Origin of the sequence: Enterococcus sp. DIV0755b, from assembly GCF_051713765.1 — a bacterium.
Taxonomy (GTDB): domain Bacteria; phylum Bacillota; class Bacilli; order Lactobacillales; family Enterococcaceae; genus Enterococcus_C; species Enterococcus_C canintestini.
Genome location: NZ_JBIOQN010000001.1, coordinates 284465 through 342135, shown reverse-complemented (window position 1 = coordinate 342135; position 57671 = coordinate 284465). Strand labels below are relative to the sequence as shown.

The following is a 57671-nucleotide window of genomic DNA, read 5'->3' as shown; positions in this document are numbered from 1 at the left end:
AGGTGAAAAATCTATCAAAAATTAGCTGAGACAAAAGAGACTGGTAATTTATTTTTGTGAGAAGCAGATTGTGCTCGTTTAATGGATTATACGAAGGAAAATCAGAGTTTTTTATATAAATGCAAAGATAGCCTATATCATTCCAAAATATTATCTTATTGAATTAAAATTATAGAAAAACTAGATATTACTACAATATTGACCCATTGAACTATAAAAGATAAATTTTACAAATAAATATAGTGTGGAACTATAGAGATAATTTTAAATATGAAAAACTCCAACAGAATTTTAAAATATCTGTTGGAATTTTTCATGGAGAACAGCGGCTAAAAAGTGATTTATAAAATTACTTAAGACCTATTCCGGATTAATTTCTTGATAAAAGTTATTAATTGCTTGGGAATTATAGGCTAAATAATCAAATTTTTTGAAAGTTCCACGGAATTTGAAAATACGTAACATACCTTCGTAGATATCATCAACGTCTGTTCCATTGATTAACATTCCATAAGTTTCGTCTTTTCCAATAACTTGTATATTGGCCGGTATATTGGAAGCTAAGATTTTCATGCCTAATGTTAAGCTCTCTAGCAATACCATTGGTTGACCTTCATAAAGAGACGGAAGGACAAAAACATCTGCCTGAGCTACAAAAGAAAAAGGGTCTTGTATATGTCCTTTTAAGAAAATAGCTTTGTCTAAATGCAAATCAGCAATTTTAGCTTTCAGTTGAGATTCTAAAGGTCCTTTTCCTAATATATATAGTTTGGAATCAGAATAATTCTGATGAAACTTAGCAAAGGCCTCAATTAAGCTCAATTGATTTTTTTCAGGCGAAAGCCTTCCCATTGTAATAAAGTTAAAACCGGTATCCATTTCTTCTTTAACTTTTACCTTAGATTGATTTGATAAAGATTCATCAACTTTTTCTTTATACCTTGCCCAAGTTATAAAATCAAGATTGTCAGTTTCAGTATATCCAATAACTTGATTGTTAATTAAAAGGCGCGCATACGCCTGTTTATTGACAAATTGTATTTCATTTACGAAAAGGGGAGTATCTTTATAATCAGTCAATACTTCTTCTAAAATTTGTGAACCGGTACTTTTTGGAGGTGCGCTATAAAGAGCAGCAGATGTCGTTTTTTTTACTTGTGCATAGATTTTTGTAGCAATTAAGGTATCAGAAAATCCAATGTTTCGTTCTCTATCTATTTTTTTAGCTCGAGTATTAAAATACAAAGCTAATGGAGAGCCGGGAATTAGGGAGTGTGTTCGAGTTAAACATCTAACAGCGATAAAGCCGATTTCTTTCCCTAAATAGCGAACTCGATAATAATTACCTTGGTCAGTTTCCCATAATTCTGTTGCTTCAAGGTATTGACCCTTGAAATATTCTAATTTAGTCCGTGCTTCGCGAGGAGTGCCATTCCAATTTAAATGCTTCCAAACACGGTATGAAAGGTAACGAGAAACGGTTCCAATTATATGAATGTTTTTTTTGTTTATTACAATTAGGGGTCTTTCTCCTAGTAAATTGCTATCAATCCAACCTACATACATTCCATTAATCGATATTTTACTATAGGTTTGATCACCAAGAGTACATTGTGCGAATTCTGATACTCTATCTTTTTGTTTGATAGTAAACGTTTTTGCTATATCACGCTTAATATCAAACATATTTTTATAAACTTTTATTTCACCGTTTCGATAAAAAGTTAAAAATCTTCTATGAACTACAATATTATGAATATCTGTATGATTTGGTGTGACAAAGTAATTTGTATCTTCTTCAGAGTGTAATATTTTTTCAACATTGATTGTATTTATAACATAACCCATCTGACTTTCTGTTATATAAGGCATCAGCTTATCTTTGTTGACATTCATAGTCATAGGAGAGACGCTAAGTAACCGATCAAATTTATAATAAATAGAAAAGAGTGCAGTTAGATTTTTTAACATTGGCATTTTACCATTTACAGTACGATGTGCATCGGAATAGAGGTCGTTATGCATAAATGCACAATATTTATTTGCCTGTGAGCCTAGAATATAACGTCCCCAAAAGAAACTATAGCCACTAAAATCAATTGCGGTATCAAAGTTTATACCTGCAGTTAAACGATTTGTTTCCCGTCGATAACCGATTTCTGGATAATCTTTTCTCCTGTTTTTAGGTACGCCATTAGTCATAAACTCTCTATTTAATCGCCGTTCTTTTTTAGTCAAAATGTCTATTCCAAAACGAAAAAGTGGTCGAACTTTTTTATTCATTCGATTATAGTTATTTTCTACTTCACGAGAATTTGGAGGATTTCCAATAATAGTTACATCATATTTATCATAATCAATATTGTTTGTTAAGTTTAAGAAGCTTGTTGTAATTCCATTATCTTTCATTCCTCCAGGATAAAGTAAAAGCTTAATTTTATTAGAATTTACTTTTTTTATTGTAATCTTATTTGAGGATTGATGTTGAAAGATATAGTCAATATATCGTTTTGTTACTTGACCATCATCGTAAGGAACCATTTTTTCTTTTAATTGTTTATATTTCTCTTTGAAAGGTAAGATGCTTTCTTGGAGATTTTCAATTAATTGAACGAGTTCCTCAAGGTTTTCAGCAGAAGGTCCCGGCAGTTCGCTATCTTCTAAATACATTCCTCTTTCATATTCATATAAGTCTTTGTCCCAAACATAAAATAAAATAGGTCTATCAGTTACTAAGTAATCAAAAAAGATAGAGGAGTAGTCAGTAACTAATACATCAGTAGCAGCTAGAACTTCATTGGCATCGATATAGTCAGAAACCAGATGATTTTTGATTCGTTCGTCTCCATTTATAGTATCAAAAATGAAAGGGTGGACTTTTACTAATACTTGATAGGATGATTTAAATTTTTCAGCTAAAATTAAGGTTTCATTGATAATTTGTTCCACATCGTCATTTACCTGATTAACATTTTTACCTTTCCATGTAGGCGTGTAAAGTATAATTGGTAAATTTTGGTTTATTTTAATACCATAATTGCCAATTTTTTCAATAGCTTCATTTCGAGATATATTTATTGTATGATCAATTCTAGGGTAACCACCTTCTAAAATCTCTCCTTGATAAATATTATCTAATTTATAGCTATTAATAAAAATTTCGCTAGTGTGAGCATTTGGTGATAATAAATAGTCTGTCATTAAAAAGTTACGTAATACATTTTGAGAGGCGGAAATTGAAGATGGAATATCAAATCCCATGTATTTTAATGGTGTCCCGTGCCAAGTATTGATGTATATTTGTCCAGGTCTCTTGCTAAAAAATGATTCGAAAGTCGAATTTGAAATTAAATATTTTGCACTCAATAAAGCATCTACGTAGGGGATTGTTTCTCTAATCACAAACTCAACTTTGCTACGTAGTTCCTTTGGAATGATATTTTTAATAATATCTTTATCTTGATTAATAATCCAAACATGACGAAAATTTTTATAGGCTGGCTGACTAGATAGATATAAGAACATCGCATATGGAGAGTCAACAATTGATTTACCATCACGGGTTTCATAAACAATTTTATTGTTATCTATTGGCATAGACTCATAGTTTTCAGCATAATAAAATCGCATTTTTTGTCTTATAGAGGGTTTTACATGCGAATAAATTTTTTTAAGCTTCGTTTTCAAAATAATCTTCCTTTCTTATTAGTGTAATAAGATATTTAAAAATTTTTGAACATTTTAATATAAAAGCTCAAATCTCTTATAGTTTACACTATTTCTAATGTAAAAGAAATGTATAGAAAATCTGGAATAAATTGAAAAAATTTCAAATCCTGTTAGACTTATATTTAGTATAGTGTTGCATGAAGCAGGATTAATTAGAATAGGAAAATATTATGTCGATAGTTACTAAAATTAAAAATAAAATAATGTCTCCAAAAGAGCTGGCATACTTAAAATATCGTGAAAAAGATATTCAGAGAAATACAATATTATTAGAAGGGACTCATGGCCGTAATGTGGAGGGGCATATCTATGCGCTAGCTCTCCATTTGAAAACAAATTCTAACTATAAAGTAGTAGTGGCGATTAAAAAAGATGCTAAGATTCCGAATGAGTTAAAAGAGAATTGTGTGCAACATATGAGTGAGAAATATCTCTATTATTTAGCCACGGCAGAAATTTTAATTAATGATACATCTTTTTGGACATTTTTTCACAAACGAAAAGAGCAAAAATATTATATTTTTTGGCACGGAACACCATTGAAATGTCTTGGGAAATCAACGCAGATTCAGGGTTATGGAAATATACAACGAAATTTGGCTGCAGCTGATAAAATATTCGTAAACAATAAATTTACAAGAGACAAACTTGCTCAAGATTTTGGCATTGAAAAAATTGTACACAATGAATTTGTTATAGGGCCATCACCACGAAATTCAGTATTATTTGATGATAGTCGTGTCGTTAAAGACCGCATTGTATATATGCCAACTTGGCGAAATAATCGTAGATCTAATGATATAGCAGAAATGAGAGAATATTTACAATTACTAGATCATCAGTTGGATAAAGGAGAAGTATTTGTGAAATTACACCCTTACGAGGCTGACCAATTGAAAATTGATGAACTCAAACTTAAGCGGGTTAAAGCTTTTCCCTCCGATATTGAATTATACACATTTCTAGCGACTGCAGAAAAACTTATTACAGATTATTCTTCTATTATGTTTGATTTTGCAGTGACTAATCGAGAAATAATTCTGTTTACTTATGATCAAGATAAATACGAGGCAGAACGTGGTCTGTATTTTTCTGTAAATGAATTACCATTCAAACAAGTTAAAACAATTTCAGGTCTGGTAAAGGCTTTATCGGAAAAAAATGAAATAAATTTTAGAGATGTAAATAAAAGATTTAATCCAACAGATTCTGAAAAAGGGACGATTGAGATTACAAGTTTTTTGTTGAATAATACAAAAAACAGTAAAATACAACAATTATCCAATTGGAACGGAAAGGACAATGTTCTAATTTATGCTTATAAGTTTGATAATAATGGAATCACGAATTCGTTATTAAATTTACTTTCCAAAGTAGATTTAACTCAACGAAATTATATTATAACTTGGCCTGATGGTTTGATTGATAATATACGTGAGAAGGTGATTCAAGAATTTCCTGCTGGAGTATTTACTTTTATCGAGTCAGGAAAAACACAAGCAAAATTTTCTGAGATGTTTCAAACGTTTGCTTATATGGCTGAATTACCGTCAAATAGACAAATAGTTGAAAAGATGTATCAAAGAGATTTTGATCGTATTTATCCAAACTTGCATGTAAATTCTTTTATTCATTATCCAGGCTATGATCGGTCTTATGCAGTTTGGACTTGGGCGTTACAACCACTTGGAATAAATACTATGATATTTATCCATACGGATATGGAGAAAGAGTTTAAGGCTAATAAACACTTGAAAAGAAAAATTATTTATGAGGCGTATCAAAAGGCAAATCATGTTATTTGCGTGACGGATTCTATTGCTACAAAAATAAAAAGGGAAGTTCCCAATGCAAAAATAACTATCATGAATGTTATTCTTAATCCAGAACGAATTATTTCGTTAGCACAAAATCCATTTGATAAATCTATTCCGGAGAAATTAAGGAATGATTTTTTAAATCCCGATATTAAGGTATTGATTAATGTTGGACGTTTTTCAAAACAAAAAGGAATTGATCGACTTATCAAAGCATTTAATCAGCTTACTAATGGTAAAAAGACGAAGCTTGTGATAGTAGGAAGTTATGGTCCTGAGGAAGATTCCCTTCGTAAACAGATTAATCTGTCAGATAGAAAAGAAGATATTTATTTTCTGTCCCATTTGTCTTCACCTTATAATCTAATAAAAGCTTCAGATGCTTTTATTTTTAGTAGTCGCTATGAAGGATTTGGTATGGTGGTATTTGAAGCCTTAGCTCTTAATACCCCAGTCATTATGACGGATGTTCCTGAAACTGTAGAAGCGTTGGATGGACAAAAACAAACTGTATTAATTGTTGAGAATAGTACAGAGGGTCTTGTCATAGGATTAGAAAAGTTTTTATCGGGAGAAGTACCTAGACCAAGTTTTGATTTTAAAAAAATGTTAAAAGAGTCTATTGAAATTTGGAACACTTTATTTTAATGTAATAAGAATCGTATATAAGTTAGTTTTATTATATAGCTCTAAAAAATTTTTGTAAATTGCTGTAGATAAATTTTATAAACACACAAAAGGTATAGAACCTAAATAGAAATATCAAAAAAGTGCTTTTCTACAATGAGTGTCGTTGAAGAAATTCAATAGAATAATCAAGATATTTACACGGCTAGACAGCTCGTTTGTCTAGTCGCTTTTTTAGACTTAGTCCTCTAGATAGTTCCTACGTTCTATTGAAACACTGATTTGTAATTTATTCTTGTTGGTTTGACAACATCTATATTAAATGAAAAAAATTTCTTAAAGAATTGGTTCGAATTTTCAAATCCATTATTGTAAAAGATTCAAAAATAACTAATAGTCATCCGCAATACGCGTTAATCGTCCAAAAATTACAGGCAATAAAAAATATCGCTGGAAATACGATTGCAGTACAAATTTTAAAAGCAGATTTGATGGTAAAATGTCCGCGTCGGCGGGCGATGAAAGATGAATTTCAAAAGGATAAGCTATGAAAGAGATGAGGCAACAGTTACTAGTTACTATTTACAAATAAACAAAACTGCATCTCAAAATTAAGTAAAGTGGGCTCCCTTGGTTAGATTTTCTAATCTAACCAAGGGAGCCCACTTAAAAGTCTAAATTTTCATATTTCAGCTTTGTTTACTTTAATTATGCTTACGGTCTTTTGTTTTAGTTCATAAAAGATACTTTTCACTAAAATAAACCAGCGATAACCCAAGCATAGCTACTTGTATCACTTAAAACACGGCCTTTAAGCAATCTGCTGCTTGATACTTTTTACTAATTTTTCCACTTTGCCACAAGAAGTCAGCTAATAAGTTGAAGTCTTGGGCTGAATAATTGTGCTGTTTTTCAAAGGTAAAGTGGCGGATGTTTTCTGCTGCTTCTTTGGTATATTGGGCAACATTTATTGCTTGGGCGACCTTTTCATCGCCGCTTAGTGCGTTAAAATCTTGTGCGGCCGCTTCTAATGCACGGTGGAAATTTACGACTGTTTCAGGATTTTGTTGGTAAAATTTGCGGTCAAAGCACCACATTACCATGTTTTTATCGGAATTTTTAGAGTGCCACAAAATTTCAGTATCTGTTTGGCTGGTTAAAATATCAGTGATAAAAGGTTCAATCGCCACCAAGGCGTCAATTTCACCGGCAGCTAGCATTTTAATGCGTTCGTAAGTATTATCGACCCAGACAATTTCAGGGTTGGTTAAAATGTTTTTTAAATCATAAGCCATAAAGAAAGGAAATAAACCTTTGCGAGCAACTCCAACCCGCATGCCATTTTTAGGGGAATCTTTTTTGGCTAACAGCTGGATTGTACGGGTTAAATCGGTGGTAACCACCGCATCTTTACCTTGTTCTCTATAGTCAAAGTAAAAAGTTAAGTCTCCCATCATCGCATCGACATCACCGGCCACAAAACTGCTTTTTTTAGCAAATTGGAATGTCTCGGCAATGGTTAAATCAACGGGGACGTTAAATTTTTCAAAATAGCCTAATTTATCGGCAAAAATTACCGGTAAAACAAGAGGATTGATTTTATTTTGAACTAAACGGATTTTTTCCATTAGAAGTACTTCCTTCCGATAATTTGGATGAAAAATAAAAGGCTCATCCACGTATTAAAATGATAAATTAACAGTAATGGTCGCGGCCCATACTCACGTCCCATTTCGGGGTAAACTGCTGGGATTTTCAAATAGTCTTTATACCAACGAATGTAGCCTTGGTGGTAAAAAATGAGGCACCCGATAAGAAATTGCCACCAGGGAATGGTTTGGCTAAGAAAAAGATAAAGCCAGCAACTAAATAAGATGATAAATTCTGGGATGACCAGTAAAATGGCATTGCGAAAACCGATGACATGCGGCAGTGTTACCCGTACACCGCGGTCTTTTTCATAATCGCCGACGTTATTGGTGGACATTAAAAAGACAGTCAAAATCATGGGAATCACGCTATAAATTAAGAGTTGAGTATTGCCGGCACCCATTTGCACGCGCCCTGCTAGAAAACATGCTAGCCCCCCAACAAAAAAGCCTGAGACAATTTCGCCGACTGGATAAAGCAGGTAAGGTTTTGGCCCCAAGGAATAAGTGATTGCAGCGAGTAAACCAAGCAGTCCCCAAGCTAGTAGCACCAAATCTTTGGTTAAAAACACTAAAAGTAAACCACAACTTCCGCCAAGACCAATCATCAACAGTAAAACTAAGACAGCGTCAAAAAATTTGGCATCGCCACGAACGAGGCCTTCACTGCCTTTATGGTGGGTAAAAGTGTCTTCGTTTTCTTCTTTGGCTAAATATGCTCGCATTTCATTGGCTGTATTGGCGACAATATTAAAACAAAAGCCAGCGATAAAAAATAAAATGAGGCGCAGCCAATGAATTTCACCGGTTAAATAGGCGCCAAAAAAACTACCGCTTAAAACGGGTAATCCGGTCGCAAAGCCGGTGCGAACTTCCATGACCGTATAAGCACGTTTGGGAAATCCTTTCAAATAAGACCAGATCAACTTTTGACACCTCCTGCTAAACTTTCATAGATGTATTTTTGTAAGGCTAAAAAGACAATCAGCATCGGAATAATACTTAAAATAACCAAAGCACAAATAACTTGCCAGTTGGTTTGATTGGGTCCCATAAAGCGATAAAGGGCGGTAGCGACAGTGCCGTGCTCTGAGCCGGGTAAATATAAAAACGGAATATAAAAATCGTTATAAATACTAATCATTTTTAAAATAATTACCGTCCCAGTTGCCGGTCGTAGTAACGGAAATAAAATTTTTCGGTAAATTTGAAAATAACTGGCACCTTCTAGTAGGGCCGCTTTATCTAGTTCAACTGGAATTTTTTCATACATTTGCAAATAGACATAAATCATCACCACATCTGCGCCTAAATAGATAACAATAGGTGCAATTAAGCGGTCATAAAAGCCAAAAGCGGTAATAATTTTAAAGGTCGAAATTTGGGAGACTACCATTGGCACCATCGAAATTAGAAAGTAAGCGCCAATGACCAATTTTTTAAAAGGAAAGTCAAAACGATTTAAAACATAAGCGACCATCGAACCAATTAGCACACTGCCACAAACCCCACAAAAAACTAAAATAAAAGTATTGATAAAGGCTTGAGGGAGGTTACCGGTGGTAAAAGCGGTCCGATAATTTTCAAAATGCCACGTACTAGGTGGCGTAATCCCACGGGTGGCATTAAACTCTTCATAAGTTTTAAATGAGCCAAAAAACACCGTTAATAAAGGATAGCAGCAGATTAAAAACCATAAAATTAAAAAGCTATATTTGCCAACTTTTGCCAAAATCCGCATTTAATCAGCCTCCTTTTGAAAACGATGTTGGGCATAACTTAACCCAATTACAAATAACGACATAATCACTGCTAAAGCAGATCCTAAGCCGACTAATTTTTGTTCAAAGGCAACTTTCATCGTTTGCACTAAAAAAGTGGCGGTGCCATTGGAACCATTAGTCATAATTAGAGGAATCTCAAAAGCGGAAACAGCCCCAATTGTCAGTAAAATAAAGTTCAGTTTTAAAACTGTTTGAATATTAGGCAAAATAATATAACGGGTTTGTTGCCACAAGTTGGCGCCTTCTAAACTGGCTGCTTTTTGATAGACGGCAGGCAGACCTTGAATGGCCGCAAAATAGAGTAAAAAACTCGTGCCCAAGTGGCGCCATAATGAAATAAAAGCCAGTGTATAATTGGCGACAGTAGGATCTCCTAGCCAAAAGCGAATGTACTTACTTAAATGGAAAAAATGAAGCAGTTGGTCAAATGAGCCATCTGGTTCAAAAAACAGCCGAAAAATTAACGAGGTCGCCACGCCACTAATCATAATCGGAAAAACGATAACCGCTTTAAAAATATTTTTACCATAAGTTTTTGTCGCCAGTAAAATGGCTAACGTTAAGGCAATCACGATTTGCAAAAGCCCGGAGCCTAAATAAAACAGATTGGTCTTAAAGGCTTGCAAGTAGACAGGATCTTGCCAAATGGTGAGATAGTTTTTTAACCCGACAAAATTCTTTTCCGTGGCTAAGCCGTCCCAGTCCGTAAAACTGTTATAAATTAGCGTTCCAATTGGCAACAATCCGAAAATAAGCAACAATAAAAGCGGTAAAGAGAGAAAAAGCAGAATGGTCTGCTTTTCCTCTCTTTTTAGGCTGAGCTTATTCATGAGCTTTGGCTGCAGCCTCCCATTTTTTCTCAAGGCTATTCACGTAATCTTGGTAACTTTCATTTTGATCAGGATATAAGGCAATGTTAACTGTTTTTTGTAAAACATCAGTTAAACGACCAACGCCGACTTCATTTGCAATTGCAGTATATTTGGCTTCAATGGCAGGATCGGTTGCAGGCGCAGTTAAAATAACGTTATTGTCTTTGATTGCTTTTTGTTCAGTATTATCTAATTTGGTTTTAACTGGTGTCATTCCACCCATATCTTTAGCAAAACCAGAAGCAGGGTCAATAAAGAAATCTAAGAATGCTTTTGCGGCAACTTTGTTTTTTGAATGTTTGTTAATACCAATCACAGATGGGGCACCAAGGGCTAGACTGGTTTTACCATCTAATAAATGTGGAAACGGCATAATGTTAATCGTATCTTTGCTTAATTTTTGCAATGGCGCAACATCTTGTGAGCCACTCATTAACATCGCAATTTTACCGTCAGCTAATTGTTGTTGTGCTTGTTGGGTTTCTAAGGTAACGGGATCTTTTTCAATTAAACCGGCTTTGGCTAATTCATAAATAAGATCCATGACTTCACGAATTGGTTGGCCTTCTTTAAAGGCGGATTTACTTTCTACCATTTCTTTTTTGAAGTCTTCACCACCGTAAGAAGATAATGCACCTGCCCAAACAGCTAAACGTTGGTAGTTAGTGTAAAAAGGAATAGCACCTGTTTTTTCTTTAATGGTTTTTGCATCAGCGATTAATTCTTCAGTAGATTGAGGTAATTTCTCAATTCCTGCTTTTTTGAAGACTGCTTCGTTGTAAACCAAACCTAATGAGTTTAAAACGGTTGGTAAGCCGTAAGCTTTGCCATCGTAATCAGCTTCTGTGACATCAAGATAATCTTTTTCTAGCGCTTTTACAGTTCCTAATTCTTCAAAATACTTGCTGTAATCTTCTGGTTTACCGGCCATTGAAAAAGGAATAAATACGACATCCCCATAATCTTCTGTGTTCATGCGGTTAGCGATATATTGGTCATAGTCTGTACCAGCTGCTTCCCATTTAATATCTTTAATTTCAGGATATTTTTTCTTGAAGTCTTTTTCGATTTTTTCATACAGTTTATCAGCATCTGTGCGATTGGTTACAACAGTTAATTCACCGCTAACTTGATCGTTTTCTTTTGTGGCCTCTTTATTGTTGCTGCCACAAGCAGCCAAAAATAGTGTTGCAGCTGCCACTGTCAAACCTAAATAAATTTTTTTCATGTTTCTTTCCTCCAGTAAAATATTAAAAATAATTTATAGCGGTACTATAAATTTATTTATCAAAAAATAGTAAATGTTGTGAATCAAACGTAAATAAAACTGTCGCGCCTAGTGCAGGCGGGTTTTGTGTAGTTTGAACGAATAATTTCGTCTGTTGCCAATCCAACTGCAAAATGCTATTGCCGCCGTAATAACGTACTTCTGTGACAATTCCAGTTTCAACAGGCTGGGATTGGTTGCTTTCTTTGTGTTTTTCTTCACGAATGTGGATATGCTCACTACGGATTGCAGCCAGTTTGTCTTTCTCCTGTAAAAATTGCTGCTGTAAGGCAGGTGGTAAATTAGTAAAAGAGAACATATTAATCGCAGGGCGACCAATAAACTCGGCCACAAAGCGGTTCTTTGGTTTTTCATAAACTGCTTGAGGCGTGCCGATTTGTTGAATCACGCCGTCTTTTAACACGATAATGCGATCAGCCAAAGACATGGCTTCTTCTTGGGAATGGGTGACGAATAATGTTGTCGCCTGTAATTTTTTATGCGTGGCTAAAATTAAATCCCCGACTTGATCCCGCAATTTGGCATCTAAGTTTGATAAAGGTTCATCCATTAAAAATAACTTGGGATCGCGGACGATCGCGCGGGCTAGTGAAACTCGTTGCCGTTGACCACCGGATAAGTTTTTCGGTAAAACATCTAAGACTTCTGTTAAACCAAGTTCTTTTGTAACCCAATCCAATTTTTCCTGCCGTTCTTTTTTAGCAGTTTTACGGATTTTCATTCCAAAGGTAATATTTTGTGCCACCGTCATATGTGGAAACAAAGCATATTCTTGAAAAACAAGCGCCATATCCCGATCTTTTGGGGCATCTTTAGTGATATTTCGATCTGCTAGAATAACGCTACCAGTTGTCGGTGCTTCAAAACCTGTCAAAATATTTAAAAGCGTCGACTTACCACTACCACTAGGACCAACGATTGCGATAAATTCACCTTTTTCTATCGTTAAAGAAAAATCTTGTAACGCATTTTTCTTTTTGCCAGGATAGTGTTTGCTAATATCTTGTAAAGATAAATAACTCATTTATAAACCTCCAGCGTCCTTAAATTCGCCTCACCAAGCTTACACTTTTTTTGGTTTTACGTCAAAACCATTTGTGATAAAAATCATTTAAATAAAATGTAAAAAAACGTGCATTAGATTAAAAGTCGGCCCGAAAATTGACTACTTTTTTCTAGCTGTTTTCCATGTTAAGATGAATAGACAAAAAAGGCCTGAAAAGAACTTAGCAGTGAGAAGAGGATAGTACGTGGATGTTTTAACCCAATTATTAAAAGAAAAGTTTGGTTACGAAAGTTTTCGTCCGGGTCAATTAGAGTTGATTCAAAAAGTGTTGCGTAATGAAAATGTTTTAGGCATTATGCCAACCGGTGGCGGAAAGTCGATTTGTTATCAATTACCGGCATTATTATTAGACGGTTTAACTTTAGTGGTCTCACCGTTAATTTCTTTAATGAAAGATCAAGTGGATGCATTAAATGAAATGGGGATTGCAGCTACTTTTGTTAATAGTAGTTTATCTCAAGCAGAAGTAAGTATGCGTTTAAAAGATGCTGCCATTGGTAAGTATAAATTAGTTTATGTTGCGCCAGAACGGTTTGAAATGTTTTCGTTTAAGCAACTTTTACAGCAAGAAAAAATTAGTTTAATTGCTGTAGATGAAGCCCATTGTATCTCGCAATGGGGTCATGATTTTCGCCCAAGTTATTTGCAATTGGCCCAAGAAATCAAAGCGTTACCCAAACGACCAGCTGTGATTGCCTTAACGGCGACTGCAACTCCGCAAGTTGCTAAAGATATTGAAAACAGTTTGGAAATTCCGGTTAATAATAAAGTCCAAACCGGTTTTGCACGGGAAAATTTGGCTTTTCAAGTTGTAAAAGATGGCAAAGATAGTTATTTATTAGAATATTTGCGGGTCAATCAGCAACAAGCAGGCATTATTTATGCCAGCACCAGAAAAGAAGTTGAGCGCTTATACCACCTTTTAAAAAGTAAAAAAATTGAAGTTGGCTATTATCATGGTGGTTTAACCGAAGCGCAACGTTCAGCAGCCCAAGAAGCTTTTTTGTTTGATGAAATTAAAGTGATGGTGGCAACGAACGCGTTTGGAATGGGGATTAATAAAAGTAACGTTCGCTTTGTCATCCATGCCCAAACGCCAGGAAACATTGAATCTTACTATCAAGAAGCCGGTAGAGCAGGGCGCGATGGACTACCGAGTGAAGCCATCTTGATGTATGCACCGCAAGATTTACAAGTACAGCAATTTTTTATTGATAATTCTGAGATGGAATTAGACTACAAGCAAAAAGAGTATTTAAAACTACGGGAAATGAGTCAGTATGCTCATACAGAAATGTGTTTGCAACGCTACATTTTGCGCTATTTTGGAGAGGACGGCCCTGATTGTGGGCGTTGTAGTAATTGCTTAGATGAAAGAGAAGTTGAAGAAATCACATTAGATGCCCAAAAAGTATTGTCTTGTGTTAAGCGCATGGGAGAACGGTTTGGCAAAGCCCTGATCAGCAAAGTTTTAACAGGTTCAAAAGATCAAAAAATTAGCCAATGGCATTTTGAAAAGTTATCAACTTACGGCTTAATGAAAGACTGGAGTCAAAAAGATGTTAGTCAGTTAATTGATTTTTTAACAGCAGCAGGTTATTTAATTCCTACCGAAGGACAATTTCCTTTATTGAAAATTTCAAACAGTGGTAAAAAAGTCTTGCTGGGACAACAAAAAGTGATGCGTAAAGCTCAAGTAGTGAAAAAATTGGCACCGGATAATGAATTGTTTGAAAAACTGCGCCAGTTGCGCTTGGAACTGGCAACAAAGCAAAATTTACCGCCTTATGTCATTTTTTCTGATAAAACGTTGTATGAACTAGCTGAGATTCAGCCACAAACGACCTTAGAAATGTTGCAAATTAAAGGGGTAGGGGAAAATAAATTACAAAAATATGGCGCAGCATTTTTAGAGCTCTTACAAAAATAGCGGCTTACGTCTGCCGATTAAATTTCATAAAAGCGTTATGCTCTTGTAAAACTTTTGAAAATAAAGTTTCTGAAGGACAACAAACTTTATTCCTTGTAAATAGCATATAACCTTTTTCTTACAAAAAAATCCGCTGACAACTACACGATGATGTGTTTTGTCAGCGGATTTTTTATTTTTGTAGATAAAATTGTAAAAAGGGTATACCTCTAATCTTCAGCGTCAAATTTTACTGCGACATTGCCTTCAATGGCTTTAGTATAAGGACAGATATTTTCGGTTTCGGTCATATATTTTACGGTATCTTCTTTACTTAAGCCTTCAATTTTTCCAATTAAAACAACTTCCAAATGTAATGTCGTAAAATCTGGTAAATCCCCAAGTAAGCTGACTTCAGCTCGAATCTCTCTTTTTTTATCCCCTAGGCCATCTCGTTCTAGCGGAAATTGCATGGCACCATTAAAACAAGCGGCAAGACCTGCGGCAAATAATTCTTCAGGGTTGGTGTACCCCTCTTTTTTTACGCCAGTTGTTAAGACATCTAAAGAACCTGTGACAGACTTACTTTCACCTTCGCGACCACCGGTATTAATCACTGTTGAAGTTGACATTTTTTTCATCTGTTTTCCTTCCTTTCAAAAACAACGCTGACACTGCATCTGACAAAACGATTTTTATTACCTTTAAATTAACCGTATCACGATTCAAAATAAAAACAAAATGAAGTGCTTTATACTAAATGTTGCAAATGCAATAAAAATATTTTAAGATACAACTACCAATAAAAATTAGTGAATGAGGGATTAGATGACCGAAATTTTACGTGATTTAGGCAAAATTGCCCGTGCATTAGATTCGATTGCCAATATTGAATTTAAAGAATTTTCTTTGACCCGCGGGCAGTATCTTTATTTGGTCCGTATTTATGAAAATCCTGGTATTATTCAAGAAAAGTTAGCAGAATTGATTAAAGTGGACCGCACCACCGCTGCTCGTGCGATTGCTAAGTTAGAAAAAAATGGTCTGGTTGAAAAGCAAATCCAAGCCGATAATAAAAAAAATAAATCACTTTTTGTCACAAACAAAGGGGCCAAGCTTGCGCCAATTATTCAAGCGGAAAATAAATATTCCAATGACGTTGCGCTAAAAGGTTTCAGTGAACCTGAAAGACAACAATTAGCGGCCTATCTAGCACGGGTGGAAGAAAATGTTGCCACAGATTGGGATCTGGTGAAAAAAGGAGGGGTGCGTCCATATGGCAGTGAAGATTGAAATGGTGAAACAAACAGAAGTAAAAAAGTTAAAGGCCATCAGTGAAATAGCCTTTACAGAAACTTTTGCTAAAGACAATACGCCAGCAGACTTGGCTGCTTTTTTAGCACAAAATTACAACTACGCCCAATTGGAAAAAGAACTCGCCAATCAAAACTCTTTTTTCTATTTTATTTACCAGCAAAATGAGTTAGCGGGCTATTTAAAATTGAATATTAATGAAGCGCAAAGTGAAGCAGGTGTAAACGATGCTTTAGAAATTGAACGCATCTACATCTTGGCGGCCTTTAAGCGGCAAGGCTTAGGGCAAGAGCTGATTGCTTTTGCTGAAAAAGTAGCCCAAGCTCAAAATAAACGCCAGCTTTGGTTAGGCGTATGGGAATATAATCTGCCGGCGATTACTTTTTATAAAAAAATGGGCTTTGTTAAAACGGGTGAACACATTTTTACTCTTGGTAGTGATGACCAAACAGATTGGATAATGACTAAAAGAATAAACGACAAGAACAGCGGAGGTCTTTAAAATGAAAAAAATAAAAGTTGATGAAAATTTTTGGGAACTTTTTCCAGATGCCAAGTTATTTATTGTTACAGCGAGTGGTCTTAATAATCATAGCAATGAAGCCCAAGAGGCATATTTTGCAGATTTATTAGCCGAAGGTAAAAAAGAAGCGCAAAAATTTTTGACAGCTGAAACGTTTAGTCAAAATGAAGTTATCCAAGAATGGCGCCAAGCTTTTAGCCAATTTAAAACAAAAAAAGGTGCCCGTTCTTCGATTGAAGCGTTATTAAAAAGAGCCAGCCAAGATCGCACCTTTCATCCGATTAATCCGCTGGTGGATATTTACAATAGTATCTCATTAAAATATGGGGTTCCATGTGGTGGCGAAGACATTGATACGATTGCAGGCGATCTTCAGTTAGGAAAAGCCAAAGGTGGTGAAAGCTTTCAACCTCTAGGAGCAGATGAAGATGCACCGGCTTTACCCGATGAAATAATTTATTATGATGAAAAAGGAGCAGTGTGTCGTTGTTTTAACTGGCGGGAAGCTAAACGGACAATGTTACAAGAAACGACAACCGCTGCTGTTTTAGTTATTGAAGCCATTAATGATAAACAAGCTCAGCGCGCCCATGCCGCAATGCTTGAATTACAACAATTAATAGAAACTTATTTCGAAGTGAAAACATCCAGTGGGATTTTAACTAAAACAAAACCGGAGCTGAAATTATAAGTAGTGAACTGCAAAAATGAAAAAAAGCGAGCTTTATCAGTTTAATAAGTGCTGTACAAAGGAGGTGTGAGAAAAGCCTGATCACACTTCCTTTTTTTGCATCAATGAAATGACAAGAGTAGCTTTTCGGGGAATAAATACGCCTGTCTCGCTTTTCTACTAAGTGGGCTTTACCTGTGCACGTTTCTACGACAAGTTAATAAGTAGAAATTGGCAGAAATTAGCGGAGCAATTACGCTAATTTTCGTCTTATTGTGTGGGAGTGAAACAGATTCATTCTATTTTTTAGGGTTGTTTTACTTTCTTTTCAATTTTACTAACGGCTATCTGGTTCAAGTATGAAATAATAACTAAAATCTCGTTGTTTTTTTCTCGTTGGGGATAACAAAATAAGATAGAAAAAATTGTGAAAAAAGTACTTACCCTATTGCTTCACTCTTTGCCTTATAAAATTAAATGAGAAAAAAATAAGAAAATCTCTCATTAAACTTTATAAACTTATTGTTATAAAAAATGCTAAAATTAGCAGTGCAGGTAAAAATAAAAAAGGGAGGATTTCCCATGATTGAAGTTATCGATCTGAAAAAAGTATTCGATAATGGTTTTGAAGCGTTAAAGTCTGTAAATTTCACGATTGAAAAAGGTGACCTAGTCTGTCTTTTAGGTCCAAGTGGTTGCGGTAAATCAACTATTTTAAATTTGATTGCCGGTTTATTAAGTCCAACTGCTGGGGATATCCGCTTTGCTGGTAACTCTGTGGTTAAGACCGAACCCAAAGATCGGAATATTGGTTTTGTTTTTCAAAACTATGCACTCTATCCCCACATGACTGTTTTTGAAAACGTAATGTTTCCTTTAACGGTTGGGGATAAAAAAATGCCTAAAAATGAAGCGATGAAAATTGCGGAAAAATATATGGCGTTAACCAATATTGAAGAGTTAAAAAATAAAAAGCCCGGTACATTATCCGGTGGGCAACAACAACGGGTAGCCATTACGCGAGCACTCGTACAAAACCCTGAAGTTTTGTTATTAGATGAGCCGTTATCTAATCTAGATGCGCGTTTACGTTTAAAGATTCGCGAAGAGATTCGCCGCTTAGTGAAGGAAGTGGGGATTACCACGATTTTTGTTACCCATGACCAAGAAGAAGCGTTGTCGATTTCAGACAAAATTATTTTATTAAACGAAGGTGTCATTCAACAAAACGATGATCCACAAAACCTTTACTTAGAACCAAATAACTTGTTTGTGGCGAAATTTATCGGGAACCCAATCATTAATATTTTGCCAGTGGAAGTAAAAGACGGCATGATGCATCACGATGCCTTTAGCGTTCCGGTTGAGCGTTTTATGGTAGCCCGCTTTAAAGAAAATATGCCAGATGGTAATTACTTTATCGGGATTCGCCCAGAAGATGTTTTGCCAGTTGAAGGTGCTGGCGCTTTTCAAACAGTCATCTCTGGCGTGGAATTAATTGGCCGTGAACGTATTTTAAACTTTGATATTGATACCCATCACTTAAAATCGATTGTCAGCATCGAAGAAGATATTCAAGAAGGAGCGCAGCTGACATTTGATTTTGCTTACCAAAAAGCTTTTATCTTTAAAGAAGATGGGACGCGGATTTACTAATGTTTAAGAAAAATCATTACAATCCGGAAAATCAACCAAAAGCATGGCTCTTCCTTCTGCCATCTTTAGTTGTCATTATGATTTTTAGTATCTATCCATTATTTCGTTCTTTGTTTATGAGTTTCCAAAAAGGAACGCTGATTAACCAAGAATACGCGGGTATTGAAAACTATCAAAAAGTTTTAAGTGATCCAGTCTTTTTTAAAGCGTTAAAAAATACAGCTCTTTACGCTTTTACGGTAGTGCCGATTGCGTTAATTATCGGACTGGCGATTGCTTGGATTATTTTTGAAAAAGTAAAGCATAAAAGTTTTTTTGAAACGTTATTTTTCATGCCTTATGTAACCAGTACGATTGCCATCGGGATTGTGTTTCGTTACTTCTTTAATGGCTCTTACGGGATTATTAATTTCTTACTAGGCAAAGTAGGTATCGCACCGATTAATTGGTTGGATAATGTAGACATGAGCATGACGACCTTAATTATTTTTGGGGTTTGGACGAGTTTGGCGTTTAATATCATTATTTTACTAGCGGGCTTACGCAATATCGATCCAGAGCATTATAAAATTGCCAAAATGTTTGGTGCAAAAGACGGTGAAATTTTCCGCCGCATTACGTTGCCACAGTTGGTTCCAACGATTGCCTTTTTATTAACGGTAAATATTATTGGCGCTTTTAAAGTGTACACGCAAGTTTATGCCTTGTTTGCAGGCCAACCTGGGATTGCCAAAAGTGCGACAACCGCAGTGTATTATATCTATGACAAATTCCACATCGCCGGACGTCCTGGAATTGCCATGGCAGCGACAGTGATTTTGTTCTTAGTTATTTTGTTCTGTACTTTTATTCAACGCCAAATCATGAAGAGAGTGGGGGATTAGCGTGAAAAAACTAGTAACAATTATTGCTTTAGTCTTTTTAGTGGTGCTAGGGATTATCACCTTGTTCCCATTTATCTATATGGTTTTAGCCGGTTTAATGACTTATAGTGAAGCGACAAGTATTCCACCAACTATTATGCCGGAAAAATTCCAATGGGCGAACTATGCGGCCGTCTTTTCAAAAGCGCCGTTTTTACAGTACTTTATTAATACTGTCTTCGTTTCTTTGGTGACCACGATTGCGACTTTAATTACTTCTGTTTTAGCTTCATTTGCTTTAACGAGTTTAGAGTTTAAATTTAAAGGTTTAGTTGTCGGAATTATGGTGTCATTACTAATGGTACCGTATGAATCGATTATTTTTACCAACTACAATACAATCGCCAAAATGGGCTTATTAAATAGCTACATGGCATTAATTATTCCCTTTTTAACAAGTATCTTCTATATTTATTATTTAAATAGTTATTTAAAAGGAATTTCCAGTACCTTTTATAAAGCTGCTAAAATCGATGGTGCTTCTGACTTGGAATATATTTGGCGTATCTTAGTACCAATGTCACGACCAGCGTTAGTCACTGTGGGGATTTTGACTTTCATCTCCAGTTGGAATTCATTTTTATGGCCTTTACTTGTTACCAACGAGAAAAAATACCGTTTGTTAAATAACGGTTTAGCTGCTTTTACGACTGAAAGTGGTAGCGACGTGCACTTGCAAATGGCTGCAGCGACATTGACAGTAATTCCCATCTTAATTATTTATTTGATCTTTAGAAAAGAAATTATTCGAGGAGTGGCAAAAAATGGTATCAAAGGGTAAAACCAACATCACTTTTCATAGTGGTATTTTGACCATCGGCGGTACCATTATTGAAGTCAGTTATGAAGATGCGCATATTTTCTTTGATTTTGGGACCGAATATCGCCCGGAATTGGGGCTAAAAGATGATGATTTAAGTACATTGTTAAAAAATCGTCTCATCCCAGAATTAAAAGGTGTCTATGATCCGCGGTTAAATTACACTTACCACGGGGAGGATGAACAAGAATATAGTCAAACGGCTGTCTTTTTATCCCATGCGCATTTGGATCATTCCAAAATGATTAATTATTTGGATCCGCAAATTCCGTTATACACGTTAAAAGAAACGGCAAAAATTTTGCGTAGTTTAAATCGTAACGGTGATTTTTTAATTCCTTCCCCTTTTGAAGCAACGAATTTTACCCGTGAAATGATTGGCTTAGAAGCCCATGACGTGGTAGAAGTGGGGCAAATTAAAGTGGAACTTGTACCGGTTGATCACGATGCTTATGGCGCGTGTGCATTATTGATTCATACACCAGATGCGTTTTTGACTTACACTGGTGATTTGCGTTTACACGGATATGACCGCCAGTATACGCTAGATTTTTGTCAACAAGCTAAGCATACAGATCTTCTAATGATGGAAGGCGTTAGTATCAGCTTTGATGAAAGAGATTCTGAAGAAGTTAAAGTCTTCAGTGAAGCGGATTTAATTGCACAACTAGTGGCAAAAATTAACGAAAATCCTCAGCGACAATTAACGTTTAATGGTTATCCCGCTAATGTGAAGCGCTTTGAACAAATCATTAAACAATCGCCGCGAAAAGTCGTCTTAGAAGCCAATATGGCAGCTTTAATGCAGGATATCTTTAATATCGCAGTTCCGTATTATTATCCTTTAAATACCGAACATAAAATTGCGGACTTAGATGAAAAACTAGAAATTTCTTATGAAGAATTGTTGGCTGACGACCATAAATATTTATGGCAAGCAGTCGCAAACTTTGAAAAATTACAAAGCGGCGGCATGTATTTTCATATGGATGCCCAACCTTTGGGAGATTTTGATCCCAAATATCAAGTCTTCTTGGATTTATTAGCCTTGAAGAAAGTGGAATTTGTCCGTCTTGCTTGTTCCGGACATGCCTTTCCACAAGATCTCGATGCCATTATTTCAATGATCGAGCCTAAAATTTTGGTTCCAATCCATACGTTAAAACCAGAAAAACTGGAAAACCCGTATGGTAAAAGAATACTTCCCACCCGTGGGGAAAAAATCACTGAGTTCAAAGGAGAGTAAGAAATGAAGTTCAAAAAATTGGGTACAGCAGTATTGGCAACCGCCGCAGTTTTTGCATTAGCAGCTTGTGGCAATGATTCAAAAGAAAGTTCTAATGGCGACAGCGACAAAATCGTTACATCCATCGACAAAGACACTACTGTTACATTTTGGCATGCGATGAATGGGGCGCAAGAAGAAGCGTTAACGAAGATTACTGAAGATTTTATGAAAGAAAATCCTAAAATCAAAATTGAATTACAAAACCAATCACAATACCCAGACTTACAAGCAAAAATCAACTCAACACTACCTTCTCCAAAGGATTTACCAACAATCAGCCAAGCATATCCAGGCTGGTTATGGAACGCCGCACAAGACGATATGTTAGTAGATTTAAAACCTTACATGGATGACAAAACAATTGGTTGGGGCGACCAAGAAGAAATTCGCAAACCATTATTAGAAGGTGCGCAAATTGAAGGCAAACAATACGGTATTCCATTTAATAAATCAACTGAAGCTTTAGTTTACAACGCTGATTTATTGAAAGAATATGGTGTTGCAGTTCCTAAAACATTAGAAGAATTAAAAGAAGCTTCTAAAACAATTTATGAAAAATCAAATCATGAAGTTGTCGGTGCGGGCTTTGACTCTTTAAACAACTACTATGTTATTGGCATGGAAAATAAAGGGGAAGAATTCACCAAAGATTTAAAATTTGATTCTGAAAAATCAAAAGAAGTAATTGATTACTATTTAGATGGCGTAAAAGACGGTTACTTCCGCATTGCCGGTTCAGACAAATATTTATCTGGCCCATTTGCAAACGGTAAAGTAGCAATGTTCATTGGTTCAATTGCCGGTGAAGGTTACGTTAAAAAAGATACAGAAGGTAAATTTGAATACGGTGTGGCACCACGTCCGGAAAAAATTAACTTACAACAAGGTACAGACATTTACATGTTCAACAGCGCTACAGCAGAACAAAAATCTGCAGCTTTCATGTACTTGAAATACTTGTCTTCACCAGACGTGCAATTATATTGGGCTGAACAAACAGGTTACATGCCAGTATTACAATCTGTTTTAGAAAGTGAAGAATACAAAAAATCACCAAATACAAAAGTACCAGCAATTTTAGAAGAAGCAACAAAAGACTTATTCTCTATTCCAGTTAAAGAAAATGCTGATCCTGCCTACAATGAAGTACGTGCAATTATGGAAAACATTTTGTCTAACCCAAATAAAGATACAAACAAATTAATTAAAGATTCTGTCCCACAATTACAAGATGCTTGGAATCAATAATTTGATGTAAAAAATCTCCTCTATCCCAAAAGGTAGAGGAGATTTTTTTATCTAAAAAGACAGACAAATAAATTAGATTGGATTGGCCAAATTTTTTTAGGGAAAAATTTGTCAAAAATCAAATCTATTCGTGGTTTATGGTATGATGACAAAGGAAATTGTTTTAAATTCTATTACAATGTGAGTGTTGTTATTAGCGTTTAAAATCAGGAAAGGAACGAGAAAAATGCAATTAACTATTTTAGCAACGAGTGATATGCACGGCTATATTCAACCAACCAATTATGCGGAAAAAGGTGCTGATTTACCATTTGGTACCGCCAAAGTCGCGACCAAAATGCAAGAATTAACCGCCCAAGCAGATGGACCAGTTATTAAAATTGAAAATGGCGATTTTATTCAAGGATCTCCTTTAAGTTATTATGCTGCCAAGCAAAAACAAGATCCAGCTGAAATTACCAAAGTCATTAATCATATGGGCTATGATGTTGGCTTACTGGGTAATCATGAATTTAATTATGGTCTGCCTTATTTAGAAAAAGCAATTAAAAGTTATCAACATCCGATTTTAGCAGCCAATGTTTTAGGTAAAGATGGCCAACCTTATTTTGGCGAACCTTACGTTATTTTGGAAAAAGAAGGTGTTAAAATCGCCATTTTAGGTGTGGTCACGCAATATATTCCCCATTGGGAGCAACCAACAACCGTTAAAGACCTAACTTTTAAAAGCTTAGTTGCAACTGCTAAAGAATACGTGCCAAAATTACGGGAGTTAGCTGATGTAGTTATTGTTTCTTACCATGGAGGTTTTGAAAAAGACCTGACAACTGGAGAAGCAACAGAAATGCTAACTGGAGAAAATGAAGGCTATGAATTATTGCAAACCGTCAGTGGTATCGACGCTTTTGTAACTGGACATCAACATCGTGAAATTGCGACTGTCATTAACGGTGTTCCAGTTATTCAACCAGGTTTTCGCGGAAATTATATCGGTAAAATTACGCTTGATTTAAATCAAACGGGTAATACTTGGCAAGTAAGTAATCCAACTGCTGAAATTGTGGCGACAAAAGATGCAAAAGCTGATTTAGAAGTTGTGGGTTTGATTCAAAAGTTAGACAATGAATTAGAAAATTGGTTGGATCAACCGGTGGGAAAAGTGGAAGGCGACATGCACATCACCGATCCGATGGCTGCCCGCATTCACGAACATCCATATATTGAATTTATCAATCGCGTCCAAATGTGGGCTAGTGGCGCTAAAATTTCTGGTACAGCTTTATTTAACAATGAGGGTAAAGGGTTTGGTGAAATTATTACCATGCGTGATGTTATCACCAATTATATTTATCCCAATACACTAGCTGTTTTAAAAATTACAGGTGCAGATTTAAAAGCTGCATTGGAGCAAACCGCAAATTATTTAGTGTTAAAAGATGGTCAAATCGTCTTTAATCCGCAATTTATCGATCCAAAACCACAATATTACAATTACGATATGTATGAAGGTATTGACTATGCAATTGATTTGAGCAAACCTTATGGCGAAAAAATCACGAAGCTCCAATTTGAAGGATCAGATATTTTACCTGATCAAGAATTAGAAGTTGTCATGAATCAATATCGTGCGGTTGGTGGCGGAAATTACGCGATGTTTAGTGCAGATAAAATCATCAAAGAAATTCCACGGGATATGACAGAAGTAATCGCAGAATACTTGCAAGCCCATCCAGTCTTAAAAGCTGAAGTAAATCATAACTTCAGTGTGAAATAAGTATAAAAACCACGAGTTTTGTTTTTTACCCAATGTAATATAGGGGAAAATGACAAGGCTCGTGTTTTTTTGTTTGAAATCTATCACAATTAAGAAATTTTGTCTGATTTAAAAGAGCTACCCAGCCTCTGCCACTTTTCTATTTGTCTAGCTTTTTGCACAAACTCTTGGCGACAATCAGCTAAAATCTTAAGAAATTTGAAAAACAATTTATAAAGATTTTAGCTGATTGCTGAAGAGTTGAACGAGTTCAAAAAGCTTTTCTATTTTGTCTAGTTTCAGATGCCAACTCTTTGAGAAAAATTCAAAAACTAGCTACTGGCCCAGAACACCAGTAGACGAGTTTCTGAGATTTTTTAAAGAGCTACCCGGCCTCCTTCACTTTTCCTACCACCCTCGAGTACAAATGTTTGCTTACTTTTAATAAGCGATGTAAAATGAGCATGTAAATTACAAGAGAGAAGGAAAGTCTTATGTATCATACAAGTAATGAAGAACATCCTATTGATATTGTTAATATTGCCTCTTTAGAAGGCCGCGTTAAAGAACGTATGGAAGCTGGCGCGTTTGGTTACATTCGTGGTGGTTCTGAAGATGAATGGACAATGAAAGAAAATACTACTTCATTTATGAATAAAAAAATTATGCCCCGCATTTTACAAGGAATTGATCATGCTGATTTATCAACTAAATTATGGGACATTGAACTTAAAACACCGATTATTCAAGCTCCTTCTGCAGCACAAGGTTTAGCTCATGAAAAAGGTGAAGCAGATACAGCTAAAGGTGTTGCCGCTGCGGGTTCCATTTTTTCAATTAGTACTTATGCCAACACTACAATCGAAGATGCTGCCGCTGCTGCACCAGATGCACCGCAATTTTTCCAATTATATATGAGTAAAGATGACGGTTTTAACGAATTTATTTTGGATAAAGCTGTTAAAGCAGGTGCCAAAGCAATTATTTTAACTGCCGATTCTACATTGGGTGGTTACCGTGAAGAAGACGTAATTAATCAATTCCAATTTCCACTACCAATGCCTAACTTAGCTGCTTATTCTGCTCAAAGCGCTAGTGGTGATGGCGAAGGTAAAGGAATCGCTGAAATTTACGCTGCTGCAAAACAAGGCTTAGTTCCAGAAGACATCAAAAAAATTAAAGACTTAACGCATTTACCTGTTTTTGTTAAAGGAATTCAATCACCAGAAGATGCTGATCTTGCAATTAAAGCCGGTGCAGACGGGATTTGGGTTTCTAATCATGGTGGTCGTCAATTAGATGGTGGTCCAGCTTCTTTTGAAGTTTTACCAGCAATCGCAGAAGTTGTCGACAAACGGGTGCCAATCGTCTTTGATTCTGGCGTACGCCGTGGTGAACATGTGTTTAAAGCTTTAGCTAGTGGTGCTGACTTAGTTGCTATTGGTCGCCCAGTTATTTACGGATTGAACTTAGGTGGCGCAGAAGGCGTGAAGTCTGTCTTTGATCACTTAAATAAAGAGTTATCCATTACGATGCAATTGGCTGGAACAAAAACAATTGCGGATGTAAAGAAAACAAAATTAATTGATTAATTTTTAATTATTAAGAGTCTGATCGTTAAAGTCAGGCTCTTTTTTGCACAAAAAAATTTTACTTTGCTCTGTTAGTGGCAATTCCTCTTAAAAACAGGTAACATAAAATTAACTGATATTTTAAAGCCGAGGAGGAAAGAAGATGAAAAAATTAATCTTAATGACCATTTTAGGTAGTAGCTTACTTTTGGCCGGTTGTCAGCAAAATAGCGAAAATCAAAATGGGGATACAGCTCAGACAACTAATACAACTACAACCACCACAACAGCCACTACAACAAGTGAAACAAGTTCAAAGGTTACAGATAAAAATGGGATTGCAGTCCCAAAAGCAGAATTATTTGATGAAACGATAACAAAATTTCAGTCCGCTCATACAGAGGCGATTATCACAAGTTTTAAATGGGAAGCCCAAGGACCAAATGAACAAGTTGAGATTGAAGGAAAAGATAGTAGTCAAGAATATCAGATGATTTTTGACGCCAGTGGTAAATTACTGGGAGATACGAGTGAAGTGAACGACGATAAAAATTGGCAAGAAGATGAAGTGAAAACTGATGCTGTTATTTCATTGTCAGATGCGATTGAAAAAGCCCAAGCTGATACTGAGGGATCTGTTACTTCAGCAGAATTAGAAAAAGACGATGGTGTTACAAAATGGGAAGTCAAGCTACTCCACACTAACCAAGAGATTGAATTAACTTTAGATGCCCAAGGTGGCAAAATTTTAAATAAAGATGTTGACGATTAAGTAAAAAATCAATGTTTAGCATAATGTTAGGCATTGATTTTTTTTAATGTTAAAACCTAATAAGAATGCGGGTTTAAACTAAATTGCCATAATTTTTGCAAATATTTGTTATAATACGTAAAAAAGGGGGGAGTCCGTTGCCAATTATGCGAAAAAAACGGTTAATGCAAGTGGAAAATCAAGTTGTGTTACCGCTAAGTGAAGAATTTTTAGTCAAGAACAATTTGAAAGCAGATAGTATCGTAAAAATAGATGAAACCTTATTAGCTCAGGCATTGACGGTACTTTCCAAAGAAGATATCTTAGAAGATGTTTTGGCTAAAGTAATGAATCAATACGATGAAGAAAAAGAGGAAAATAATCATGAAAATTAGAGTGGCAACGCCTAATGACTACGACGAAATTTATCAGGTAGTTAAAGATGCTTTTAAAACAGCGCAAGTTTCAGACGGAAACGAACAGGATTTTGTGGTTGCCTTACGCCAAAAAGAAACATTTATTCCCGAATTAGAACTTGTAGCGGTAGCCGATGGAAAAATTGTCGGTCATGTTATGTTAAGTGAGCAAGAAGTTAAAGCAAAAGACGGTGTGCGTAACTTTTTACTTTTAGCTCCGTTAAGTGTCGCTTTTGAGTACCGCAATCAAGGGATTGGCGGTGCCTTAATGGAAGCAGCTTTTAAAAAAGCTGTGGCAATGGAACATCATGCTGTCTTCTTAGTGGGAAATCCAGATTATTATGCCCGCTATGGTTTCCGCCAAATTGCTACTTTTGGTATGAAAAACAAAAGTGATATTCCGGATCAATTTATTTTAGGTCAAGAATTAATTTCTGGTGTATTAGAAGACCTTGAAGGTGAATTGGAAATTAAAGAATAAGGAAGTGGTTAAAATGCCCAAAACTAGAATTGAGGCATTTACAGACGCGGTAATTGCGATTGTTATGACTATTTTGGTTTTAGAATTACATGAGCCAAATGGCAGTACATGGCGAGCTTTTGCCGGAGTAGAACATCAATTTGCTATTTATTTAATCAGTTTTATTTCATTAGCGGTTTATTGGAATAATCATCATCATCTATTTAATATTGTCAAAAAAGTTGACGGTTGGGTATTATGGGCCAATAATTTATTTATTTTAATGATGACACTCTTTCCTTTTGCTACCGCTTGGATTGGGGACTATCCTGTTGAATTGGCACCGCAGTTATTATATGGGGCAATAATTTTTGGTACGGACTTAGCCTATTGCCTTTTAGGTTATACGTTAGTGCGAGTTAATGGAAAAAATTCGCCGGTGGGAAAACTTTTTGCCCATTATCCTAAGATGCGGCTGACACTTATCTTAAATGTGATTGCTTTATTAGCCGGTTGGTTGATTCATCCCGTGAGTGTGTTAGTGGTCAACGCGTTAATGTTAATCATGTGGTTTATTCCAGAGAAAAAGATTGAACATCTAAGTTCAAACGAAAGAAAGTGATTTTATGTTTGAAATTTTTGCTGAATTAAATTTACATGTCACAGAAATGCCAGTGGAATTAGAAGAAAATCGTCCGGTTTATCGTGGCTTTTTACGAGAGTTACCACAAATTGCGGGGCAAGGACACTCTCGCCAAGCGTTATATCGTGAATTGGCTGAAAAATATGCTACCTATCGCCAACGTTTAGAAGAACAAAGTAGTGAAGAGGCGCAAACAACTTCGCTACTAAGTGCAGAGCAGCTACTAAAATATTATGATGGTGAAACTTTTGATGGCTTTTCTTTTGGAGAAAAAGAATAATTTTTTTGTACAAGTAAATAAGAAAGAATCAAAGCACTTAAATTAGTCAGACTGCTTGACCCTTTTAATAAAAATAGGTAGAATATCTTTTGTGAATATTTTCAAATCGTACAGATAACACGTCCTTTGACGTGTCGAGAGAGAGGCGGTTTCTATTTCGATAGAAACTGCTTCTCTTTTTTTAGGCCTAAAGTTACTTGAAGTAAATAAAATGAGGCAATTAATGCAATGATGTAAACTTTTAGCGAGTAACGTCTTTTGCCTAAGTTTTTGTACGGGATGAAAAACAAGGAGGAATTTGATGGAGAAAAAAATTCACTTATTATTAGCCGTATTGGCAACTGGCATGATGTCATTTGCGGGGGTTTTAATCGAAACGGCGATGAATGTTACTTTCCCTACTTTGATTAGTGAGTTTGGGATTACGACAGGTCAGGTTCAATGGGTGACAACAATTTATCTTTTAGTTATTGCTATTATTGTGCCTTTTTCAACGTATTTATTGAAAAATTTTCAAATTCGGACGTTGTTTTTGGCTTCTAATCTTTTATTTATGACAGGATTATTAATTGATTTTTGGTCACCAAGTTTTTTGATCTTGTTATTAGGACGCCTGTTGCAAGGGATTAGTACAGGAATTGCACTACCGTTAATGTTTCATATTATTTTAACTTATACACCGATTGATAGACGTGGCGCTATGATTGGGATTGGAAATTTAACAACTTCCATCGCACCAGCAATTGGGCCAACCTATGGCGGTGTATTGACTTCTGCTTTAACGTGGCACTATATTTTTCTATTTTTAGTACCGGTATTGTTCCTTTCGCTAGGATTAGGATTATATGCGATTCCAAGCATGGCTATAAAAAAAGGTGGCAAGTTGGACATTCCAAGTATGGCGGGTATTGTTTTAATGTTTAGTGGCTTTTTATTATTCTTAAATCAAGTAGGAACACTTGTGAGTGTGATTCCACTTGTTGTGGGACTAGCAGGTTTAGGTCTCTTTTATCATCGTTCGACTAGTGTCAAAGATCCGTTAATTCGCCTAACTGTTTTAAAAAATAAAGGTTTCCGCTTATTTTTATTAGGCTTTTTAGTTTGCCAATTTTTATTGTTGGGAATTTCTTTTGTCTTACCAAATTTTGTTCAAATTGTGATGGGAAAAGACGCTTTTATCGCGGGATTAGTCATGTTACCGGGGGCTGCAGTCGGTGCTATTTTGGCGCCTATTTCAGGTCGAGTGTTGGATAATCACGGCGCGAAAAAACCAATTTTATTTGGCCTAAGTTTGGTTACGATTGGTTGGCTAGCTTTAACATTACTGTTACAAGCACCTATTTTATTCGGTTTTGTGGCCGCCCACGTCTTTTACATGATTGGGATTGGTTTTTCGTATAGTAATATGATGACCACAGGAATGAGCCAAATTCCAACAGAAATGTTTGCCGATGGTAATGCCATTTTCAACACGTTGCAACAATTTTCTGGTGCTGTAGCCACTGCGATTGTGGCGACTATTATTAATTTGGCCCAAAAAAGTCAGTCTAATTATGAAGCCGGGACAGTATTTGGATCACAAATAGCATTATTGTTCTTATTTATTTTAGTACTGATGATATTAATTAGTTGCGTACGCTACTTTAAGGTTAAACAAAATTAAAAAAACTGACACAAGTTGCACTGAATTTTCAGTTGGCAGTTTGTGTCAGTTTTTTTAGTTGATAAAGGAAATATTTGATTATCATAAGCAATTGGGTGAATTTACCCGGATTAAAAAAGAGCTAACCATTGCCCTTAGCTTTTCTTTTGATCTAGCACACAAACGAACTCTTGGCGACATTAAGTCGAAATGCTAAGAAATTTGAGGAGCAATTTCGTATCATTCCGCCTTAATGCTAAAGAGTTAAGCGCGTTTGTTTAGCTTTTCTAGGTGTCTAGCAAAATGAACTAACTCGCTGCGACAATAAGCTGAAATTTCAAGAAATTTGGGAAACAATTTATTAAAATTCCATCTTATTACTTGAGAGTTGTGCGAGTTCATTTAGCTTTTCTTATCGGGCATAATCCAATGGTTGATTTGTTTTAAGACGATACTTAGGCGATGAGTCACTTTCGGGCGAGATAAAATATAGACGGTTAAAAGGGAGCCGCCGATTAAAATTAAACCATGTAAGATGGGGTTTACTACAAATTCGCCAATTTGGACAATTGGCGCAATTAGATAAATGTGTAAAAGATAAATCGCTAATGTATTTTGTCCCCAAACAGTATAAAAGTGCCGTTTTTCAGTCGCCATCACCAAAAAGGCGAAAACAAAAGCAAATCCCAACCCATAAAGGTATAAATCAGCCAAAATATTTTGCCACAGCGGGATTTCAAATAAATTATAAGCACGATCTCCCCATAAAATTTCCGGGGGTAAAGGAGCTTTGACCCAAAGAAAAGCAGTTACTAAACCTAATATAATCACCATAAAACCCAGTAAACGCGCAAAAGGAAAGTGGCGCAATTTTTCAATCATTTTGCGATCAGTATAGTAACCTGCTAAAAAGAACGGCAAAAAACCTAATGTCCGAGCCAGCGCCATGTAAGTGCCAAACTCAGTTAAAAAACCAGAAAAAATACCGATGATAAAGCTAAGAATTAAAATGTGCCGTACTTTAATTAAATCTGGTAATAATAGGCGCCAGATGAACATACAATACAAATACCACAGCGTCCACCCAGGATTTAAAATCGTGATAGTTTCAATTTTACCCATCATTAACAAAATGATACTTAAAATGAAGTTTAAAATAAGATACGGAATCAGAAATGTTTTGACCGCTGTTTTCCGTCCTTTTTGGACCTGTTTAGAAAAATAGCCAGAAATAAAAATAAAGACCGGCATGTGAAACAGGTAAATAAAGACATAGAAAAATTCTGCTGTTTGATTTGTTAAGCGAAAATATTCTAAAGCGTGACCTAAAACGACTAAAAAGATTAGGACACCTCTTAAATTGTCAAAAAGTAATTCCCGTTGTTTTGAAATAATGGACACCTCCTAGTCCGTCAGTTATGCTAGAGATATTACTATTGTACCATTTTTAAAGGAGGGGTGAGATGCGTTATTCTGCCAAATTTGTTAAACAAGTATTCAAAGTAATTCAAATGAAAAAGCTTGTGGGTATCGCCATGGTGACACCACCAAAACGACGCAAAATTAACATTCGCCAATTAGAAAATAGCGACATTCCGCAAAAACGCAGTCAAATTAGCGGACGAGAATTGATTACACTTTTCCCCCCGCATGTAACTAAAAAACACGTGCTGTATTTACACGGAGGAGGTTATGCCTTAGAAGCATCTCCTTTTCATAAACAAATTCAAGAACGTTTTGTTAGCCGTTTTAATTTGAAAGTTAGTTACTTTGACTATCCGCTAGCACCAGAAGCGACAGCAGAAAAAACGCTATCTGCCACCAAAGCTGCTTTTTATCATTTACGTCATTTATACCCAGATGATGAAATATATCTTTTTGGTGATTCTGCTGGTGGGGGGTTAGCCGTTAGTTTGGCACAGCATCTAAGAGATGAAGGTACCCTAAGACGTCCACAAAAATTAGCTTTAGCCTCTCCTTGGCTTGATGTTTCAGTGAGCGATCCTCGTTCAGATGAATTAGAAGCAAAAGATGTTTTGTTGGAAAAAGATTTATTGATGCAAGCTGGCGCTACTTATGCGGGCAATTTAGCGGTAGATAATCCACTTGTTTCTCCTATTTATGGAACATTTCAAAACTTAGGGGAGCTTTTCGTGATTAGTGGCACAGCCGAAATTTTATATCCCGATGTTTTACGTTTAAAAGAAAAAGTAGCGCACGTTAAAGGTACAACGCTAAATTTAGTCATTGTTCCAGATATGATGCATGATTTTGTTGTGTATCCTTTAAAAGAATCGTTACCTTATGTGGATGAAATGGGCGAATTTTTTGCTACTGATTAGTAGTCAGAAAAGTGTTGCCTAAAAATAAAAGTTTCAAATAAAGACCAATGACAAAAAAGTTTTAAAGTATCTTTTGAAGGCAAGCCCTTTGGTGATACGTTAAAATGTTTGTTTTGTCAGCGGTCTTTTTAACTTGTTTTCCTAATTTATTAAACTTTGGGTAACATTTTTTTCATCAAGTCAAATTGTTCATCTAATTGTTGTTGGGTGATACCACCAGTGAGGGCCATTACACTCATGCCTTCAATCATAAACATGAAATTTTCCGCAATTTCTGCGATTTTTTCATCTTTTAAAACGCCTTGAGTAACCCCTAATTCCAAAATAGCCAGAATGGTTTTTTTAGTTGAGGCGAGTTGTTCTTGTTGGAATTTATGATCGGCTGTTGTTTTATGGGTAAAATAATATTCATACATGGAGCGTAATAAACTGTTATCCATTTGATTTAACAATCGATCTTCATGACTTGTAAAATAGTCATTTAACAATTCTTCAAAGGGCGGATTTTTAGTGATAGCTTGGCGAATGTCATCAAATTTGCGATTGGACCGCTGTTTAATGACTTCCATAAATATTTGATCCACAGAATCAAAGTACAAATAAATGCCACCCCGACTGATACCGGTGGCTTCGATTATGTCTTTCATCGTCACGTCTATTAAGCCTTTTTGGCGAAAAACTTGACGGGCGCTAGTTAAAATAGCTTCTCTTTTTTGCCGTTTGCGTTCGGCATTAGATAAATTTTTCATTTTCTCACCTCAAATTAGTGACACGTGTGTCATTTTCTTGTATAATCATTTCAATGACACTAGTGTCATTATAATAGAATCAAAAGGAGAACTCAAATGAATACGAAAAGTAAAAGTTATCGCATTGCCATTCGGGCCATTTTAATTGCTATTATTATTTTACAAGCGATGGTACCTTTTTTAGGCTTTATTCCATTGGGGATTACAAGCTTAACGATTATTCATATTACGGTTATTGTAGCTGCAATTGTTTTAGGAACAAAAGACGGCATGTTTGTCGGATTAGTTTGGGGAATTTGCACGATTATTCGTGCTTTCACTTCACCTACCACACCTTTAGATACAATGGTTTTTACTAATCCCATTGTGTCTGTTGTACCTCGAGTTTTAGTGGGGTTAGTGGCAGGATTTTTGTTCCACTGGTGGTATAAGAAAAATGAAAATCTTTACGTCGCTTCTATTTTAGCAGCGATTGGTGGTACATTAACCAATACAATTTTAGTTTTAACTTTTATGGGGACGATTTACACAGGACCAGTCGCATCCGCTTATGGTGTTGATCCTTCTGGTTTATTAAAAGTTTTAGCAACAATTGTGGCAACAAATGGGGTAAGTGAAGTGATTGGGGCGGTAATTTTAACGCCGATTTTAGTTAAAGCAATCTTTACTGCTACCCATTTAAAACCGGTTTATCGTTAATAGAATAAAAACAGTGGTACAAAAGGAAATTTGCTCACCTGTAAGAAGGGCGAGTTTTCCTTTTTGCCACTGTTTTTTTGTAACTAAAAGCTACGTATTAATGAAAAGGGCTGTAGCAAGTTTATGCTACAGCCCTAAAAGTTATTTTAATTTTCTTCAATCATGATCGCTTTAATACCAAAGCCAGCTAAAATGCGGGCAGCAGTATACGTATTTAATCCCTTACGGAAAGTCAAATAGACTTTTTTATCTTTGGGAATTTCAGCGATACGTTCGCGTAATTCGCTTAATGGAATATTGGCGGTCGCTTCGACACTACCGCTTTTGGCTTTGCCTGCTTCTCTAACGTCTAAGAAATAAGCGGTTTTAAAGTCTTCTGCTGGAATTTCAGCAACATCAATTGTTTCAGCGACTTTCGTTACTTGGTTAATTCCAACGTAACCGGCGATATTCACCACATCTCGGGAAGAAGAATAAGGAGGTGAATAAGGAATTTCAAGGTCTGGTAAATCAAAGACAGTTAAATTGCCGGTGATGGCAACTGATAATTGACCAATCCGTTTGTCGACGCCTTTTTTACCCACTGCTTGCGCTCCTAAAATTTTACCAGTTTCTCCGTCAAAAATTAATTTCAAGTTCAATCGTTCCGCCCCGGGATAGAAATAGGCATGATCAAATGGTGTAATAAAAATTGTTTTATAATTGGTAATCCCAGCTGCTTTTAACATGTGTTCAGTCAAACCAGTATAACTTGCAGTATAGTCAAAAATTTTCGCTACACCACTACCTAAATAGCCACGATAATGTAAGTCCGCACCATTAATAATATCCGCAAGTAAATGGCCTTGGCGATTAGCGGCACTGGAAAGCATACTTGGTGTTGGTAGACCAGTGACAATACTTGTAGTTTCGATAATATCACCAATTGCGTAAATATCTTCCACGTTTGTTTGCAAGCGATTATCTACTTTTACTTGACCGGATTTGGATAAATCAATCCCAGCAGAAGCCGCTAGTTCATTATTTGGCGCAACACCGGTAGCGAAAATAATCATATCGGTTTTCAATGTATCGCCATTTGATAAGTGGACAGTGTGACCGTTATCGCTAATTTCAGTGACGGTTGTATTTAAAATTACATGTAAACCATGTTCGACTAAATGATCGTAAACTAAATCAGCAATTTCAGTATCATATGGGAATGCAACTTGTGGTAATTGATCAATTAATGTCACGTCAAGACCGCGTTCTTTAAAGTTTTCTGCTAATTCTAAGCCCATAACACCAGCGCCTAAAACTGTTACACTTTGTGGATTTTCAGACTCTAAGAAGTCCATAATTTTGTCTGCATGAGTAACATTACGTAAAATAAATCCATTTTTAGCTTCTTGTGCCCCTTTAATTGGTGGTAAAGTTGGACGAGCACCTGAAGCAAGGATTAGACGATCGTAATGGTCGGTTTTATTCGTTCCGTCTGCCAAATTTTTGACATTGACTGTTTTATTGACAGGATCAATACTGGTAACTTCGTGTTCAATAAAAACATCGATATTATTTTTTTCTTTTAATTGGGCAGGGGTCCGTTCAATCAAACTATCACGATCTTTAATTACACCACCCAAATAATAAGGTAGCGCACAACTAGCAAAAGAAATATTTTCTCCTCGTTCATATAAAACGATTTCGTGAGTTTCATTTAAACGCCGTAAACGCGTGGCAAAAGAAGGGCCACCGGCTACGCCACCGACAACGATAATTTTCACAAACAACAGCTCCTTTTTTTCTAACTTACTTGTATAGTACCTTTTTTAACAAAGGGAGGCAAAGAAAAACACTTACCAAAAATAAGCAAAAAATGAGATGAATGGCCTGCTCATTTGTTATTAAAAAGAAGGTGTGACGTCTTGTCATACCTCCTGTTTCTGAATAAACGGAATGACAAAAGCAGTTTCTTCGAAAATAAGAGGAAACTCCCAAAAATTTGAAAAACAATGTTAGGGAATTTCCTCTTATTTCTTAAAGCTAGTCGCTTCTATCACAACCACTTTTGCTTAAAATGAAGTTTTGTTCGTTAAATGCAAGATTGGAAAAGGTCGCGATGCATCATCTAAAGGTGAGCGATTCATAATTTGAAAGCCCATCTTGTGATAAAAAGCGACAGCGGATTTATTTTGTTCATTTACATCCACAAATTGGACCTGATAGTTTGTTTCAGCTAAATTTAGCAATGCTTTTCCTAGTCCTTTACCTTGAAAAGAAGGTGCGATAAAAAGCATTTCAATTTTATTTTCTGCAATACCCATAAAGGCTTGTAGCTTGTGATCTTTGATTGCAAGAATCAGTGTTTCAATTTGACTTAAACCTTGTATGACTTCTGGTTTAATCGCCATAATATCTGTCGGTGTCAAAAAATCATGACTGGTAAGAACACTCTGATGCCACAGTACCGTTAATTGTTGAAGGAGTTGCTTTGTCCGCTTATTTTTAGGGACCACATAAAATGTTGAGTTGAGATTATCATTTGCTTTAGTAGTAATTGGTAAAAAATCTTGGCTTATTAATAAAGTATCTAAGGATAAATCATCGTTTTTTTGTGTCATTTTATCACCTAGTTTTAGTTTGATATTAAAGAGAAAGTTTAAATGCATAAACAGGCATCAAAACGCCAGCGACAGTTCCAATTTTTTCTTCTTGGAAAGTATAACCAAGACGTTGCCAAAATTCTTGCGCTCGGGGATTATTTTTCAAAATACCTAAGCGAATTTCGGTGCCACCTTCTGATTTGATTTGTGTGACAATTTGGGCATGAACTTGCTCACCGATTTGTTGTCCCCGCGCAGTTGGCGACAATAAAAGTAAGCCAATCATCCACGCTTTGGTAGTCGGATAGTTGCGGATAAGATCCAGCACACCGATTAAATTGTTATGGGCATCAAAAATACCATAAAGTGTTTTATCTTCTAGTCTTTTTTGCGGTGGAAATGAGGTTAATAAATCCAGCGCTTCTTTTTTGGGATTGGTTTCACCAGTGGCTAATACCATATAATCACTTGCTTCTTTACAAAGCGTGGCAATTATCGGTAAATCTTGTTCAGTTAAAATTTTCAATTTGTAATCCATGTTTCATAAAACTCCTTTAGTGAATAAAAATAAATTAATTCAATTTAAAAAACCAACAATACATTCCATTGTAGCATGGATGTTGACAATTATAAATAACAAAGAAAATAAAGAGAAAACAGTATTATAAAAAATACGGCAATTTTTGAGGCTTTAAAAACGTGGTATAGTAGAAGATGAAAATGAACTTATGGTATGCAGGAGGAAATAGTATGTCAGCAAAAACTATTTTAAAACAAATAAAAGGCGGTTTAATTGTTTCCTGCCAGGCGTTGGCAGATGAACCGCTCCACAGTCCTTTTATTATGAGCCGGATGGCAAAAGCCGCTTTAGAATCAGGTGCAGTGGCTATTCGTGCCAACTCGATTGCAGATATTCAATGTATCAAAGACGCAAACGAGACCGCCGTTATTGGGATTATTAAAAAAGAATATGGCAATAATCCTGTCTTTATCACCCCAACACTAAAAGAAGTGCGAGCTTTATGTAGTATTGGCTGTGAAATTGTGGCGATGGATGGCACGCTAAGAGCACGGCCAAACGGTGAGAAATTAGATGAAATCGTTGCTACAATTAAAGCAGAATATCCTGACGTATTATTAATGGCCGATTGCGCTACATTAGCAGACGCAAAATATTGTCAAAAGTTAGCCTTTGATTTGATCGCGACCACTTTACACGGCTACACTGAAGAGACTAAGGGACAAGATATTGCCGATAACGATTTTGCTTTTGTAACAGAACTAGTAAAAGTACTGGAAAAACCATTAATTGTGGAAGGAAACATTGACACTCCTGCAAAATTAACGACTGTGATGCAAAAAGGTGCGTATGCAACCGTGGTGGGAAGTGCGATTACTCGTCCCCAACTCATTACTAAAAAATTTGTGGCAGCTTTGCCAAACTAGAAAAAACTTCGTAACAGTTTTACATCTTTACAGGTGTAAAAGAACTGTTACGAAGTTTTTTTATGGTGAAAAATGATCTGATTTTTCCAAAGAACTAATCATTGCCTTTAGCTTTTTTATTACTTGAGAGCTAACCATGTTTGTTCAGCTTTTCTAGGTGTTTAGCTTCACAAATGAACTCTTGGCGACATTAAGTCGAAATGCTAAGAAATTTGAGGAGCAATTTCATATCATTCCGCCTTAATGCTAAAGAGTTGAACACATTTGTTCAGCTTTTCTACAAACATGTCCATAATTTTTCTAAGGCAGATGGGTTATTGCGACTCGGGCGTAAGGCGGTGATTTGGTTATGCAGCTTTGTATGGGTGACGGTAAGTTCTACCAATTCATTTTTGGCTAAAGCGCTAGTAACCAAGGGTCGTGGTAATAAACTAATGCCAAGTTTATTTTTTGTGGCGGCGATTAAACTAGCCGAATCTGCACTTTCCCACGTTGGATAACAGCGTAGCCCTTTTAGTGTTAAGAAGGCTTCAAAGGTTTCTCGTACCGCAGAACCTCTTTCTCGCAAAAGCAGCGGTTGGATCAAAAGTTTTGTTAAGGTTAATTTGGGAGTAGGTAAAAAATCAGGGGCGGCGACAAAAGCTAAAGGGTAGTTGGCGATTACTTTTTGCTGATAATTGCCCTTTGGTACCTGCCCTTCTAAAATGGCAAAATCAACTTTTCCAGCGGCTAATTTTTTGTAGCACTCTTCTGCTGGGGAAATTTGGACGTTAATTTGTTGATGGGGAAATTGACTTTTAAATTGCGCTAAAACTTGAGGTAACGTAATTTCGCCATACGTGATACAAGAAGCCAAACGTAAAGGTGCTACTTGTTCTAAATTTTGTAACTGCATTTCGACTTGTTGAAATTTTTCTACTAACGGCGTGACAGTCGCAAGGAGGGCAGTACCTGCGGTTGTTAGTTCAATTTTACGATGCAAACGTTCAAACAACGCTACGCCAGCTTCTATTTCCAAATCTTTCATGGCATGGGAAATAGCCGATTGCGTCATGAAAAGCTTGGTAGCAGCCTGGGTAAAACTTTTTTCTTTGGCGACGGTATAAAAAATAAAACATTGCCGATATTGCATGATAATCTCCTTTTTTGACATGAATTTTATGCATGTTATTAAGCAAATAATAGCATTTCACACATGTTAAAACAAATCGTATACTTAAAGGAAAGGAAAAAATACGGTGTAAACGAAATAAGATTGTAAGGGATGATACAATGGAAAAATTAAAGTTTTACGCTTGGATTTGTCGGGTAAATTTATATATCAGCGCGTTTACTTTTGGCGGGGGCTATGTGGTTGTTCCGATGATTCGTAAATTTTATGTTGATGAAAAAGCGTATTTTTCAAAAGATGATTTAATGGAAATGGCGGCAATTGCACAATCTTCCCCAGGAGCGATTGCCATTAATCTAGGTGTTTTGGCTGGAAAAAAAGCGGGGGGCTATGTTGGTGCACTTTTAAGCGCAATTTGTGGGATTATTCCACCCATTGTAATTTTAGCAATCATTTCGAGCTTTTACGTCGCTTTTAGCCAAAATCTGGTAGTGATGGCGGTGTTAAGAGGGATGCAAGCCTGTGTAGCGGCAATGATTGTGGATTTGTTAATTGATATGGTGCAGTTAATTGTAAGTGAAAAACAACTGCTATTGACGTTACTTATTCCTTTTAGTTTTATTGCCAATGCCTTTTTCCAAGTGAATGTTTTGGTAATTTTAGGCATTACGGCAGTTTTATGTATGCTAGTGGTTTGGCAAAAGGGGGAAATTTAAATGTTGCAGCTATTTTGGCGTTTTTTGACTATCGGTTTTTTGAGTATTGGTGGGGGCTATGCCATTATTCCCTTGATTCAAGAACAAATTGTCAATGAACTCCACTGGCTTTCAGAAAAAGTATTTACCGATATTATCACGATTTCGCAAATGACTCCCGGCCCTTTGGCTGTCAATACATCAACGTTTGTTGGGATGCAGTTGTTTGGTATTCCCGGAGCAATTGTCGCGACAGTCGGCTGCATTTTTGGTGGCGTGAGTATTTCGCTTGGTTTAGCTGCTTTTTTTCAGCGGAAAAGAGAGTCAAAAATTGTGCAAGGGTTATTAGCGGGTTTAAAAGCATCTTCAGTTGGATTAATCATGTCTGCGGGCTTAACCATTTTATTATTGACGCTTTTTAATAGTAGTGATGTAACGAATTTTCAAAGTGACCACTTAGATTTTATTGCATTAATTTTAATGGCTGCTTCCCTTTTTGTGATGCGTAAGACGAAACTAAATCCTATTTTATTGATGATTGTAGCTGGCGTGATTGGTGGCTTTATTTATATTTAGGCATTGCTAAAAGAAACACACTAAAATTAGAGGGAAGAGTCAGTGACGACTGATTCTTCCCTCTTTTTGCTTGAGAGCTAGACGAGTTTGGAAAACTTTTTGTGCGGTCCATCATAGCCAATAACTCTTTGGGTCAATTTGAAAAATCTCTTTAAAATAATTCGTCAAAGAAAACACCTTTGAAAAAGGATAAACTCAAAAATATCAGCATTAAGACGGTTAATTGGATCGGAAATCCCTGTAAAAGTGGTGGAATCGGGGCGATTTTTAACCGTTCTAAAATACCGGCGGAAAATAAACTGACGACAAAAAAGAAAAGCAAGCTAAAGAGATAGGTGTACCAAAATTCAGCTTTACTGTCTGCTAAAAGTCCTGGAACAAGGGCCAAATTTAATAGCATTGGCATTAGTAATAAACAAGATTGTAAGGCGCACGCTAACCTTTTTTTGACTAAAAGAAGGACTGAAAAAGACACTACAAAACTCATCAAACCGACTAAAAATGGAAGCAGCACGACTTTGTTACCACCAATGTTTCCAAAAATCTGCTCAATTCCCCAAAATAAAGCTGTACCACCTAAAGCGGCGCTAGTAATTAGGCAAGTTAATTGAACTTGACTTGAAAAGGGGGTTGTTTTTGTTTGACCAATTTTTACTGGCATGTGTGTGATTACGCTTTGCAAGAGTAAAATGGTGAAAAAACATACTAAACGCATCGTTAAATTCATCTGTTTTTCCTCCTATCTCCTGAATTTCAAATCAAAGGGCAGTGTCTTTTTTTCACCTAGAACGCGGCGCCGTAAAACACGATCAATAAAAGGGGTAGCACAGTTCATGGTTAAAATGGCATAACTGACTCCTTCTTGAGTTGGGCCAAAAAAACGAAAGACAACAATTAAACAGCCAATGCTAAACGCATAGAAGATTTCTCCTGCTTTAGTGGAGGGGCTTGAAGCATAATCAGTCGCCATAAAAACTGCTCCTAATAATAAGCCGCCACTTAATAAATGACCAACTACGGTTTGCCAAGGTGCAAAAGTACCGTCACCAGCGAAAATCCAAGCACCAATGCCTACTGTGGTTAAAATGATTAAGGGAATATGCAAACTAATAATTTTTCTGCGCCATAAAACAAAGAAGGCAATTAAAATCAAAAGACTGCTTGTTTCTCCAATTCGTCCACCAGTAAAACCGATAAATGTCTGCCACAATTCGCTCTGACTTAAGGTTTCTGTTTTCATTTGGGCCAGTGGCGTAGCTTTGGTGACAACATCAGGGGCAATACTTGCAAAAGGGGGTGCTGGCCAACTGATTTTAAACATATCTTGGAAAAATAAACCGACTAATAATGCTCGTCCGCCTAATGCGGGATTTAAAAAATTATAGCCTAGGCCGCCAAAAAATTCTTTTACGACAATAATAGCAAAAATAGCGCCAATGATAGGAAAATACCAAGGTGCAGAAGGAGGGAGGTTCATGGTCATTAACACCGCAGTAACAATCGCACTTAAATCCCAAGTTAATTCTTTTTTTAAGCATTTAAACCAAATAATTTCAGCTAACTGAGCGGTGATGATCGCGATTAAAAAGAGTAGATAGATGCGCCAGCCAAATAAGTAACCAGCTACCAATATTATTGGCAATAGCGTAATTAAGACCCATTTCATAATGCTACGAGTAGTCGTATCTCCTAGTAAATGGGGCGAGTCGGCTGTTTTTAACAGATTACTATTTTGCATCTTCTAACGCCTCCTTCTCGTTTTTAATAGCGGCGCCTGCTTTCGTGATATTAGCTGCTAAATTACGGCGGGCCGGACAGACGTAGGTACAACAGCCACAATTAATACAGGCCGTTGCTAGTAGCTGATCACAAGTGAATAGGTCATCGTTGCGATAAGCCAGATCAATATTTTGCGGTTCCAAACGAACCGGACAAACTTCAACACAGCGATTACAGCGAATACAAGGAGATTCCGTTACTTTGCCGTCGTGTTCTTCATTAAACACGATAATGGCATTACTGCCTTTAGTTAAGGGAAAATCTAAATCCGTAATCGTTTTTCCCATCATCGGCCCGCCGTGAATAATACGAGAAGGTGTACCGTAAAATCCATCACAAGCGTCAATTAAGTCTTTGACTCTAGTGCCTAAAGGAAAATAAATAACTTGTGGCTTTTTCACATCTCCTGTAATTGTCACATAGCGGTGCGTCAATGATTTGCGTTCATCCACACTTTCGGCAATCGCAAAAGCCGTTGCAACATTAATCGTAAAAGCACCTGTTTCCACCGAACGACCATCAAGCGGGGATTCAGCGGCAATTAAGGTTTCTAAAAGTTGTCCTTCACCACCTTGGGGATATTTCACTGGTAAAGGGACAATCCGACAATTTTTAACTTTGTTTGCGGCTTTTTCCATCGCAGCAATGGCTTTTGGTTTGTCTTTTTCAATGCCAACTAAAATTTCTTTAGCTTCTAAAATCTCCCGTGCGATTTCACCGCCCCGTAAAATTTTGTGGCTTTCTTTTTGCATTAAAAAATCATCAGAGGCAATAAACGGCTCACATTCAGCTCCGTTTAGAATAATTGTTTGAACATCAATATGATCGGCGGGATTTAATTTAACGTGGGTGGGAAAAGTGGCACCGCCCAAGCCGACAATTCCTGCTGCCCGCACTGTTTTTTCATAAGAAAAATTTGCGTCAATTAAACTTTCGGTATGATCTTTGCTTTGATTACGTCTTATGATTGCGGCCGTCTGAGTATTCTCACCCAGAGCAGGAACTTCACATACCTCCACCACTGTTCCAGTAATTGAAGAGTGAACATGGCCACTAATATCGGCGCTACTTTTGGCAATAATTTGGCCTTTTTGGACTTGATCGCCGATTGCTACCACCAATTTATTGGGAGCGCCAATGTGCTGATCAAAAGGAATAGCAACAAACTCAGGTTCAAAACGTACAATTTCTGTTTGATTTACTTTGAACAATTCTTTTAAACGATTGCTACTGTCATCAAAAAAGAAGCCGCCGGAAAATCGTTGTATTTGCATTTTTTGTCCCTCCTTTGCAAACGGTTTATATTTTTATCGTAACATAATGAAAAAAATCACAAAAGAAATATGGGAAAGGAGGACAAGTTTTAACGATTTGAAGATCACCTTAATGAAAATTTAATAATTTGAAAAATGAACGTTAATCCGCGATCAGGACTTAAATTTTTAAAAGTATATTACACAAAAAAAGAAAACGGATACATAAGGTTTGAAGGTAACAATCTTTTTTCTTTATACTGGAGTTAACAGATGTAACAAAGTTTTAATGTGACTTTTCGACAACAATTAAATGAGGAGGAATTCGATGAAGAAACCTGCAGAATTGCTAGACGAAAAATACTTGATGTACATTAATGGTGAGTGGACCAAAGGGGTTAAAGGTGAAACATTAACTTCTAAAAATCCAAGTGATGGAACAACCTTAGCAACTTTTATTAGTGCTGAAGAAGAAGATGTAGACCAAGCGGTAGCCGCTGCTAGTGCTGCTTTTCCTGCGTGGAGTAAAACTGGCGTTGAAGAACGCAGCCAAATTCTTTTAGACATTGCCGATGTTTTAGAAGAGAATGCTGAAAAATTAGCGTGGGTTGAAACGTATGATAACGGCAAGCCCTTACGAGAAACAAAAAATGCCGATATTCCTTTAGTGATTGATCATTTTCGTTATTTTGCGGCCTTGGTACGTTCAGAAGAAGGAACGATTAAAGAGTTAGATGAACATACCTTGACGATGGTTTTAAAAGAACCAATTGGTGTTGTAGGGCAAATTGTTCCGTGGAATTTTCCTTTGCTGATGGCAGCGTGGAAAATTGCTCCAGCTTTAGCCGCGGGCAATACGATTGTGATTCATCCTTCATCTTCTACTCCGCTTAGTTTATTAGAAGCTACCAAACTAATTGGACCACTTTTACCAAAAGGAGTGTTGAATGTCGTTACCGGTAAAGGATCTGAATCTGGGGACTATATGTTAACGCATCCTGGTTTTGCTAAAATTGCTTTTACTGGCTCAACAGAAGTGGGCTATAAAGTAGCTGAAGGTGCTGCCAAGAATTTAATTCCAGCAACACTAGAATTGGGTGGTAAATCAGCGCACATTATTTTCAGCGACGCAAACCAAAAGCGTGCCTTAGAATTTGCTAAAAATGGCATTTTAACCAATCAAGGACAAGTTTGTTCAGCGGGAAGCCGGTTATTAGTACAAGCTGATATTTACGATGAGTTTGTTGAAAAATTAGCTGAAAGTTTTAAAACAGTGAACGTTGGTCTACCGTGGGAAGAAGATACAGTCATGGGTTCTCAAATTAATGAAGGACAAGTTGAAACTATTTTAGACTATATTAAAATTGGGAAAGAAGAAGGGGCAAAAGTGATTGTTGGTGGCGAACGCTATACAGATGGCCCATTATCAAAAGGGGCCTTTGTCAAACCAACTATCTTAGCCGATGTTAAAAATGATATGCGCGTGGCTCAAGAAGAAATTTTTGGTCCGGTTATTGTCGTAATCAAATTTGAAGATGAAAAAGAAGCAATTGAGATTGCCAATGATTCAGATTACGGTTTAGCTGGCGGTGTCTTTACAGAAAATATTAATAAGGCATTTCGGGTTGCTCGAGCAGTTCGCACAGGTACTATGTGGGTCAACACTTATGGCGAATTACCAGCTGGAACACCGTTTGGTGGATATAAAAAATCAGGTATTGGGCGAGAAACGTATAAAACTATTTTAGACGCTTATTCCCAAACAAAAAATATTTACATGCACATTGAATAATTAAGCCAGTCTAGATAAAAAACACGAGTTCCGCTTTTTTTAAGAGAAGTGGAATTCGTGTTTTTATGTTTGCTAAGATTATATTGCACAAGAAATAAAGTCGATAAGCTAGGTCTTCTTGCCGCAAACTTAAGCAGTTCGTTGTGCTTTTCGTCCTTATTTACTCGCGTTATCATCTTGTGTCTTTTTTGCGTATATCGGTAAAAACCCATCTAAAAATTCAATGGTTAAAGGTAAAGCGGGTCCCTTATCACCGTCAATTCGACTGTAAATTTGTTTTTTTTCTAAAGGTGCCAACTTAATTTTTTTAGGTTCTAAATAAGTCAGCGTATGGGCCTTTTTCTGACGTAAATTACCAGTTAGAACAAAAAAGAGTAATTGAAATAATTTGCCCAGCCGCATATTGTGCAAAATACTAACGTGAAAAGCATGGGGACTAGAAGGAACATAATCAATCCCACCTACCAAATGCGTAGTCGTTAATAAGAAAATCCAGACCTTAATTTTTTCGTTGAAATCTTCTGTTTGAACCTGCACTTTGTAAGAAGCTTTTTGACTAATCTGTTTAATGCCTTTTAAAGGATAGATTAATAAGCCGAATTTTCGTTTTTCACTTTGTCGGACTTGGTTGGAAATATCTGCTAACGATCCAAATGTCAATGAACTGACAATGGCTTTTTGCCGATCTTGGCAAGCGCCGATTCCCACTTGTTTTAAATGTTGGTCTAAAATTAAATTCACAGCGGCATCTAAATCATGGGGAATTTGCCACCGTTTGGCAAAGTTATTGATTGTGCCCCCAGGGATAATTCCTAATGGGATTGTTTTTTTTGCTTGTAAAAATGCGGTTGCCACCAAATTAAGCGTACCATCGCCACCAATGGAAATGAGACCGTCATATTCTGTGACAGCTTGGCGGATTTTTTCGACCGCTTTTTTGGGATTAGGCGCTGTTAAGGGCTCAGAAGTATGACCGGCCGCTTTTAATTTAGTTGCGATTTTTTTCGCTGTATCTTCGTTATTGCCCCGTCCAGCCGTGGGATTATAAAAAATAGCGTAATGCATTGCTATCACCTCATATTAAGGGTAACACTTTTTACATAGCAGAACGAATAAAACGATTGTGGGGCGTTATTATTCTTTTAGCTCCTCCGTGTCACATGAAATAATATCACAACGCTTGGCGACAGCTAATTCATTGGTGTCTAAACACTCGACAATCGCCACATTTTGATATTCTTTGACTAAAATAATTTCGTGAATACCTTCTAAACCGATTATTTTTGCTTGGTAAGTTTGCGTAATATTTGTTTTTGTCATTATGCAACAATCCTTTATTTTTTAGGTAGAATACCTTATTTAGAAAAAATAATCGAATAATTCGCCTTGTGAAACTCAAAATTTAAAATAATTTAGTGTTATATTGAGCATATTAGTTTTTTAAGGCTTTTTATCAGCGTATGCTAAGTTATAAAGAAAGTGTGGTCTACCACTAATTTATTGTCGAAAAGCTAAGAAAGCAGGTATAAAAAATGAAAAAAATTGGTCAATGGTTGTTATGTGTGTTTGGTATCGAAGCTGTGGGAGGACTATCAGGACTTTTGGCTGGGGATATTGCCGCGACTTATGCAACGTTACATAAGCCACCTTTTTCACCCCCAGGAAATATTATTGGAATTATTTGGATAGTTTTATATGCCCTAATCGCTACTGCTTTATACTTCATTTTAAATGCACCAAGTCGTAAGAAAGTTAAAAATGAAGCGTTATTCTTATTTGGTCTGCAACTATTGCTAAATTTTATTTGGAGTATTGTTTTCTTTGGCGGTGAGAATTTTTGGTTAGGGGTAGTGATTGTTATACTACTGTTAATAACGGTATTTTGTTGTCTCGTTCGCTTTTATTCGATTCAAAAACTGGCAACATTCCTGTTTACTCCATATTTTATCTGGTGTATCTATGCTGCTTATTTAGCCATTGGTTTAGCTATTAAAAATTAAAACGAGCAAAACTCTAAAAAATAAAACCCGATAGAATTTTGTTAGTGCAATCTTGAATAAGTTTGTCTCATCGTCATATGCTCAAAAGGAGTTTAGAGAAACTCTCCCATTAAAGAGTAAAGGGCATTATGTTTGACAAAGACTGCTTGCCATCGTTCACTAGACTTAGTGAAACATAAAAGGTAAAAGGAGTAGACCGATGGAAAAAACAATTTCAAATGATGATTTTAATAAACTAATCCAAACAAAAGATGTAGCTATAATTGATGTGAGAGAACCTGAGGAATTTATTGCAGGACACATTCCCAATGCAAAAAATATCCCTCTAAGTCAATTGGAAACGCGTTTTATAGAACTGGCTAAAGATACTCACTATTATGTGATTTGTCACTCTGGCAGACGATCTGAGCTGGCGCGGGAATTTTTAACAGCTAAAGGCTACCAGGCTACGAATATCTTGGGTGGTATGATGGAATGGCAAGGGGCAGTTGTCGCTGAAGGCTAACTTTCAGCACAATAATTTTAAATTATTAAAGCCTTTCAGATCAGAAAAGATAGATTTAGTGGCGATAAGTGATAATGACAGATGAGAAAATTAGTGCCTGTCACGATTTTATTTAGTAGGATTTTCGCAAGTCATCATCAGCTAAGAGGAAGTACAATAGAAAAGGATGTGCGCAATTGCCAAGAAAATCCTGAAAAATATCATGTTTTGATAAAAGACAGGCTACTACTAAAGGATAATTAAATAGTAAAAAGCGTCGTCATACAACAAGAAAAGTGAGTGTTTTTACTTTTCGATAGTGTATGCGACGCTTTTTTTGTGCCTAAACTAAAAACTGATTAACGCCAGCCTAGTTCTGGTGCGACATCTTTCATAATTGTTTCTAAAATGTGCATGTTGTATTCAACACCCAAAGTATTTGGAATGGTGATTAAAACCGTATCGGCTTCTTTAATTGCTTCGTCTTCGGCCAATTCTTTGACTAATTTATCTGGTTCGCCTGCAAATGTACGCCCAAAAATGGTTGGATTGCGGTGATAAGCTAAATAACCGACCGAATCTTGTTGTGGTTGCCCATCTTGACCAAATAATTGGCGATCTAAATCAGTTGTGATGGGTTGAATTGAGCGTGTAACTAATGTTCGTGGTTCAAAGTCGTGCCCAGCTTCTTTCCAGGCTTGTTTAAAGGTCCGTAATTGATTTGCTTGTTGCACATGGAAAGGTTCATTACTTTCATAGTTTACTAAAGTGGATGATTGTAAATTCATACCATGTTTAGCTGCCCAAATAGCAGTTTCTTTAGAACCTGCACCCCACCAAATCCGTTGACGTAATCCTTCAGCGTAAGGTTCAAGTCGTAATTTACCAGGGCCTTGAGGGAACATTGGTTGTGGATTTGGTTCTGCAAAATACTTGCCTTCTAATAAATCCAAAAATTCCAATGTACGTTCCCGAGTAACTTCTTTAACTTCTTCTTCGCTGTAATCATAACCAAAGTATTTCCAGCCATCTAAAACTTGTTCAGGTGAACCACGGCCCACCCCAAGTTGCACACGACCTTGGGTAATAATATCCGTTAAACTTGCATTTTCAGCCATCATGTATGGATTTTCATAGCGCATATCAATTAGGCCTGTTCCAACTTCAATCTTGCTTGTTTTTGCACCAATCGCAGAAAGAAGTGGAAATGGTGAACCAATTTGAGGGGCAAAATGGTGGACACGGAAATAAGCACCGTCAACGCCAATTTTTTCTGCTTCAACTGCTAATTCAATTGATTGCAAATAGGCATCACTTGCGGTCTTAACCAGTGAACCGCGATCCATCCAATGACCAAAACTCAAAAAACCAATTTTTTTCATGTCGGATAACCTCCTTTTATTTATCAGGAATCATCTGATAATTATCTAAAGTGTACTACGATTTTTTTTAAAAGACGAATAATTGTGCCGGAAAGAATAAGAGGTAGTATTTATATCATGTTTCAATTTTTTTATTTAAAAAAGTGATGTTTTTTAGATAGTTATTACTTTCTATGAGGAAAAAAGTTTTTCATACAATCAATTTTTTTATTTAAAAATAAAAATTTGATTGTGAAATAAAAAACAACCGTTGTATTTTTTATTTCAAAAAATGGACAAATGTTGAAAAGACAAGAAACTAATAGCTGCTAATTCTCAATTTTTTTTGAAGTCTCTGGAATTTTTGAGAAAAGTACCGCAGTTTTTTTCGTTTTTATTAAATAACTATAATATTTTTGAGAAAAAAAGCGGGTGAGATTTTTATATACTAAGACTGCAACAAAGGAGAATGGTAGGTAAATTAGCTTAGGTCGCTAATTTTACTAATAGAATTGACGGAATAAACGTAAGAAAGGGGCAAAGAAAATGTTTGGTAAAAAGAAAAAAGATGATTTGTTAGCGGAACTAGAAGAATTGGGTTTCCATGATGAAGGTGACGATGAAACTGTCAAAGAATTAGAAGAAAAAAATGCGGCATTAACCAAAGAAATTGCCGACTTAAAAGAAAAAAACACAACTTTGGAAAAAGAAAAGCAAGAACTAACGACTAAAGTGGAAGATTTACAGGCGACGATTGAAAAAATGGAGCAGGAGTTGGCTTCTGTGGCGGCAATCCCTGCTGATTATGATGGTCGGGTAGAAGCAAGTGAGCAACTGAATCAAAAAATAGAAACTTTAAAAGCTGAAAATAAACAATTAACCGCAAATTTAGAATTTGCCAGTAACCGCGCGATGGAATTAACCCAACGTCTGGAAAAGCAAGAATCACAAGATGATGATCTTGAAGCAAACAATCTGACAAGTGATGCTTACAGTGAATTAGAAGAAAAATATCAACAGGTAAAAGCAGAACTGACCGCATTAAAAACAAGCCAAGAACGTGATGAATTGGAACTGACAAAAAATGAATTGGCAGATGTTTTGTTGGCCGCAAAATCTAAAGCTAAAGAAATTGTACGTAAAGCTGAATTTGAGGCTCACGATCTCAAAATGAAATCAGAAGAAGAACTAGAAGAGTTAAAACAAGGATGCTTACGTTATCAAAATTACATTGAAAAAATGCGTGATGAGTCCATTTCACTGTTAGAGCAATTAGTACAACAATCCCATCGTGCCACTAAATAATAAAAGTAAGGGGGGAAAATCCATGAAAAAGATCGTACCACTATTAACAGGAGCGTTTGTGATTGCTTCATCTACTACCACTTTTTTATCAACACCAGTCAATGCAAAAAATTTGGCTGATAAAGAAAATGAAGTCAAAGAAACAAACGAAAGTGACAAGCAGGAGATTCCTCTCTTAGCTAGTGATAATGAGGAAAAAAAAGCTGAACAAGAAGAAATAGAAGAAATAGAAGAAATAGAAGGAGAAGAAAGTTCAGAGTCAATAGCGTTAGAAGATGAAAAACAAGTCGAATCATCTGATGATGAAGTTGAAAAAACAAGTGATACTACTGATGAACAACTGGAAGCAACAGAAGAAAGTACTGAAGATGCTACTTCAACTGAAAGTACCGAAACTACAACATCAACTTCAGCAAAAGATGAATCAGAAAAAGACAAGGTTACACAAGAGGCAGCAAATGCTGGCACAACACCAAACTCAGTTGAAACAACCCAACCTACTAAACCTAGCACAAGTTCCAGTCAGAAAAAGACTATTACTGCCCCTAAAAAAGAAAACAAAGCTGTTAAGAAAAAAGCTCGTAAAAGCACCCCGTTTGTCCCCGTTAAAAGTCAAAATTCTAAAAAATCGGCGACAAGTGGTAATACTACAAGTAGTGTAACTATCGGTGAAAACAGTTATACTTTTTCACCCAATTTTACGACGCAACGATTTGTGAAGACCATTGGTGAAGATGCCAGACAGTTGGGGCAAAAGCATGGATTATATGCATCTGTCATGATAGCGCAAGCTATTTTAGAAAGTGCGTCAGGAAACAGTTCACTGGCAAGCCCGCCCAATTACAATTTATTTGGTATTAAAGGAAGTTATAAAGGCACTAGCGTGAATTTTGCCACCCAAGAAGATGATGGTAGTGGCAATCACTATACCATTCGGGCTAACTTCAGAAAATATCCTTCATATAAACAATCATTGGAAGATTACGTTCAATTAATTCGCGGGGGACTTCCTTATAATCACAACTTTTATAGTGGGGTTTGGAAAAGCAATACGAAATCTTATCAAGATGCGACCCGCTTTTTAATGGGAAGATACGCTACGGATACTAGCTATGCTGCAAAATTAAATGGTTTAATTCGGACTTATAATTTGACGGCTTATGATACTCCGATAGTAAAAGTTGAAAATTTGACTAATCCCATCTTGAATAAAAAAACAGAAAATTCAAAAAACAATGAGCGCGATATTGCAAAAAAACTGACGGCAACAAAAGAAAAAGCAGCCAAACCGAATAAATTAGTAGATAAAAAGTCTACTACGGTCGCCCATACGGTTAAAGCTGGGGAGTCATTAGCTTCTATTTGTCAATTATATCAAGTTCCACTTCATCAAATCATTTCACGAAATGATTTAAATAGCTATTTGTTAGCGGTCGGCCAAGTATTAGAAGTTGGCAAAACAATTCGTTTAAAAGAAGAAGAAAAATTGCATTATAGTGAAAAATATTTTGAAAGAGACCTTGAGCATTTTAGTAAGCCAGCAGGAAACGAGCTGTTTTTGAGATTGAACACACCCTTTTTCAAAAATTATTCCGTCAAGGCCTACAGACAACGTCCTGCTGGTTTTTATAGTGTTCAACGCGGCGATACATTAGCAAAAATAGCGAAACGCTTTAAAATATCGGTGCAATCTTTAAGACGATGGAATAATTTAGAGGGCTATCTGATATATGAAGGACAACAATTACGGCTCACACCGTGGTTAGATGACTTCTTGTCCCAAGGTTTCACCACAATTTAGTGGTTGAAAATACGCTCATTGCTTTTCTCCAATGGGCAAAAAAACACAATAGAAAGGAGTTGAGAATTGAATGAAGAAAGAGAAAAAAGGGTTGATTGTTTTAATGGCAATTGCGGGTTTGTTGCTAGTTGGCAATGTTATTGGCTATTTACAGCCGATTTTTGCGGGTGAAGATCAGACAGTCCAAACGACAGATGGTACAAATAACTTAAATTCATCTATTGATGAGATAGTAAATTCAAAAGAAACTGGTGAGACTACTACAAATGTAAATGGGAATAGGGCTAAGGAGGACGCGGATTCAACGCATAAGGTGGAAGAATCTTCTAGTGATGATAGTGCAATAAAACCTTTGAAAATTGGTGTTCAAGATAATCAAAATGTTGCCGAAGTTACAACATGGGCAGAATTTATGAATGCCTTTGGGACTGCAACTGTAGATGTAATCAGTATTCAAAATGACATTGCTATTCCTGAAGGTTCCGGGGGCGTTACGGATGGTGTAACGGTAGATCTTAGAAGAAATGATACTTTGAGTAATGGATTAAACCAATATTCGGGATTATATGAATCAAATACAGCAAGACCACTCATTATTGAAGGTAACAATCATAAATTTGATTTTGGTAGTATTTGTATAACATTGCATCCTGCAACAGTACCATCTGGTGCAACACGTGGTTGGGATTTAACTTGGCGCAATTTGGAAGTTTATCACGGAAACTATTATGGATTCTTTACTCTACGAGATTTGAATGATGCCGAAAATATATCATCTGCAACTTATGAGAATATCACTAATTATGGTAATCAAGTAATTCATTCTGAGAATGCTTTAGTAACGCTAAAAGGATCGTTTAAAACTATTCAACAAGAATACTTTAACTCTGGACTTCGATCAGAGAGTGGTTGGAGAAGCTCAGGAACTAACCAAGTAAATTTTCGTGTAACTGATATGGTAATTGAAGATGAAGCAGTTATAGAGATGGAAACGTTAGAAGCTGGGAATGTCTATTTGCAATCCGGTGGTAGTTTGAAAATTGGTAAAAATGCTAATGTAAAGATAAAAGCAGGACAGAATGATAGTACTGGTGAAGGAGATGGTGATGCGACAAACCTTCGTATTTCAGGAAATGTTGAAGTTGGTGAAAAGGCTACAGTAGAACTCATTCCTAAGCCAAACTACTCTGCAATTCAATTAACTGGGAGTGGCGCAGCTATCGATATTGGAAATTCTGCAGCTGTCAACATTACCTCAACTGGACATACTAATAATTATTCTGGAAGTAACCGGAGTATTGTTAGTCTTGCTGGAGGTTCTAAATTAACCGTGAATGAAGAGGGAACATTGAACATCAATGCAACAGGTATGGGAAGTTCTAATTCCGATATTATTTACGTATCCGGTGCGGCTGAATTTACAGTTCAGCGAAAAGGTACTTTTGATGTGAAAAGCGATAGCACTTCAAACTCCCAACGATTGATCAATATTCGTAATTCTAACTCGGTATTTCGTTTTGCGGATGCACAACGAGTTAATTTACAAAGGACCAGTTTAATTAGTGGTACTTCTAACGGATTAATCGAAATAGCTGGAAGTAGTGGGTATTTAGATGTCGATATTCAGAAAGTAAATCGCTGGGAGCAAGGAAATCTAACTGATACACCTACAAAAGTTTGGACACCAATGTATGGTATGAATATTGTATACAACAGTCAAACTTCCACCGTACAAAATGCATCTTCTCTTACTGAAGAAACAGTAAATACTTTTAAGAATGAATTTAAGACAAATAATACGCAACGTGTTTTATTTGAGTATATTCCTGACGTAAATGTCAGCATAAACAGTATAGCAACTGATAATGTTGATGATGATTCTTCTTACGTTATTCGTGGGAATACAAATCCAGGTGCTTATGTGCGAATTTGGGATGAACCTATTAATGATACTGTTACGCCAGCAATGGATGCTAGTGATAATAATGTGGAAAGCCCAGCAGAAATGGCTTCGCCAGTTGAAGGAGATCCTGATTTCACAAGTAATTTTACGTTACAAGCTGATGAAACAACAGGTGACTTTGAATATACTATTCCAAATGGTAAGAAGCTGATTGCTGAAGGTAAAGTGAAAGTATTTGCTTTCCTAGAAGGCAAATATGATGAGGCGGAGCAAATTATATTGGATGCGACACCTCCGACCGCAGACCCTAAATCCTATATTATAAGCGTTGGCGATTCTGCACCAAATTCAAGTGCACTAGTAAAAAATGTTCAAGATACAAACCCATTAAAACAGACATTTACTTATTCTTATGCAGATCCAGATGGAGTGAATGCTTTATTAAATACTCCTTCTGAAGAGGGGCATAATGTAGAAATTGTTGTAGAAGATAATGCGGGGAATTCAACTACCGTTACCTCTAAATTAATTATTTGGGATTTAGGCCAGGAACTAAAGGGCGAAGATTTTAGTATAAAATCAAATGATGTTTCAGGAAAATCAGAAGAAGAATTGAAACAGATAATTCGAGATAATGGTAATTTAACAGCCTTTACATTATTTGAAGGTGAACAAGTGGATTTATCTGATCGAATCGAAATTACGGATTTAGATGGTATTTCGCCAACTCCCGGTGATTATACTGTGACATTAAATGTTCCTGCTGATACAAGTATTGGTTTGACAAGCCCTTTGACGGGTACGCTGATTGTAACGGTAAGTGATGATGTTCCCCCAACTGGCACTGGCAAATCAACATTAGTACCTCTAGGTAAGCCAGAATATATTACTGAAGGTGAATTGAAAGACTTTCTAGCAGAATTTAGTGATAATGTTTCGGAACCTGAAAACATCACAGCTAGCTTAGTTAATCCTGATACTATTGAAGAATTAGTTGAAACTACGGGTGAAAAAATCATTCAACTTACTTTAAAGGACGAAGCGGGAAATATTAGTGAACCAATTGATATTCCGATTACCGTGTTTGATGGCGAAGTAAGTGGCAATGTTGCAATTACCGGAGAAGGTTTTCGTTTGGATCGAAGTGAATGGGAAAATGCAGTTACAGAAAATCAATTAAAAGAATTCATTTTAGCAAATGGGCAAGTAGAAGCGGTAGAGCTGATTGATGGTGTAGTTACTTCTGTGACCGATACAGATAAGGTCAGTATTGATGTGGAAGAAGTCATCGTCGATAGTGCTCATGAAGAACAACCAATGACGATTACATTAACTGTCGACAATGGAACGGATAAAGTTTCTAAAACTATTCAAGTAACTTTTAATGATAAAACAGCGCCAACAGCCGAGCCGAAACCGACAGAGATTAATATTGGGAATGTTAATGCCATTCAAAATGCCGATCCAAAAATATTTTTAGAAAACTTGACCGATAATGTAAGTGAAGTAGACAAGATAAGTGTGGAATTTGCTGAAAATCAAGATTTTGATGAAATGGTACAAACTCCAGGTCCAAAAGAGTTGCTGATTGAACTAGTAGATGAAGCCGGCAATAAAGCGATTATTACAGTGGAAATTACAATTTTTGATAATAGCTTAACGATTCGATTTGTCGATAGTAAAGATCAAGATATTGTGACACCAGTCGTAATTAGCGACAAGATTCCAGGCGATAAAGTTGATTTAACGGCAGAGCAAGCTGTTTTAAAAGGATTACAAGAGGCAGAGGATTTACATTACTTGCTTTTAACTAGGCCTGAAGATGAGGATCAAGTAGAAGTGACTTCCACCGGTAAAATTGTGAAGTATGAATTTGACGGTACTTTATTTATCTCTTCTTATCCTAAAACATTGGATTTTGAAACACATCAAGTTTGGTTTTCTGACATTCGTGTGGATAAACCACAATATCAAGAACCATTAGTGATTTGGGATAATCGTGGCATAAAAGCTAACTGGACATTAACGGCAACCTTGACAAAGGACTTCACCTTGCAAGCAGGAGATGTTGATGACCCAAACTTTGTTTTGACAGATGTCTTAAGTTATCAAAAAACTACTGAAGAAAATTCAGCAGTGGTACTTCACGATGAAGCAGAAGCAGTTTATTCAGCGCAGCATGCTGAAAACCAATCAGAATATAACATTAGTGATACCTGGGATGAAAACGGACCTGGGTTGAAATTTGAAACAACAGCTGCCAATGTCAAAAAACTCGGCGATTACCAGGCAGAAATTCTTTGGACATTAGGGGATGCAAGGTAGAAAGGACGTGAGAAAAAATGGAGCGCAGAATTTTTAGTCTTAAACAAATTGTAACAACCGCCGTTATTTTTCTTACGTTGTTTACATCCTTTGGTGAATTTTACGCCGAAGAACAAGGCCAAAAATCGCAAAGTGTAACGACAGAAGGTGTGGTTGTATTTGAAGAAGGAGAACAAGGAAGTGTTGAATCCACGCAACAGTCACAAAGTATTACACCAGTTGCAAAACCTAGTGGTACGTCAAAACCGTATGGTAAAAGTTACCCTGCTACAGGGGAAATGATAAAGAAAAGTTTGATGTACACAGGTGTTGGTCTCATCTTACTATTCTTCTTGTTACTTTTTTGGAAGAAACGCAAAAAGGAGGAGAAGGGATGAAAAAATTCTTTTTACTGTCTTCTTTCCTTTGCTTGATGATGCCACAGGTGGTATTGGCACAAAGCGACACTGCTGGAACAGGAAAAATTGAGTTTAATGATCAGCAACAAGTAGCCGATCCTGAAAATCCAGTAAATCCAATTGAACCAGAAGATTTAATTCCCCCTAGTTCAGATTTATTACGGTTGGATTATGTTCCGAGTTTAAACTTTTCAACGCAAAAAAGTGATACAAATGATCAAAAATATGCAGCAAATGCCATGATGTTTGCAGATGACACAATGCCACGAGCACACTTTATTCAAGTAACCGATCGTAGAGGAACAAAGGCAGGGTGGAACGTTAGTGTCAGACAAGAAAAACAATTTGCCACAGCAGAGAATATAGAGTTA

Annotated in this window: 51 protein-coding genes (1 of these 51 cut by a window edge); 31 read left to right on the top strand and 20 right to left on the bottom strand. The window is 36.3% G+C overall.

The features are described 5' to 3' along the window. Positions 1-360: 360 nt before the first annotated feature. Positions 361-3687 (bottom strand): CDP-glycerol glycerophosphotransferase family protein, encoded by a 3327-nt coding sequence (locus IGI65_RS01795; RefSeq protein WP_438773054.1) that lies wholly within the window; start codon positions 3685-3687, stop codon positions 361-363. 212 nt (positions 3688-3899) lie between these two features. Between IGI65_RS01795 and IGI65_RS01790 the strand changes: the two genes are divergently transcribed. Further along, on the top strand, positions 3900-6194 hold the full coding sequence (locus tag IGI65_RS01790; RefSeq protein WP_438773053.1) for a CDP-glycerol glycerophosphotransferase family protein: 2295 nt from the start codon (positions 3900-3902) through the stop codon (positions 6192-6194). A gap of 776 nt (positions 6195-6970) precedes the next feature. On the opposite strand, the gene IGI65_RS01785 is transcribed toward IGI65_RS01790, so the two are convergent. From IGI65_RS01785 to IGI65_RS01760, 6 genes are read right to left on the bottom strand one after another with little or no spacing between them, the layout of a single operon-like run. Next, on the bottom strand, positions 6971-7801 hold the full coding sequence (locus IGI65_RS01785) for an ABC transporter substrate-binding protein (protein WP_438773052.1): 831 nt from the start codon (positions 7799-7801) through the stop codon (positions 6971-6973). Continuing rightward, entirely contained in the window at positions 7801-8748 is a 948-nt protein-coding gene (locus IGI65_RS01780; RefSeq protein WP_095006427.1) for a prenyltransferase, read from the bottom strand. Before IGI65_RS01780 ends, IGI65_RS01785 begins: the two co-directional genes overlap by 1 nt. Then, positions 8745-9563: a carbohydrate ABC transporter permease gene (locus IGI65_RS01775; protein ID WP_438773051.1), complete on the bottom strand. Its 819-nt coding sequence runs from the start codon at positions 9561-9563 to the stop codon at positions 8745-8747. Before IGI65_RS01775 ends, IGI65_RS01780 begins: the two co-directional genes overlap by 4 nt. Next, complete coding sequence (locus IGI65_RS01770; RefSeq protein ID WP_071864129.1) at positions 9564-10436, bottom strand: carbohydrate ABC transporter permease; 873 nt, start codon at positions 10434-10436, stop codon at positions 9564-9566. Then, complete coding sequence (locus IGI65_RS01765) at positions 10429-11706, bottom strand: ABC transporter substrate-binding protein (RefSeq protein WP_438773050.1); 1278 nt, start codon at positions 11704-11706, stop codon at positions 10429-10431. The genes IGI65_RS01770 and IGI65_RS01765 overlap by 8 nt, the downstream gene beginning before the upstream one ends. 52 nt (positions 11707-11758) lie before the next feature. Then, positions 11759-12790, bottom strand: coding sequence for an ABC transporter ATP-binding protein (locus tag IGI65_RS01760; RefSeq protein ID WP_438773049.1), 1032 nt, complete (start codon positions 12788-12790; stop codon positions 11759-11761). A 226-nt stretch (positions 12791-13016) separates the two neighbouring features. On the opposite strand from IGI65_RS01760, the gene recQ reads away from it, so the two are divergent. Further along, complete coding sequence (gene recQ, locus IGI65_RS01755) at positions 13017-14762, top strand: DNA helicase RecQ (RefSeq protein ID WP_438773048.1); 1746 nt, start codon at positions 13017-13019, stop codon at positions 14760-14762. A gap of 209 nt (positions 14763-14971) precedes the next feature. On the opposite strand, the gene IGI65_RS01750 is transcribed toward recQ, so the two are convergent. Beyond that, the gene (locus IGI65_RS01750) at positions 14972-15382 is read right to left on the bottom strand and encodes an Ohr family peroxiredoxin (protein WP_412257297.1); all 411 of its coding nucleotides are present in this window, start codon (positions 15380-15382) and stop codon (positions 14972-14974) included. A gap of 187 nt (positions 15383-15569) precedes the next feature. Between IGI65_RS01750 and IGI65_RS01745 the strand changes: the two genes are divergently transcribed. The 16 genes from IGI65_RS01745 (at position 15570) to IGI65_RS01670 (ending at position 30720) form a co-directional block, all read left to right on the top strand. Next, entirely contained in the window at positions 15570-16034 is a 465-nt protein-coding gene (locus IGI65_RS01745; RefSeq protein ID WP_412257299.1) for a MarR family winged helix-turn-helix transcriptional regulator, read from the top strand. After that, entirely contained in the window at positions 16018-16557 is a 540-nt protein-coding gene (locus tag IGI65_RS01740) for a GNAT family N-acetyltransferase (RefSeq protein WP_071864123.1), read from the top strand. The genes IGI65_RS01745 and IGI65_RS01740 overlap by 17 nt, the downstream gene beginning before the upstream one ends. 1 nt (position 16558) lies before the next feature. Beyond that, complete coding sequence (locus tag IGI65_RS01735; protein WP_438773047.1) at positions 16559-17269, top strand: B3/B4 domain-containing protein; 711 nt, start codon at positions 16559-16561, stop codon at positions 17267-17269. 561 nt (positions 17270-17830) lie between these two features. Further along, complete coding sequence (locus IGI65_RS01730) at positions 17831-18904, top strand: ABC transporter ATP-binding protein (protein WP_071864121.1); 1074 nt, start codon at positions 17831-17833, stop codon at positions 18902-18904. Next, a complete protein-coding gene (locus IGI65_RS01725; protein ID WP_071864120.1) occupies positions 18904-19788 on the top strand; it encodes a carbohydrate ABC transporter permease in 885 nt (294 codons plus the stop codon). Before IGI65_RS01730 ends, IGI65_RS01725 begins: the two co-directional genes overlap by 1 nt. A gap of 1 nt (position 19789) precedes the next feature. Continuing rightward, the gene (locus IGI65_RS01720) at positions 19790-20608 is read left to right on the top strand and encodes a carbohydrate ABC transporter permease (RefSeq protein ID WP_095006437.1); all 819 of its coding nucleotides are present in this window, start codon (positions 19790-19792) and stop codon (positions 20606-20608) included. Further along, positions 20592-21893 (top strand): MBL fold metallo-hydrolase, encoded by a 1302-nt coding sequence (locus IGI65_RS01715; RefSeq protein WP_412257309.1) that lies wholly within the window; start codon positions 20592-20594, stop codon positions 21891-21893. The genes IGI65_RS01720 and IGI65_RS01715 overlap by 17 nt, the downstream gene beginning before the upstream one ends. 3 nt (positions 21894-21896) lie before the next feature. Beyond that, positions 21897-23183 (top strand): ABC transporter substrate-binding protein, encoded by a 1287-nt coding sequence (locus IGI65_RS01710; RefSeq protein WP_438773046.1) that lies wholly within the window; start codon positions 21897-21899, stop codon positions 23181-23183. 226 nt (positions 23184-23409) lie between these two features. Beyond that, positions 23410-24957 (top strand): bifunctional metallophosphatase/5'-nucleotidase, encoded by a 1548-nt coding sequence (locus IGI65_RS01705; RefSeq protein WP_438773045.1) that lies wholly within the window; start codon positions 23410-23412, stop codon positions 24955-24957. A 473-nt stretch (positions 24958-25430) separates the two neighbouring features. Further along, complete coding sequence (locus IGI65_RS01700) at positions 25431-26528, top strand: lactate oxidase (RefSeq protein WP_071864115.1); 1098 nt, start codon at positions 25431-25433, stop codon at positions 26526-26528. Between the two features lie 142 nt (positions 26529-26670). Beyond that, entirely contained in the window at positions 26671-27279 is a 609-nt protein-coding gene (locus tag IGI65_RS01695; protein ID WP_438773044.1) for a PepSY domain-containing protein, read from the top strand. Positions 27280-27425: 146 nt separating this feature from the next. After that, the gene (locus tag IGI65_RS01690; protein WP_245812993.1) at positions 27426-27653 is read left to right on the top strand and encodes a hypothetical protein; all 228 of its coding nucleotides are present in this window, start codon (positions 27426-27428) and stop codon (positions 27651-27653) included. Continuing rightward, positions 27643-28155 (top strand): GNAT family N-acetyltransferase, encoded by a 513-nt coding sequence (locus tag IGI65_RS01685; RefSeq protein ID WP_438773043.1) that lies wholly within the window; start codon positions 27643-27645, stop codon positions 28153-28155. Before IGI65_RS01690 ends, IGI65_RS01685 begins: the two co-directional genes overlap by 11 nt. 13 nt (positions 28156-28168) lie before the next feature. Continuing rightward, entirely contained in the window at positions 28169-28756 is a 588-nt protein-coding gene (locus tag IGI65_RS01680; RefSeq protein WP_438773042.1) for a TMEM175 family protein, read from the top strand. A gap of 4 nt (positions 28757-28760) precedes the next feature. Next, complete coding sequence (locus IGI65_RS01675) at positions 28761-29057, top strand: hypothetical protein (RefSeq protein ID WP_438773041.1); 297 nt, start codon at positions 28761-28763, stop codon at positions 29055-29057. Between the two features lie 301 nt (positions 29058-29358). Beyond that, a complete protein-coding gene (locus IGI65_RS01670) occupies positions 29359-30720 on the top strand; it encodes an MFS transporter (RefSeq protein WP_438773040.1) in 1362 nt (453 codons plus the stop codon). A gap of 381 nt (positions 30721-31101) precedes the next feature. Here IGI65_RS01670 and IGI65_RS01665 read toward each other — a convergent pair whose 3' ends face one another. Next, positions 31102-32100 carry an acyltransferase family protein gene (locus IGI65_RS01665; protein WP_438773039.1) on the bottom strand — a complete coding sequence of 333 codons (999 nt, stop codon included), beginning with the start codon at positions 32098-32100 and terminating at the stop codon, positions 31102-31104. 62 nt (positions 32101-32162) lie between these two features. On the opposite strand from IGI65_RS01665, the gene IGI65_RS01660 reads away from it, so the two are divergent. After that, positions 32163-33041 carry an alpha/beta hydrolase fold domain-containing protein gene (locus IGI65_RS01660; RefSeq protein WP_438773038.1) on the top strand — a complete coding sequence of 293 codons (879 nt, stop codon included), beginning with the start codon at positions 32163-32165 and terminating at the stop codon, positions 33039-33041. A gap of 149 nt (positions 33042-33190) precedes the next feature. On the opposite strand, the gene IGI65_RS01655 is transcribed toward IGI65_RS01660, so the two are convergent. Next, the gene (locus IGI65_RS01655; protein ID WP_438773037.1) at positions 33191-33790 is read right to left on the bottom strand and encodes a TetR/AcrR family transcriptional regulator; all 600 of its coding nucleotides are present in this window, start codon (positions 33788-33790) and stop codon (positions 33191-33193) included. A gap of 96 nt (positions 33791-33886) precedes the next feature. On the opposite strand from IGI65_RS01655, the gene IGI65_RS01650 reads away from it, so the two are divergent. Next, positions 33887-34489, top strand: coding sequence for an ECF transporter S component (locus IGI65_RS01650; protein WP_071864105.1), 603 nt, complete (start codon positions 33887-33889; stop codon positions 34487-34489). A gap of 146 nt (positions 34490-34635) precedes the next feature. Here the strand turns inward: IGI65_RS01650 and IGI65_RS01645 are convergent, their stop codons facing one another. From IGI65_RS01645 to IGI65_RS01635, 3 genes are all read right to left on the bottom strand, one after another. After that, on the bottom strand, positions 34636-36252 hold the full coding sequence (locus IGI65_RS01645) for an FAD-dependent oxidoreductase (RefSeq protein ID WP_438773036.1): 1617 nt from the start codon (positions 36250-36252) through the stop codon (positions 34636-34638). Between the two features lie 288 nt (positions 36253-36540). Next, positions 36541-37089, bottom strand: a complete 549-nt coding sequence (locus IGI65_RS01640; protein WP_438773035.1) for a GNAT family N-acetyltransferase — start codon at positions 37087-37089, stop codon at positions 36541-36543. A gap of 25 nt (positions 37090-37114) precedes the next feature. Beyond that, positions 37115-37609 (bottom strand): GNAT family N-acetyltransferase, encoded by a 495-nt coding sequence (locus IGI65_RS01635; protein ID WP_438773034.1) that lies wholly within the window; start codon positions 37607-37609, stop codon positions 37115-37117. 212 nt (positions 37610-37821) lie between these two features. On the opposite strand from IGI65_RS01635, the gene IGI65_RS01630 reads away from it, so the two are divergent. Continuing rightward, positions 37822-38517 carry an N-acetylmannosamine-6-phosphate 2-epimerase gene (locus tag IGI65_RS01630; RefSeq protein ID WP_095006451.1) on the top strand — a complete coding sequence of 232 codons (696 nt, stop codon included), beginning with the start codon at positions 37822-37824 and terminating at the stop codon, positions 38515-38517. Positions 38518-38794: 277 nt separating this feature from the next. Here the strand turns inward: IGI65_RS01630 and IGI65_RS01625 are convergent, their stop codons facing one another. Continuing rightward, entirely contained in the window at positions 38795-39649 is an 855-nt protein-coding gene (locus tag IGI65_RS01625; RefSeq protein WP_438773033.1) for a LysR family transcriptional regulator, read from the bottom strand. 140 nt (positions 39650-39789) lie between these two features. Here IGI65_RS01625 and IGI65_RS01620 point away from each other — a divergent pair, with 140 nt between their 5' ends. Together IGI65_RS01620 and IGI65_RS01615 are read left to right on the top strand one after the other, a co-directional pair. Continuing rightward, positions 39790-40344 carry a chromate transporter gene (locus IGI65_RS01620; RefSeq protein WP_438773032.1) on the top strand — a complete coding sequence of 185 codons (555 nt, stop codon included), beginning with the start codon at positions 39790-39792 and terminating at the stop codon, positions 40342-40344. After that, on the top strand, positions 40345-40899 hold the full coding sequence (locus IGI65_RS01615; RefSeq protein WP_438773031.1) for a chromate transporter: 555 nt from the start codon (positions 40345-40347) through the stop codon (positions 40897-40899). A 151-nt stretch (positions 40900-41050) separates the two neighbouring features. Here the strand turns inward: IGI65_RS01615 and IGI65_RS01610 are convergent, their stop codons facing one another. The 3 genes from IGI65_RS01610 to rsxC are packed head-to-tail and all read right to left on the bottom strand — an operon-like array spanning position 41051 to position 43952. After that, positions 41051-41626, bottom strand: coding sequence for a hypothetical protein (locus IGI65_RS01610; protein WP_071864095.1), 576 nt, complete (start codon positions 41624-41626; stop codon positions 41051-41053). Positions 41627-41638: 12 nt separating this feature from the next. Continuing rightward, positions 41639-42637, bottom strand: a complete 999-nt coding sequence (locus IGI65_RS01605) for an RnfABCDGE type electron transport complex subunit D (protein WP_438773030.1) — start codon at positions 42635-42637, stop codon at positions 41639-41641. Further along, the gene (rsxC, locus tag IGI65_RS01600) at positions 42627-43952 is read right to left on the bottom strand and encodes an electron transport complex subunit RsxC (protein WP_438773029.1); all 1326 of its coding nucleotides are present in this window, start codon (positions 43950-43952) and stop codon (positions 42627-42629) included. Before rsxC ends, IGI65_RS01605 begins: the two co-directional genes overlap by 11 nt. Positions 43953-44259: 307 nt before the next feature. On the opposite strand from rsxC, the gene IGI65_RS01595 reads away from it, so the two are divergent. Continuing rightward, positions 44260-45723: an aldehyde dehydrogenase family protein gene (locus tag IGI65_RS01595; RefSeq protein ID WP_438773028.1), complete on the top strand. Its 1464-nt coding sequence runs from the start codon at positions 44260-44262 to the stop codon at positions 45721-45723. Positions 45724-45879: 156 nt separating this feature from the next. Here the strand turns inward: IGI65_RS01595 and IGI65_RS01590 are convergent, their stop codons facing one another. Both IGI65_RS01590 and IGI65_RS01585 read right to left on the bottom strand, forming a co-directional pair. Next, the gene (locus IGI65_RS01590; protein ID WP_438773027.1) at positions 45880-46788 is read right to left on the bottom strand and encodes a diacylglycerol/lipid kinase family protein; all 909 of its coding nucleotides are present in this window, start codon (positions 46786-46788) and stop codon (positions 45880-45882) included. 69 nt (positions 46789-46857) lie between these two features. Further along, positions 46858-47043, bottom strand: coding sequence for a hypothetical protein (locus IGI65_RS01585; protein ID WP_438773026.1), 186 nt, complete (start codon positions 47041-47043; stop codon positions 46858-46860). Positions 47044-47255: 212 nt separating this feature from the next. On the opposite strand from IGI65_RS01585, the gene IGI65_RS01580 reads away from it, so the two are divergent. Both IGI65_RS01580 and IGI65_RS01575 read left to right on the top strand, forming a co-directional pair. After that, on the top strand, positions 47256-47723 hold the full coding sequence (locus IGI65_RS01580; protein ID WP_438773025.1) for a TspO/MBR family protein: 468 nt from the start codon (positions 47256-47258) through the stop codon (positions 47721-47723). A 199-nt stretch (positions 47724-47922) separates the two neighbouring features. Beyond that, positions 47923-48228, top strand: coding sequence for a rhodanese-like domain-containing protein (locus IGI65_RS01575; protein ID WP_438773024.1), 306 nt, complete (start codon positions 47923-47925; stop codon positions 48226-48228). A gap of 338 nt (positions 48229-48566) precedes the next feature. Here the strand turns inward: IGI65_RS01575 and IGI65_RS01570 are convergent, their stop codons facing one another. After that, entirely contained in the window at positions 48567-49589 is a 1023-nt protein-coding gene (locus tag IGI65_RS01570) for an LLM class flavin-dependent oxidoreductase (RefSeq protein ID WP_438773023.1), read from the bottom strand. A gap of 525 nt (positions 49590-50114) precedes the next feature. Here IGI65_RS01570 and IGI65_RS01565 point away from each other — a divergent pair. The 5 genes from IGI65_RS01565 to IGI65_RS01545 form a co-directional block, all read left to right on the top strand. Then, entirely contained in the window at positions 50115-50873 is a 759-nt protein-coding gene (locus tag IGI65_RS01565) for a hypothetical protein (RefSeq protein WP_438773022.1), read from the top strand. A 22-nt stretch (positions 50874-50895) separates the two neighbouring features. Beyond that, positions 50896-52674: a glucosaminidase domain-containing protein gene (locus tag IGI65_RS01560; protein ID WP_438773021.1), complete on the top strand. Its 1779-nt coding sequence runs from the start codon at positions 50896-50898 to the stop codon at positions 52672-52674. 70 nt (positions 52675-52744) lie between these two features. After that, entirely contained in the window at positions 52745-56902 is a 4158-nt protein-coding gene (locus IGI65_RS01555) for a pectate lyase-like adhesive domain-containing protein (protein ID WP_438773020.1), read from the top strand. Between the two features lie 17 nt (positions 56903-56919). After that, positions 56920-57279 carry an LPXTG cell wall anchor domain-containing protein gene (locus tag IGI65_RS01550; RefSeq protein WP_438773019.1) on the top strand — a complete coding sequence of 120 codons (360 nt, stop codon included), beginning with the start codon at positions 56920-56922 and terminating at the stop codon, positions 57277-57279. Then, on the top strand, positions 57276-57671 hold the 5' portion of the coding sequence (locus IGI65_RS01545; protein WP_071864083.1) for a WxL domain-containing protein. Its footprint extends 369 nt past the window's final position; the window shows 396 of its 765 coding nt (coding positions 1-396); its start codon is at positions 57276-57278; its stop codon lies off the right edge, out of view. The genes IGI65_RS01550 and IGI65_RS01545 overlap by 4 nt, the downstream gene beginning before the upstream one ends.

Excerpts from the sequence above, each read along its gene's own strand:
- IGI65_RS01790 (WP_438773053.1), top strand. The coding sequence starts at position 3,900 with ATGTCGATAGTTACTAAAATTAAAAATAAAATAATGTCTCCAAAAGAG.
- IGI65_RS01785 (WP_438773052.1), bottom strand. The coding sequence starts at position 7,801 with ATGGAAAAAATCCGTTTAGTTCAAAATAAAATCAATCCTCTTGTTTTA.
- IGI65_RS01775 (WP_438773051.1), bottom strand. The coding sequence starts at position 9,563 with ATGCGGATTTTGGCAAAAGTTGGCAAATATAGCTTTTTAATTTTATGG.
- IGI65_RS01770 (WP_071864129.1), bottom strand. The coding sequence starts at position 10,436 with ATGAATAAGCTCAGCCTAAAAAGAGAGGAAAAGCAGACCATTCTGCTT.
- IGI65_RS01765 (WP_438773050.1), bottom strand. The coding sequence starts at position 11,706 with ATGAAAAAAATTTATTTAGGTTTGACAGTGGCAGCTGCAACACTATTT.
- IGI65_RS01760 (WP_438773049.1), bottom strand. The coding sequence starts at position 12,790 with ATGAGTTATTTATCTTTACAAGATATTAGCAAACACTATCCTGGCAAA.
- IGI65_RS01750 (WP_412257297.1), bottom strand. The coding sequence starts at position 15,382 with ATGAAAAAAATGTCAACTTCAACAGTGATTAATACCGGTGGTCGCGAA.
- IGI65_RS01745 (WP_412257299.1), top strand. The coding sequence starts at position 15,570 with ATGACCGAAATTTTACGTGATTTAGGCAAAATTGCCCGTGCATTAGAT.
- IGI65_RS01740 (WP_071864123.1), top strand. The coding sequence starts at position 16,018 with ATGGCAGTGAAGATTGAAATGGTGAAACAAACAGAAGTAAAAAAGTTA.
- IGI65_RS01735 (WP_438773047.1), top strand. The coding sequence starts at position 16,559 with ATGAAAAAAATAAAAGTTGATGAAAATTTTTGGGAACTTTTTCCAGAT.
- IGI65_RS01730 (WP_071864121.1), top strand. The coding sequence starts at position 17,831 with ATGATTGAAGTTATCGATCTGAAAAAAGTATTCGATAATGGTTTTGAA.
- IGI65_RS01725 (WP_071864120.1), top strand. The coding sequence starts at position 18,904 with ATGTTTAAGAAAAATCATTACAATCCGGAAAATCAACCAAAAGCATGG.
- IGI65_RS01715 (WP_412257309.1), top strand. The coding sequence starts at position 20,592 with ATGGTATCAAAGGGTAAAACCAACATCACTTTTCATAGTGGTATTTTG.
- IGI65_RS01710 (WP_438773046.1), top strand. The coding sequence starts at position 21,897 with ATGAAGTTCAAAAAATTGGGTACAGCAGTATTGGCAACCGCCGCAGTT.
- IGI65_RS01705 (WP_438773045.1), top strand. The coding sequence starts at position 23,410 with ATGCAATTAACTATTTTAGCAACGAGTGATATGCACGGCTATATTCAA.
- IGI65_RS01700 (WP_071864115.1), top strand. The coding sequence starts at position 25,431 with ATGTATCATACAAGTAATGAAGAACATCCTATTGATATTGTTAATATT.
- IGI65_RS01695 (WP_438773044.1), top strand. The coding sequence starts at position 26,671 with ATGAAAAAATTAATCTTAATGACCATTTTAGGTAGTAGCTTACTTTTG.
- IGI65_RS01690 (WP_245812993.1), top strand. The coding sequence starts at position 27,426 with ATGCGAAAAAAACGGTTAATGCAAGTGGAAAATCAAGTTGTGTTACCG.
- IGI65_RS01685 (WP_438773043.1), top strand. The coding sequence starts at position 27,643 with ATGAAAATTAGAGTGGCAACGCCTAATGACTACGACGAAATTTATCAG.
- IGI65_RS01680 (WP_438773042.1), top strand. The coding sequence starts at position 28,169 with ATGCCCAAAACTAGAATTGAGGCATTTACAGACGCGGTAATTGCGATT.
- IGI65_RS01675 (WP_438773041.1), top strand. The coding sequence starts at position 28,761 with ATGTTTGAAATTTTTGCTGAATTAAATTTACATGTCACAGAAATGCCA.
- IGI65_RS01670 (WP_438773040.1), top strand. The coding sequence starts at position 29,359 with ATGGAGAAAAAAATTCACTTATTATTAGCCGTATTGGCAACTGGCATG.
- IGI65_RS01660 (WP_438773038.1), top strand. The coding sequence starts at position 32,163 with ATGCGTTATTCTGCCAAATTTGTTAAACAAGTATTCAAAGTAATTCAA.
- IGI65_RS01655 (WP_438773037.1), bottom strand. The coding sequence starts at position 33,790 with ATGAAAAATTTATCTAATGCCGAACGCAAACGGCAAAAAAGAGAAGCT.
- IGI65_RS01650 (WP_071864105.1), top strand. The coding sequence starts at position 33,887 with ATGAATACGAAAAGTAAAAGTTATCGCATTGCCATTCGGGCCATTTTA.
- IGI65_RS01640 (WP_438773035.1), bottom strand. The coding sequence starts at position 37,089 with ATGACACAAAAAAACGATGATTTATCCTTAGATACTTTATTAATAAGC.
- IGI65_RS01635 (WP_438773034.1), bottom strand. The coding sequence starts at position 37,609 with ATGGATTACAAATTGAAAATTTTAACTGAACAAGATTTACCGATAATT.
- IGI65_RS01630 (WP_095006451.1), top strand. The coding sequence starts at position 37,822 with ATGTCAGCAAAAACTATTTTAAAACAAATAAAAGGCGGTTTAATTGTT.
- IGI65_RS01625 (WP_438773033.1), bottom strand. The coding sequence starts at position 39,649 with ATGCAATATCGGCAATGTTTTATTTTTTATACCGTCGCCAAAGAAAAA.
- IGI65_RS01620 (WP_438773032.1), top strand. The coding sequence starts at position 39,790 with ATGGAAAAATTAAAGTTTTACGCTTGGATTTGTCGGGTAAATTTATAT.
- IGI65_RS01615 (WP_438773031.1), top strand. The coding sequence starts at position 40,345 with ATGTTGCAGCTATTTTGGCGTTTTTTGACTATCGGTTTTTTGAGTATT.
- IGI65_RS01610 (WP_071864095.1), bottom strand. The coding sequence starts at position 41,626 with ATGAATTTAACGATGCGTTTAGTATGTTTTTTCACCATTTTACTCTTG.
- IGI65_RS01605 (WP_438773030.1), bottom strand. The coding sequence starts at position 42,637 with ATGCAAAATAGTAATCTGTTAAAAACAGCCGACTCGCCCCATTTACTA.
- rsxC (WP_438773029.1), bottom strand. The coding sequence starts at position 43,952 with ATGCAAATACAACGATTTTCCGGCGGCTTCTTTTTTGATGACAGTAGC.
- IGI65_RS01595 (WP_438773028.1), top strand. The coding sequence starts at position 44,260 with ATGAAGAAACCTGCAGAATTGCTAGACGAAAAATACTTGATGTACATT.
- IGI65_RS01590 (WP_438773027.1), bottom strand. The coding sequence starts at position 46,788 with ATGCATTACGCTATTTTTTATAATCCCACGGCTGGACGGGGCAATAAC.
- IGI65_RS01585 (WP_438773026.1), bottom strand. The coding sequence starts at position 47,043 with ATGACAAAAACAAATATTACGCAAACTTACCAAGCAAAAATAATCGGT.
- IGI65_RS01580 (WP_438773025.1), top strand. The coding sequence starts at position 47,256 with ATGAAAAAAATTGGTCAATGGTTGTTATGTGTGTTTGGTATCGAAGCT.
- IGI65_RS01575 (WP_438773024.1), top strand. The coding sequence starts at position 47,923 with ATGGAAAAAACAATTTCAAATGATGATTTTAATAAACTAATCCAAACA.
- IGI65_RS01570 (WP_438773023.1), bottom strand. The coding sequence starts at position 49,589 with ATGAAAAAAATTGGTTTTTTGAGTTTTGGTCATTGGATGGATCGCGGT.
- IGI65_RS01565 (WP_438773022.1), top strand. The coding sequence starts at position 50,115 with ATGTTTGGTAAAAAGAAAAAAGATGATTTGTTAGCGGAACTAGAAGAA.
- IGI65_RS01560 (WP_438773021.1), top strand. The coding sequence starts at position 50,896 with ATGAAAAAGATCGTACCACTATTAACAGGAGCGTTTGTGATTGCTTCA.
- IGI65_RS01555 (WP_438773020.1), top strand. The coding sequence starts at position 52,745 with ATGAAGAAAGAGAAAAAAGGGTTGATTGTTTTAATGGCAATTGCGGGT.
- IGI65_RS01550 (WP_438773019.1), top strand. The coding sequence starts at position 56,920 with ATGGAGCGCAGAATTTTTAGTCTTAAACAAATTGTAACAACCGCCGTT.